The following is a 57,671-nucleotide window of genomic DNA, read 5'->3' as shown; positions in this document are numbered from 1 at the left end:
TCACACCCGGCTCGACGCCGAGCAGGGGCCGCCTTGGCACCTTGCGGTGCTTCCGTTCGCCGAAGGCGGCGCCGGCGTCAGCCTGGTGCTCTCACACTGCCTGGCCGACGGGCTGGGGCTGTGCGAAGCGCTGGCTGATGCGGCTTCGGGTCGCGACGGCGCCATGTGCTGGCCCGCCCCAGGATCCGCTCGTCGTTCGCGGGTGCTGCGCGCCGACATCCGTCAAACCGTGCGGGACAGTCGCGCCTCAGCGCGCGCCGTCGCTGCGGTGGCACGGATGGCCTGGCGGGAACGCGGTGGCGCGGCGCCGTCACCCGGACGCCTTGCGGGGCGCGACGAGCCGATCGCCATGCCGATGACGACGGTTTTCCTGGACGGCGACGAGTGGGACGCCCGCGCGCACGCGGCCGGCGGCACCAGCAACGCGCTGTTCGCCGCTGTGGCCGCCCGGCTGGGTCAGCGGGTGGGACGGATCGCCACCGATGGCTCCCTCGTGTTGGCCATGCCTGTCAACGAGCGCATTCCCGGCGACACCCGCGCCAACGCGGTGACCAATGCCGACATCACCATCCCGCGGGTACCGATTCCGACCGATCTCCGCGAGATCCGGGCGACGATCAAAGACGCGCTGATCCGCCACAACGAGGTACCCGACGAGCGGTGGGCCTTGATGCCGCTGGTGCCGTTCCTGCCCAAACGACTGGTCAAGAGGTTGGTCGGGGTCGCCGCCGGTACTCCAAGCACCGTCGTCGCATCCAACCTCGGCGCCGTCGACCCCGCTGTCACCCGCGCCGACGGCACGCCGGCCCACAACTTCGCGATGATGTCGCTGTTTCCCGGTGTGACAACCTCGATGATGCGCAGCACCGGAGGACGGTTGGCACTGGCGTCCGGGCGCGTGCACGGCCGCCTGTTCATCTCCGTGCTCGCGTATCAGCCGGACCGGTTCAACTCAAATGACGTTCTGCGGCAGGACCTTCTGGCCACGCTGGGAGAGTTCGCACTGACCGCCACCTGCGGCTGGCCACAGCCCGGGCCACGTGACGAGGCCGCCTGACATGACAGTGCTGGGCCGCTTGGTGGTGCGCGCTCCGTGGCTGGTGATCGGCGCCTGGCTGACTGCGCTCGCCGTGCTGATCGTGGCTTTCCCGCCATTGAGCCAGGTGGTGGAAAGTCGCACGGTCCAGCCACTTCCGCCGAGCGCCATGGCGGCGGCGGAACAGATGGCCAAGGCCTTCGGCGAATCCGCACAGAACACTCTGGTGGTCGTGCTCACCGACGAGCGTGGTCTGCAGCCGGCCGACGAAACTACCTACCGGAAGCTGGCCGCCACGCTGCGCGACGACACCACCGATGTCACGGCGGTACAGGACCCGTTCAGCACTCCGGCGCTGCGCCAGGTCATGGTCAGCCCGGACCACAAGGCGTTCTTCATGGCCGTGACGCTGCGCGCGCCCACCGGATCGCCGGAATCGTCGCAGGCCTACCAACGCGTTGCCCGAGTGGCCAAGCTGGCGACCGCCAACGGCCCGTTGAGGGCCGATGTCACCGGGCAGCCGGCCGTGCTGGGTGACCTGTCGATCGTCACCGAGCACGATATGCACCTGATCGAGATTGCCACCGCGTTGTTGGTGCTCACCATCCTGGCCGTGATCTACCGGCGACCCGCCACCGTGCTGCTGCCTTTGGTCACCATCGCAATATCGGTGGCCTCCGCACAGCGGGTCGTGTCCGCGCTCACCCAACTCGGCCTGGGCGTCTCGGCGCTGACGACCGTCATGATGACTGCGGTAATCGCCGGCGCGGGAACCGATTACGCGGTGTTTCTGATCAGTCGGTACCACGAGCACCTACGGTCTGGCAGGGAATCGGACGTCGCCGTGGTCGATGCGCTGCGCTCGGTCGGCAAGGTCATCGCGGCCTCGGCGGCCACCGTGGCCGTCACCTTCTTCGCCATGGTCTTCACCCGCCTACCGGCTTTCACATGCGTCGGGCCGGCGCTTGCCGTGTCGATTGTGGTGTCTTTCGGCGCCGCCGTCACGCTGCTGCCGGCCATTCTCGTGCTCGCCGGCCGGCGCGGTTGGGTGGCTCCGCGGCGGCCACTGACCGATCGACTGTGGCGACGCTCGGCCGTGCAGATCGTCAGACGCCCGAAAGTCCATCTCCTGGTTAGCCTTTCGATTCTGATCTCGTTGGCCGGCTGCGTGACGCTGCTGCACCCGACCTTCGACGATCGCTCTCAGCTGCCGGCATCGGCGGAAAGCAACCGCGGGTTCTCGGCGATGGACCGCCACTTCGGTGCGAGCACGCTACTGCCGCAATACATTTACCTGCACTCACCCCGCGACCTGCGCACTCCGCAATCGCTGGCCGACTTGGAGCAGATGGCGCAACGGGTGGCCGCATTGCCGGATGTCGCTGCGGTGCGGGGGATCACCAGACCCGCCGGTTCGCCGCTGACTGCGGCGGAGCTGAGCTTTCAGGCCGGCGAAGTCGGAGCCAAACTGCAAACCGTGTCCACTCAGATCGCCGACCGCAACGACGATCTGAATGCATTGACGAGCGGGGCTGACGAACTCGCCGGCAATCTTGCCCGGGTCCGTGATCAGGTCAGCGGCGCCGACGGGTCGATTACCGCACTCGCCACCAGTTTGAGCCTGGCCCAACAGCAGCTCGACGAAGCCGCCAGCCTGTTGAGAACACTGCGAGATCTGCTCAATGCCGGGCCCGGCGTGGCACCGCTGGCCGCAGTCATGGATGCCACAGGGCCGATGCTCAACGCCCTGAACAGCAGCGCTCAGTGCGATGCCGACGCGAGCTGCCGCAACGGACGCCAGCAGTTGCAACACCTCGTCGCGACCCACGACAGCGCAATCGCTGATCAGGCCGTTTCGGTGGTGCGGCGGTTGCAGGCAGCTCTGGATCGGCTGCGCAGCCTGCTGACGGAGGCGGGCGGTCCAGCCGGGGTTCAGCGCACCATCACCCACCTCCGTGACGGCGCCGACTCACTGGCCGGCGGCAGCCGGCGATTGGCCGAGGGTGTTCGGGCTCTCGTCGATCAGACCAGGCAGATGGGCATCGGCATGACCCAGGCCGCAGATCTGCTGCTGTCGATGAAGCGCGATGCTGCCCAGCCCTCGATGGCGGGCATGTACATCCCGCCTCAGGTGCTGGGCTCGGCGGACTTCAAGCGCGCCGCCGCGGTGTTCATCTCACCCGACGGACATTCGGTGCGCTACCTCGTCGAGTCGAAATTCGCGCCGTTCAGCGCGGCGGCGATGGATCAGGATTCCGCGATACTCAACGCCGCCCGCAGCGAGCAGCACGGTTCGACACTCGCGGATGCCTCGATATCGATGGCCGGCACCACCGCGATGTACAACACGACGCGCAGTTACTACAACGGCGACATCCGGCTGGTCGTCATCGTGACGCTGCTGGTGGTTTTCCTGATCCTGGTCACGGTATTGCGCGCGATCGTGGCGCCACTGTATCTCATTGCCTCCGTGGTCATTTCCTACCTATCGGCGGTCGGCTTGGGTGTAGCGTTCTTTCAGTTCGTGTGTCATCAGGCCATCTACTGGAACGTTTCGGCGATCGCTTTCATCATGCTGGTCGCGGTCGGCGCCGACTACAACCTGCTGCTGATCACCCGGATCAAAGAAGAAGCCAGATTCGGTGTCCGCTCGGGCATCATCCGCGCGGTCCGGTCCACCGGCGGAGTGATCACCTCGGCCGGGCTCATCTTCGCCGCTTCGATGTTCGGGCTGTTGTTCGGCAGCATCTCCATCATGGTGCAGACCGGTTTCGTCATCGGGATGGGTTTGCTGATCGACACGTTCGTGGTGCGCACGATCACCGTCCCCGCGCTGGCGGCAATGATCGGAACGGCCAATTGGTGGCCCAGGCTCGGCCGGAAAGCGGATTCAGCGTCGTGATCGCGCTGCCGGATCGCCCGTGACGAACTCCTGTTCCGGCCGGCCCGTCGTCCCGTACCGCAATCCCACGCTGACCTCGCCGGTGGTGGCCAACGACGCCAGATAGCGTTGCGCCGTTGCCCGCGAAATGCCAATGGCGCCGGCCACCTCGGCCGCCGACATCGGCACCTCTGATGCTTGCAGAGCCTCCAGCACGAGCTTTTTGGTCGGCGAGGCCACGGTGGTGGGTGACTGAGCCGGAACCACTTTGGGACGCAGCGCATCCAGCGCCGAATCCACGTCGGCGGCAGTGAGGTTCGGACCGGACAGGATCTTGCGGTAGCGCGCGTAGCCGGCCAGCCGCGCCGCCAGTTCGGTAGTGGCGAACGGTTTGACCAGGTAACTCACCGCGCCCGCTGCCATCGCGGCACGGATGGTGTCGGCTTCCGTCGCCGCCGTCAGAACCATGCTGTCGCCACGCAATTCGCGAATGAAGTCGATGCCGGAGCCGTCCGGCAGATAAACGTCGACCAGCGCCAGATCGACCGGGGCGGCCTGACGTGCGGCCACCAGCGTGTTGGCGGTCGCAGATACGGCGAAACCAGGCATCGCCTCGACGATTCCGGCGTGCATGTTGGCAACGCGGAAGTCGTCGTCGACCACCAAGACGGTCAAATCTGTTCCACCCATTGCTCCTCCTCCGTCATCACCCCCGGCAGGCGGGCGATGAACTCCGCACCCACCAACCCCTGCTGTGCGGCCGGATTGCCCGGACTCGACAACCGAAGCTCGCCGCCCAGCGAGCGGCTGATCTGGCGTGACAAGGCCAATCCGATGCCGCGCCCGCCGGGGATGCCGGAGTCCGGCTTGGTTGTGGTCCCTTCGGTGAACAACTGCGCGACGAAGTCGGGCGTGACACCGTCGCCGCTGTCGGCCACCGTGACATGCAGCGTCGAACCTTCCTGCAACAGTTCGATTTCGACCTCTTTAGCGGGATTCGAACCGGTTCGGGCGGCGTCGATCGCATTGTCGAGCAGGTTGCCCACCACGGTGGTGACATCCACCGGAAGTTCGAGCCTGCCTGATACCCAGGTGTTCTCACCGATCTTGAGTGTCACACCGGCTTCCCGGGCAGCCGCGGCCTTGGCTCCCAGGAACGCCTGCAGATGGTTGTCGCGGATGGAATCGATGCCCGGCAGGGCCGAGCCGAGCGGCCCGGATCCGAGCAACTCCTCCAAGTACTGCAACCCCTCTTCCACATGGCCGGTGTGCAGCAGCCCATTCAGCAAATGGAGCCGGTTGGCAAACTCGTGCCGCTGGGAACGCAGCGCGGTGCTCATCACCTGAACCGCATCGAGTTGCCGGGTCAGCGATTCGACGTCGGTGCGGTCGCGCACCACCAGCACGGTGCCCAGTGGCCGACCGTCCCGCTGCACTTTCCGGGCCGAGACCACCACGATGCGCTGGCCGACGGTGGCCAGTGCCGGTGCCGAGTCGGCCGCGTGGAACACATCGAGAACCCGTGGAGTCAAGCCGATTTCGTCGATGCGCCCACCCAGTTCGGTGCCGATCTCCAATAACCGGCATGCTTCGTCGTTGACGAAGGTGATGCGGCCGGTCTCGTCTGCGGCCAGCACGCCCTCACCGATGCCATGCAACACCGCCGCCTGCGTGCGGACCAGTTCGGCCATCTCCGCCGGGCGCAGGCCCAGCGTCAATCCGCGCCACCGCCGGGCCAGCGCCACCGAACCCACCACACCGATCAGCAGCGCAGCCCCGCCCAGCGGGGCCAGCACGCGCAGATTCTTCGAGAACTGTTCGTCGAACTCTTTGGTGGAGATGCCGACGCTGACCATGCCCAGCACCCGGTTGGTCCCCGGCTGCAGCACCGGCACCTTGGCGACGATCGAGCGTCCCAGCGTGCCGGACTGATGCACCACCTCTTCCTGGCCGCTCAGGGCCTTCGAGGGATCGGTGCTGACTCGCAATCCCAACTCGTCGCGATGGGGATGGGCGAGCCGGATGCCCTGCGTGTTGGTGATGACGACGAACAACACGTGGGTGCGCTGCTCCACCCTCGACGCGACGGACTGTAAGGGCCCGGTCTCCAATTCGTTGACGAGCGCGGACGGCGCGGTCACGGTTGGGTTCAAGCGGATGTCTTCGTAGCGCCCGATGTTGTTGAGCACCGTAGGGGACGAAGCCACGACACGCGCGATATCCATTGCGTGCACACCGTATTGGAGGTCGAGGCGATGGCGGTTGAACTCGGCGAACAGCCCGAACGCCACGATCAGGGTCAGCGTGACCAGGACCAGTTGCAGCAACAGCACCCGGCTGGCGAGCCGCAAGTCGATGCGACCCCTGGTGGGCATGCAGGGACACTACCACGAGCAGAATGCGCAAAACCGTCGTTCACACACCCGGCGCTGCGACACCGGCACACCGCTACCATCAGCGCATGCGTGACAAGAAGATCCTGATCACGGGGGTGACCGGACAGGTTGCCACCCCGGTTGCCGTCGCTCTGGCAGCCGACAACGAAGTCTGGGGCGCCGCCCGGTTCACCGACGCCGCGGCTCGAGCCCGCCTCGAGCAGGCGGGGGTGCGCTGCGAGACGGTCAACCTGGCCGAGGGCGATGTCACCGGCCTGCCGTCCGACTTCGACTATGTCCTCAACCTGGCCGTCGCCAAGAGCGGTAAGTGGGACAGGGATCTGGCGGCCAACGCGGACGCGGTGGGCGTGTTGATGGCGCATTGTCGTGGCGCGCAGGCATTTCTGCACTGCTCGTCCGCGGCGGTTTACGACCCGCCGAACGACGACGTGCGCACCGAGGATGCCGCGCTGGGAGACAACCACAAGCCGCTGTTCCCGACCTACTCGATCTCCAAAATCGCGGGGGAGGCCGTCGCCCGTTCGATGTCACGCGTGCTGGGAGTGCCCACCACGATCGCCCGGCTGAACGTTCCCTACGGCGACAACGGGGGATGGATGTACTACCACATGGAGATGATGCTGGCCGGTATCCCGATTCCGGTGCCGCCCGGCGGACCGGCCCGCTACAACCCGATCCACCAGGACGACATCATCGCCACCATCCCCAAATTGCTTGACGCGGCGTCGGTTCCGGCGACGACGGTCAATTGGGCCGGCGACCAGGTCGTCAGCATCCAGCAGTGGTGCGCTTACCTCGGCACACTGATCGGCCGGGAGCCGGTGTTCGACGAAAGCACCCAGGCGCTGCGCGGCAATCCCGTCGACGTGAGCCGGCTTCACGAACTCATCGGCGCCGCCAGCACGGTCGACTGGCAGGACGGCTTGCGCCGGATGGCGACCAGGTTCCATCCCGAACTGGTCAGCGCCTGATCACAGATGGCCCAGCAGGCGGTCGGCAAACATCTCGGGGTGTTCCCGGTGCATGAAGTGTCCGCCGGGTAGCTCTTCGACGGTGTACTCGTTCTCGAACATGCGCGCGGCGAACCGGTAATCCGACGGATCGACGATCGGGTCGTCCAGTCCGGCGAATACCACTGTGGGCACCGTGATCTTGGCCTTCAGGGACGCCGACGGGATGGGGGAGAGCTTCCGGTAGTAGCCGAATGCCGCGTTGAGGCTCGCCGGAACAGCGAAACTGGCACGGACGGCCGCGAACTCGCCGGGATCGGGATTCCAGGCTGGCGACCATCGCCGGTATATCGCAGGCAGCGCGGCAAAGTCGTTGCGCGCGAATCGGTTAGGCGCCCCCGGCAGCTTGTAGGCGGCAAAGTGGCGAACTCCCCAGATCTTCTTCAACGACGGCTTGACCGCCGCGGGGTGAGGGATGCCGATCACGAACAGCTTTCGCACCCGCTCGGGTGCGAGGCCCGCTGCGCCATAGGCGGCCGAGGCACCCCAGTCGTGTCCGATGAGGATCGCCTCCTGCGCGTCCAGCGCATCCATCAAACCGAGGGGATCGCGCGCCAAGGTCTCCTGATCGGCATCGTCGTCGGGAATTCCGCTGGGATGGTATCCCCGCATGAAGGGGCTGACCGCACGGTAGCCCTTGGCTGCGATCCGCGGTCGCAGGTCATCCCACGAATGCGCGGTGTCGGGGAACCCGTGCAGCATCAGCACCAGCGGCCCCGATCCTTCTTCCAGGTACGCGAAGCGCAGCCCGTTCGCGTCGACGAACTGGATGTCATCGCCCATGGCGGGGACGCTACGCGACGCACTGGGCGGTGAACAGGCCGTCGAACCGGCGCCGAGGCGGTGCGGCGTCAACCGCCTCACCGGTAGATAGACGCGACCCAGGCCCGTGAGCACAATTTCTGCTGGGCGGTCGCTGGGTCCAGCCCACCGGTGTTCCGCTGTGGTCGATGTCCCGCAACAGCGGCGCGACGCCCGATTGGCCCACCTGGTCGGCGGGTTCGCGGAACTGCTGGACGACGGTGTCGCGATCGTGCACGGCGAACGACCACGCGGCATCGCTGGACACCTCGAGCGTGAGGTTGCCCAGCGTCAGCACGCAGTCCACGTGTTGATCGGCGAGCTTCGGTTGGTAGTCGAGGTGCCACCTTTCGCAGGATATGGGTTGTGGCGCAACCGCATTGGCGCCGGAAGACGCGTTCGGCGCCGACCGTTGCGAATTCGCGCAAGCCCCACTACCGATCGTCAGTGCCGCGGCCAGGGCCGCTGCGACGATTCCCACCGGCGCGGCGCGGCGGCTCATCCCCATCCCGCGAGCCTAAACGTCTCGCCGAAACGACGAATGGTCCCGATGACTCGGGACCATTCGGATCAATCAGCTCGTCAAAGCCGTTCGGCTTCGGTGTCTTTGTGGTAGCGGGTCAGGAAGCCGACCGCCCCGATGGCGGCCGCAGCGCCGAAGGCAAGCGAGAAGACGATGTTGACGATCATCGCTCCGGCGAAGACACCGAATGCCATCGAGATGTAGAGCATCCAGAACAAGCGAAAGACGGAGCCGGCGGCTACCAGAGCCAGGCTTACTCCGATCCACAGGCTCCATTGGCGGTCAACCCGGTTGATCTGTGCCTGGATGCCGGCGGGGACGATGTTCATCTGCGGTCTTCCTTTCGTGGCGCGCCGCCTTGGTGGCGTCGTCGTTGCACGAAGTACACCGAAGCCGCTGCGCTACCGATCCCAATAACTTCAGGTGCGCTGCAATTCGATGACCGGGATCACCCGGTCGGTCTTGGACTGGTAACCGCCAAATCCCGGTGCCTGTTCGACAATCCGCGGGTATACGGCGTCGCGCTCGTCGTTCGGCAGCTCGCGGGCGCGCACGTCGTAGTCGTCGGTGCCGATTTCGATGTGCGCCACCGGGTTGGCGCGCAGGTTGTGTAACCAGGCGGGGTCGACGTCGGCGCCGGCGTAGGAGCCGACAATCAGCAGTTTGCCGTCGATGTCGAAGCACATCACCGGGTTGATGCGCTGTCGGCCCGACTTGGCACCGGTGGTGTGCAGCAACAACAGGGTGGCACCTTCGAACGGACCCCCGACCTTTCCGCCGTTCGCGCGGAACTCATCGATGATCGCGGCGTTTCCGGTGACATCGGGACGATCAGCCATGCTCGGGCACTCCTATCTGCGGGTGATTCATCTCAGCCTGGAACATCCGATATTGCTCCGCGTGGCCGGGGCGGTGTTTAACCACCAGCCAACCGGCCGCCAGCAGCACGAACCACGCCGGAAACCAAGCCAGGGCCACAGCCGTTTCCCGATCGGTCGACAGCGTCCAGACGACGAATACGAAGAAGGCCAGAATCGCCCAGCACATCACGACGCCGCCGGGCATCCGGTACCGCGAATCGGCGTGCCGCCGGGGATGCCGGCGACGGTAAACGAGGTAACTGACCACGACCATCGTCCACACAAACATGAACAGCAGCGAGGCGACCGTTGTGATGACGGTGAAGACGCCGATAACCGAGGCGCCGGCATAAAGCAGCGGCACCGAAATCAACAGCAGGGGAGCGGTCGCGAGCACAGCGGACCCCGGGACACCGGAGCGGTTGAGTCGGCGGAACAACGACGGAGCGCTGCCCTCGTCGGCCAGCCCGTAGAGCATCCGGCCGGTGGAGAAAACTCCCGAATTCGCCGACGAGGCCGCAGAGGTGATCACCACGACGTTTACCAGTGACGCGGCCGCACCGAGGCCGGCCAGCGCGAACATGGTCACGAACGGCGACTCGCCGCTGGCGAAATGTCGCCACGGCACGACGGCGAGTATCGCCAGCAGTGCGGCGATATAGAAGATCGCCACTCGCATCGGGACGGCGTTGATGGCTCGGGGCAGCGTGCGGCGCGGGTCAGCGGTCTCCGCCGCAGCGGTGCCGACCAGCTCGACACCCACGAAGGCGAAGAACGCGATCTGCATGCCACCGACCAGACCCATGAACCCGGTGGCGAAGAACCCGCCGTCATTCCACAAATTCGCCAGCGTCGCGCGGTCGCCGTGCGGCGAGACGAAACCGGTGGCCACCAGGGCGATGCCAACCACGATCAGCCCCAAAATCGCGACGATCTTGATCAAGGAGAACCAAAATTCGATCTCCCCGAAATTGCGCACGCTGAACAGGTTGAAGGCCAGCACCACAAGGACGGTCACCAACGCCGGGATCCAGTCGGGCAGGCCGGGCCACCAATACTTGGAGTAGCCGACGATCGCCACGACCTCCGCGACACCGGTGACAACCCAGGCAAACCAGTAGGACCACCCGATGAAGAAGCCGGCCACCGGGCCCAGTAGGTCGGCTGCGAGGTCGACGAACGACTTGTAGTTCAGGTTCGACAGCAGCAATTCGCCCATCGCACGCAGCACGAAGAAAACGAAGAATCCGATGACCCCGTAGACCACCACCACCGCCGGGCCCGCCTGGGTGATCGTGCGTCCCGATCCCATGAAGAGACCGGTACCGATCGCGCCACCGATCGCGATCAGCTGGATCTGACGATTGGACAGATCGCGATGCAGGTGGCGGACGGCGCCTGCGTCCTGCTCGTCAGCCGACATCGGGAGGCCCCATGGTCATGACATTAGGGGCAGCGTCCCAGCGCTGCCGGTACTTTCGCACGAAAGACGTCGACCACCGTGGGACCAGTCAACAGCCGGCAACTCAGTTGTGCGCAATACCGTTGCAGCGGTGCAGCATTCGCGCTACGCGAGATAGACGCCGCCCGAGGTGAGGACGTCGCCCGCGGCCACCTCACTCTTGTCGAGTTTGCGAAACAGGATTCCGATGTTGTCACCCGTAGCGGCCGTATCCAGCTTCTTGCGGAAAGCCTCGATCGCATCGACCCGAACCGGGGGGCCGTCGTTGATCCGCACTTGATCACCAACACTCAGCTGCCCGTACTCGACTCGGCCGGTCGCGACTGTGCCACGCCCTTTGATCGAGAACACATCCTGAACGGTCATACGAAACATGAGGGCACGGTAGTTGATCAGTCCACCAATTCGCACTACCGGCACGCCGGTGCCCGCTCGCTGACACCAAAATGCAACCGGCGCAAACCATTTCACTGTCGACGACTCGTTCTCCGACACGCTGTCGACGTCTTCGCGCCGTGACCGTACGCTGACCTGGTGGGTTGGTTCGAACGAGCAAGAAACGCCGGGGCGGGGGAGCGGGTCACGCGGGCCGACAAGCGGCAGGCCGCCGACACGCTCGCCGAGCTCACCACACTCAACGCCGAGCGGGAGCGGTTGCTGCGCGATGGGATAGCGGGCGTCGCCACGATTGTGGGCATCCGCGAGAACGTCGCGACCACCTCGCTGGGCCGTTGGCACGAACTCGAACTAGATGTTCGGCTGCCTGACAACGACCCCTACCGCGCCACCCGCCGCGTCGCCCTGGAACTCTCGACGGTTCCGCACATCACGATTGACGCACAGGTGCCGGTACGCGTCGATCCGCACGACTTCTCCAAGGTCCTCGTCGTCGCACCGCATTAGGCACCGGGGCGTACCACCAGCCGCGAAAGCAGCACGTCCGCGAGTTGCTCACCACGGTCCTCCTGCACGAAGTGTGCCGCGCCCTCGATGCGCACCTGCTCACCCGCGGTGGGAATCAGATCGCAGAACAACTGGCCCGCCTTGGGGTAGGGGAATACCGGGTCCGAGTCCGAAAAGGCAACTAGCGCAGGCTTATTCCAGTGGGCGAGTTCAGCGCCGATCGCTCTCATCCGGTCAACCCCCGGTGCGTCCTCGGTGATCGGAACAAGCAGCGGAAACTGCGCGGCACCGGCCTTCGACTCGACGGTGGGGAAGGGCGCCTCGTAAGCGGCGACGACATCATCGGACAGTGGGGTCGTGGTGGCGCTCTGTATGACGAAACCGACGGGCAGATCCGGGTTCTTCTCGGCGAAGTTGCGCCACGCCATGAAGCCCTTGGACACGTGCCCGGTGAACAATCCGGTGTTCATGATCATCAGTGCGTCGACCCGGTCGGCGTTCTCCGTGGCCCACCGCAGACCGATCGGGCCGCCCCAGTCCTGGACGACGACGGTCGCGCCGTTGAGGTCGAGGCCGTTCAGGACCGCACCGATCAATTCGCTGTGCCGATCGAAGGTGTACCACCGTCGGTCGGTCGGCTTGTCGGAGCGGCCGAAACCTACGAAATCGGGCACGATCACCCGAAGGCCGGCCGCAGCGAGTGGCGGCAGCATCTTGCGATAGAGATAGGCCCAGCTGGGTTCGCCGTGAAAACACACCACCGGGGTACCGTCGCGCGGGCCCTCGTCGAGGTAGTGCATCCGCAATCCGTCGACCTCCGAATAGTTGGGCGCGAAGCCGTATCCGGGCAGGTCGGTAAAGCGAGCATCGGGAGTGCGGAAAACCTCCGGGGTCGTCGGACTCATCGGCGCGATCTCCAATCATTCGTGGGACCGTCCCAACGTAGATTATTTTTGACCGACCAGTCAACTATCGTTTAGAATCGACCGTATGCCGCGCACCTCGGACGCTCGCGAACGCATCGTCTCGACGGCGGCCCGCCTGTTCCTCGAGCGGAGTTACCACGACGTGGGTGTCGAGGAACTGTGCGCGGTGGCCGACGTCCGCAAGGGCAGCTTCTACCACTACTTCTCATCGAAAGCCGAACTGGCGAAAGCGGTTGTCGACCTGCACCTGGCGGTATTTCAGGCGCGACTGGCCAACACCCCGGGGACTACCCCCGCCGAGCGGCTCTCGGCGATCCCGGACGCCATCGCCGCGATCCAGTCCGGGCTGCAGCGTCAGTTCGGACGCCTCGTGGGTTGCCCGTTCGGCAATCTGGCCGCCGAGCTGTCCACCACGGATGAAGCAGTTCGCAGTCACCTCGCCAGCCGGCTGGCCGCGCTGGAGAGCGAGCTCGCGGCCATCTGTCGCGACGCCGCCCAAGACGGGACGCTGCGTGCCGGCGTCGACCCGGACCGGCTGGCCCATGCCCTGTTCGCGCACTACCAGGGGCTGATCCTGCTGGCCAAGCTGCACGGCTCGACCGTCTCCGATCTGGCCCCGGCGCTGCACGATCTCATCGAGGGCTATCTGAGCCCGCCGGGCGGAGATCGCGCCTAGGTGATCTTCACCATCAACTTGCCGACGTTCTTTCCGTCAAACAGCATGTTGATGGCGGTCGGCAGCTGCTCGAAGCCCTCGACCACCGTCTCCAGCGGCTTGAGCTTGCCCTCCCCGATCAACCCGGCGATCTCGCCGATCGCCTCCGGAGCCCGACCGAAGTGGTCCAGCACGATGAACCCCTGCACCGTGGCGCGCTGGATGAGCAGGTTGCCGAACGCCCGCGGCCCAGGCGGCGGGTCGGCCTCGTTGTAGCCGGAGATCAAACCGCACAACGCAACGCGCGCGTTGATGTTCAGCCGGGCGAAGATCGCGTCCATGATCTGCCCGCCGACGTTCTCGAAGTCGACGTCGATGCCGTCGGGGGTGGCCGCGACCAGTTGGGCGTACCAGTCGTCGGCCTTGTGGTCGACGGCAACGTCGAACCCGAGTTGCTCGGTCAGCAGGGCACACTTCTCGGGGCCACCGGCGATGCCGACGACGCGCGCGCCGTCCGCCTTGGCCAGCTGACCGGCCACCGAACCGACCGCACCGGCCGCGGCCGAGACCACCACCGTCTCGCCGGGCTTCGGCTTTGCGATGTCGCGGATGCCGATCCAGGCAGTCAGCCCAGTCATGCCGAGCGCACCCATGTAGGCACTGGGCGAGACGCCCTCGGCGACCTGGACCGGCATCACCGGGTTCTGGTCGGACGCCACCACGTATTCCTGCCAGCCGAGCAGGCCCTGCACGATCTGACCCACTGGGTAATTCGGGTTCTTCGATTCGATGACCTCACCGATACCGCCTGCCCGCATCACCTCGCCGATCCCCACCGGCGGGAGGTAGGTCGGCACGTCGGTGATCCACATCCGGTTGGTCGGGTCCAGCGATATCCAGTTCACGCGCACGAGTGCTTCACCGTCACCGATCTGGGGGATCGGCTCCGCACTGAGTTCGAAGGTCGTGGGCCCGATGCGCCCGGTCGGACGTTCACGCAGGAGAAAGCGACGGTTTTGGTCAGCCATGAGCGAACCGTACCCGACCTCGAAGGGGCGCGATATGAGCGAACCGGGCCTGTCGGTACCCGGTGCTATAACGCTCGTATGGCAGGCACTGACCACGTCATCACACATGTCTCCGACACCGCACGATGGACGGCGTTGCATCGGGCGACCGAGTCCGCGCGCCCGGACGCGCTGTTCAACGACTTCCTTGCCGAGCGGCTCGCCGGCGAGCAGGGCCAGGCGATCGTCGCCCGCGTCCCACGGTCGACGCGCAACGGCTGGTGGCTGGTCGCGCGCACGAAAATCATCGACGACGCGATTCTGCAAGCGATCGCCGACGGCTGCGACCGGGTGCTGAATCTGGCAGCCGGGCTGGATACCCGCCCCTACCGCCTGCCGCTTCCGGCTGAGCTCACCTGGGTGGAGGCCGACCTTCCGGCACTGGTCGAGGAGAAGACGCAGCTGCTGGTCGGCCAGGAACCTCGCTGCCGGCTGACGCGGACCGCCGTCGACCTCGCCGACCCGACGGCGCGCGACAGATTCTTCGACGAAGCACTCGATGGTGCCACCAAAGCGCTGGTGCTCACCGAAGGACTGTTGATGTATCTCGACGAGGCTGACGTCGACGCGCTTTCCGCCGCGCTCGAAAGGCGCGAAGTTTCTTGGTGGATGCTGGATCTCGCGGGACCGGGCCTCAAGCAGATGATGAACCGGAAGATGGCCGGATTGTTGCAGAACGCTCCATTCAAGTTCGCTCCGGAGAACGGCTTGGCGCACTTCGAAAAACTTGGCTGGCGCGTGGTGCACTCCGAATCGCTGTTTTCGGCCGCGCGCCGTTTCCACCGCTTGCCGATGTTGATGCGCGCAACCGCCTGGCTACCGCAGCCCGACCCTCGCCGCCCCGGCCGCCGACCCTGGAGCGCGGTTGCGCTGCTGGCCCGGTGCGGCGGTGCGCGCGCTATGTGACGCAGGTCATCGTCAGGTTTCGAATTCACGGCAAATTCTCATCTAGGGACACGGTTAGGTCACAGCTTTGCTGGGCATCCTGAGTAACACAGCTACAAACCGCATGGTTGTGGCTTTGCGCAGTAAGTCGGAGAGGAGTTGACAATCGTGGCGAATGAATCAGAGGCAAACGTAATTTATCTCCAATCCCACCCGGTCTGGACGGCAGCGCACCGGCGGGAACGTCAGCTCCAAGAGGCAATGCGTCGGCATCCCGCATATATCGCCAGGCAGCGCGCCGCCGCAGTGGGCGGTTCGGTTTCGACAGGTCACGGCACCTTCGGGATGTACTCCACCGCTGACGCCCCCGCGTAACGTTCTCGCACGTTAGTCGCTCTATTCGGTTAGTGATCCGATCGCGAATCATCCGCACGCACCGCCATCGCGTGCGGTTGTTTTGCTGCGGATTTTTCTGAGCACCGCCCCCTTATCCTGATACAGACAATAAGGGGACCGCCATGTCACAAACACCTGCCGCGACGCGCGCCGTCTTCCCAGAAATCAGCTCACGCGCCTGGGAACATCCCGCCGACCGGACTGCCCTGTCAGCGTTGCGCCGGCTCAAGGGCTTCGACCAGATCCTGAAGTTGCTGTCCGGGATGCTGCGCGAACGCCAACATCGCCTGTTATACCTGGCCAGTGGCGCGCGGGTGGGTCCTCGCCAGTTCGCCGACCTCGATGCGCTGCTTCAGGAGTGCGCTGACGTCCTGGACGCACCAGAGAAGCCTGAACTTTTCGTGACGCAGTCACCGATCGCCAACGCTTACACGATCGGGATGGACCAGCCCTTCATCGTCATCACCTCCGGTCTGTATGACTTGATGACCCACGAGGAGATGCGCTTTGTGGTGGGGCATGAACTCGGTCACGCGCTGTCCGGGCACGCGGTCTACCGCACGATGATGATGCACCTCATGCGGTTGGCGGGGTCATTCGGATTCATGCCGATCGGCGGCTGGGCTTTGCGCGCCATTGTGGCGGCGTTGCTGGAATGGCAGCGCAAATCGGAGCTGTCCGGGGACCGCGCCGGGCTGCTGTGCTGCCAGGACCTGGACACCGCAATACGGGTGGAGATGAAGCTCGCCGGCGGGAGCCGACTGGACAAACTCGACTCGCAGGCATTCCTCGCTCAGGCGCGGGAGTACGAAAGGTCGGGGGACATGCGCGACGGTGTGCTCAAGCTGCTTAATCTTGAGCTGCAGACACACCCTTTTTCAGTCCTGCGGGCCGCCGCTTTGACCAAGTGGGTGGACACCGGCGGCTATGCCAAGGTGTTGTCCGGGGATTACCCGCGACGGACCGACGATGACGGCGCCTCGTTCGCCGATGACTTCAGCGAGGCTGCCCGGCACTACAAGGACGGTTTCGACCAGTCCGACGACCCGCTGATCAAGGGCATTCGCGACGGATTGGGCGGGATTGTCGACGGGGTCGGCCGGGCTGCAACGACTGCAGCCGATTCGCTGGGACGCAAGATCAGCGAGTGGCGGCAGAAACCCGAGTAGCGACCGGCTAGCGCGGAGGGCTGGTGTCGACGTCGGCGGGTTCTGTGACCCAGGCGGCGAACACGGGCACCCCCGCCCACGGGTCACGGCGGGCGCGACGCTGGCCGACGCTGGCAACGACGGCATACGGATGGCCGAAACGCACAATTGCGGTGCGCGACAGGCCAGTTGGCATCATTGCGCTGCGCAGCGCGACGGCGGTGACAGCGGCCGCCTCGAAACCCCACCGGTTATAGCGCGCGACGGCCGACTGGCGAGCCTGTATGTCCGGCGCTGCTGGCAATGCGTCGGCAAGCGCCCTTCCCACTGCGCCAAACCCCAGTCCGGGATCGGTCGTCAGGTCGTGATTCGACGCCGCTTTCCACGCCGGCATAACCACCCGCACCTGATCCCCACCCGGTCGGCGGTCCTCGGTGATCGTCCAGAACGGTCCGTCGCCCAACGGGAGGTCGGAGAGCTTTCGACGCCGCACCGTCGAGCCGGTGGCTTGTTGCTGCGCGAGGTCGTGGGCGGCCGCCAGAACCGCCTCCGACCCGGCATCTTCGCGGGCGATGACGGACGTCACCTGCAGAACATCGTTTCCGACGGCGGTGTGCACCGCGACCGGGCCTAGCCCGGCGGCATCGGTGACATACCCGCCGGCACCACTGAGTGCCTGGGCGACGCGCGAGCTCCAGGGCGATCTCAACTCTGCGGCGTCGGTGCTGTCGTAGGGCCGCACCCAGGCGATACGGGTGGCCAGGGCACTGGCTAGCACCGCCGTCATCTCCGAAACGTCGACCGGGAAGCGGTCGATCATGCCGTCGGTGTGATCGCGCGCCCAGGCGTCAGCCTGCTCCTGAGCGGGCACCGGTCCCGTTTGCACCGCGGCGGGCAGCTCGCCGGGCCAGGAGGGCAATCCCCACACGGCCAGAGCACTGCGGATGACGTCCGGCGGATCGCTGAGCAACTCGTCCAGTGCCCGTCGGGCACGCCTGACATCGACGCCCAGAACCTCCTCGAGGTCCTTTCGGACGGAGCCTTTGGCCAATGGGGCGGTCAGCGCCAGCAACAGCCAGGCGCCCAGCGGGGAGGACACCGAGTGCCTGTCGGCGTGCACTCGGCAGAAACGCTGGGCATAGCGCGTGATCAGCGGCCCGGGCGCGGCGTTCATGCCCGAACTGTAGTGGCTACCAGACCCGCACGTAGTCGACCAGCATCTGCGCCGGATAGTGCCCGGGCCCGGGATCACCGCCGCCGGAACCGGCCACAGCCAGATTCAGGATTGGGAAAACCTGGTAGCCGGGATTGTTGAACGGCCAGTCCGGCAGCGAGTTGGCCGCCACCGTGAAATACGGCTGCGCGCCGTCGGTGTAGTCCTGCCAGAAGCGCATTCCGGCGTCGTCCCACTGCACTCGCCAGGTGTGCCACGCGCTGTCCAGAGCGATGTTGTGGGTCTTCCACTCCGAGCCGTTGGCTTTTGCGTGGACGGTAGTCGCGGACGGCCAGCTGCCGTTGCCGTACCACTCGACGATGTCGATCTCGCCCTGCGCGTCACTGGACAACCAGAACGCGGGCCAGGCGCCCGGGGTGAGGCAATCGAACTTGATGCGAGCTTCCCAGGTGTGGCCGATGCCGCCTTGCCACGGACTGAATACCTTGCCGCCGTAGTAGGTCGGCCCGTCTTTGGCGGCGCGGATGACGAGGTTCGAGTTCCCGTCGATGAAAACGTTCTGTCGATCGTCGCGGTACTGGCCGACGTGCTCGGGAAGCTCCCAATACGTCGGGTCCTTGATCGTCTCGCGCGCTTTGGAGACCGTCCATTTCGCGGGGTCCGGGGCGGAGCCGGCCGGTCCGTCGAACTCGTCGTGGAACAGGTACGGACCGGCTGCGCCGCTGGGAGCTGCACCGGCCTTCGGAACGGGGGCCGCACCCAGTGCGGCCGCACCGGTCATCAGGCCCGTCATCAACAGCATGCGGCGACGATCAAATTCGAGCATTAGCAAGGCACCCTAGCAGCCACGACGAGGCCTTCGAAAATCCCCGAAATTCACGAGCGCCTATCCGGCCGCCGGTGGCCTGGTCATGAAGGTCAACCGATGCCCGTAGGCGGGCGTTTTGCGGCCGTTGCCGGCATTGAAAAACTGCCCGAATGGCGGGGCCACCGGAGTATTGCCGGCCGCGCCCGTTGCCGTGGTTTCCAGAGCCGCCGGAATTGCGGTGGAGTTGCTGATCGCCGTGGTACCCGGACCTGTAGCTGTCCCCACCGCGGAGGTCCAGCTGGCCGGCACCGACAGTCCGCTCAGCGGGACCGCCCTACCCAGACCAGCGGTCACGCTGCCCACCTTCGTGCCCAGGTTGGCCCCGGCCGCGCCGGCGGCTTGAGCGGCGCGGCCGGCCGCTTTGGCCGCAGGAGCCAGATTGTTCATGAAATTGGTGATAGCGATCGAGCCGCTGCTGGCCTGTCCGAACGCCTGCCCCGACTGGAATATCGCCGTGACCGCCGAGACGTAGGGCGAAAGGTACTTGCTGTAGAGCGGAACGATGTCGTCCAACGGCGTGTTCGCGATCAGCCACTGGTCGATCGCCGTGCTGTTGATCGGCGACGACAGGGTCTTGAGCACGTCGGCCACTCTGGTGTTCAGTTGACCCGCGACGTTCATGACGTTGCTGAAAACCTGGCTGTATTGACCTTTGAACGCCGCAATAGCCTGGTCAGCGAGCTGATATGGGTCGGCGACTTCGGCCGGTTCCGGCAATTCCCCGAACTGGGTGGCCGCCGCCGCGCTGCCCGCGTAGTTGTACATCGCCGCGGCGTCCTGCGCCCAGAACTCGGCGTAGAGCGCCTCGGTCGCCGCGATAGCGGGGGTGTTCTGGCCCAGGAAGTTGGTTGCGACCAGCGCCGCCAGCAGAGCACGGTTGGCGGCAATAACCGGCGGCGGGATAGAAGCGGCGAACGCGGCCTCGTAGGCGGCTGCCGCCGCAAAGGCCTGGCTTGCCGCCTGCTCGGCCTCGACCGCACTGCTGTCCAGGAACACCACGAAGGGACTCGCCGCCGCCAGCATCGACGCCGACGCCGGACCCAGCCATGGGCCGCTGGTCAGCTCGGATATCACCAACCGATGGCCGGTGGCTGCGGCTTGCAGGTCTGCCGCCAGTCCGCTCCACGCCGCCGCGGCGGCAAGCATTGGTCCCGCCCCCGGACCCGTATAGATGCGGCCCGAATTAACCTCGGGCGGCAACGCGCCGTAATCAACCATTGCTTTGTGCAGCGGCCGTTAGCCGGCGGCCGGGGGCTTGGCCATGACGGAAGGCTTGAACCCGTAGGTCGGCTGGTTGCGGCCGTACCCGCCGTTGACGAACTGCCCGAACGGCGGGGCCATCGGGAAGCTGTTGCCCTCCGCGGCGGCCGGGATCGCGCTGGCGATGCCGGGATTGGTGGTGGCGTGCCACGGCACCCAGTTCGCCGGCGCCGACAAGCCGCCGATCGGAATCGCCTTGCCCAGACCCGCTGCCACACCGCCGAGGTTGCCGGCGGCGCCCGCCGCGGCCTGCCCGGCGCTGGCCGCGGCCGCGCCCGCGGCCGATGCTGCGCCTTCGGCCGCCTTAGCCGCGGAAGCCGCCGGCTTCGCGAAGTTTGCCATGGCGGTAAGACCGTTGCTGACCTGGCCAAACGACTGCGTCGACTGGATCATCGCCGCCATCGAGTTGACATAGGGCGAGAGGTACTTGCTGTACAACGACACCACGTCGTCCAACGGCGTGTTCGCCACCAGGAACTGGTCGATCGCCGTGCCGTTAATCGGGGAGGACAACGTCTTCAACACATCGGAGACCCTGGGGTTGATCTGCGCCACCACATTCATCACGTTGGTGTAGCCGGTGTTGTACTGCGCTTTGAAGACCGCGATGGCCTGGTCGACCACGCCCATCGGATCCACCACCTCCGCCGGCGCCGGCAACTCCGACAGCTTGGTGGCCGCCGCCGCACTGCCCGCGTAGGTGTACATCGCCCCCGAATCCTGAGCCCAGAATTCGGCGTACTGGGCCTCGAGGGTCGAGATCGCCGAACTGTTCTGGCCGAGCAGGTTGGATGCGACCAATTCCTGCAGCAGGGCGCGGTTCGCGACGATCAACGGAGGCGGAACGCTAGCGGCAAATGCCGTTTCGTAGGCGTTCACCGCGGCGGTCGCCTGACTTGCTGCCTGCGCGGCCTGCAAGGCGCTGTCGTCCAGCCAGGTGAGGAACGGACTGACGCTGGAGGTCAACGATGCCGATGCCGGGCCCAGCCACGGCCCGCTGGTCAGCGCAGTGATCACCGACCGATGGCCCGACGCGACCTCCTGCAGGTCGGCGGCCAGCCCACTCCATGCCGAGGCAGCGGCCAGCAGTGAACCGGCCCCGGGACCGGCGTAAATGAGGCCGGAGTTGATCTCGGGCGGCAACAAGCCGTAGTCAACCATTGCGTTCGTTCCCCTAGTCTCTTGTGATCGCTCAGACCGAAGCCGCGTTGGCTGCTTCGGTCGCCGCGTAGGAGCCCGCACTCGTCCCGAGCGTCGCCGCCAGTGCCGCCTGAATCTGAGCGGCCCGTGCCTGCAACTCCTGAAACCGCGCGGCGTGAGTGGCGAACTGCGCCGCCGTCAGGATCGACACCTCGTCGGCCGCCGCGGGGACGACGCCGGTGGTGGGGGTTGCGGCGGCCGCATTACCCACGTTCAACGCCGCGCCGAGCGACTGCAGATTGCTGGCCGCGGCCGCCAGGTGCTCTGGATAAGTACGTACGAATGACATAGGTTCCTCCGAACAAGCTGTGGGGTCGGGTTCTCACAGGTCAATGCGTTGCCGTTATCTCGGTACGGTATTGACCGCGCCCTGGCCGGTTCAATGTGGCTAACCTCGCCGAATGGACCCTGATCTTGCTGTTTAGCCAACATTCACCTTGATTTTTAGTCACATCATCTTCATAGAATCTGCGCAGCATCTGTGCAGTAAAAGGCCACATAATCCGCCGCAGGCACGACGCAGGGGCAGGGCAGCAACACTCGGGTCGAGCAGGGACCGCGCCAGCGCAGTCCGCCGGAGACCCTGGAAGCTCAAAAAGACGATGTCAGTGAGCTTTTCGTGCGGCACGACGTTGGGGAGCAACCGTCGGGCCGATGGGACGCAGCCACCGGAACGCCTCATGTCGGTCGGCAATGCGGCGTCCGGCAATCGCGGCGCACGACGACGCCGGCCCGGGCGACGGCGACTGAGCCGATCGCCCTCACACGACCCCGAAGCGCCACTGAATAGTATTGCGCTGGCTAATCATATGAATACCGAAATTCCATCTATAAATTCAGCGTGAACATATCTCCCTGGCGTGGAATGCCGGGGTCGCAGCGTCGCCCTGTCACCTTAATTCTCAGGCTGATTCTTAACGGGACCCGGCGTCGGCCCGGGCCGGGTCCGAGGAGCGGGCCTTGGTTTATTGGCCGAGGCGTATCTTTCGTGAGACCGAACCGCGACGGCGGCAGAGCAGGCTCTTCGACATGGTGGTGCTGATTGGGCTCGCTCTGATAACGGCCCTGTGCACCGGGTATCACTTCGGGCGGCGCTCAGCCTCCCACCGGCCAACCTGGAAGAAGCGGACCTCTCGACTCGCCCTGGGCAAACTCACCGTCAGTCTTGTCGTGCTGGTAGTCGCCCGTCGGATGCAGCGGATGCTGGCGCCCCGCCATGCGTCCACCGCGATCGCAGGCCTTTGGGGACAGGTACCGATGGCGCAGGCCCGGCGGCTGCTCAGAAGCAGATAGCTACTGCAGCTTGCCCGCGACGAAGTCCGCGGCCTGGTTCGCCATGCCGGCCTGGATGTACGCGTTGGCCAGGTGCTCTGGCCAGTTCTGTTTCCAGGTATTCGGGTCGGCCGGGTTGCAGACCGGGTCGGCTCCGTGACACAGCTCGATGGTCCGGTCGTTGTAGAGCGGGCTGAAATTGGTGATCGGCCCGACCCATTGACTTCCATTGCCGAACAGGGCGACGGCGGCGATGTGTTGATCGGCACCATCGGGAAGCGGGCTGTCGAATCCGAACGCGGACATGGGCACCGCGAGCACGACGTCGGTGACCGCCGCACCGAGCGAGTAGCCGCCCAGCACCAGCCGGGTGTTGGGGCAATTGTTGACCATGTACTGGATGTGCCGACTCATGTCGTTGGCGCCGATATCAACCTCGGTGTCGGCCGGGTACTTCACGGCGTAAGTGCTCATGCTCCGACCGCCGACCTTGGAACTGAGCGAGCTGATGAACGCATTGCCGAGGGCTCCCGGGCCCGCCGATTCGAATCGGCCTCTGGCGAAGACGACTTCCACCTGCGGACAATTGGCGGCGACCGCGGAACCGGCCGCGCCGGGAGCACCGGCCGGCAACACCACACCGGCGAAAAGCAGCGCGGCAACGGTGGCGATTGCCGCTAGACAGGGTTCTACCGATTTCCGGCTGACTAGTTGGCGCACAGCACATGATCGTAGCCAGTGATGTCGCGCCCGTATGCGGCTTAACAACTTTGGTCGACCGGTTAGGGAATGTGCTGGCGTTTGGTGCCCCGGTGGCGATACTTACCTGGTGAACGACGACGGGACGGCGATCGTGGAGTTCCTTCGCGAAAACGGCCCAATCGCCATGGCACACAGAGGGTTTACGTCGTTCAAGTACCCGATGAACACGATGGCCGCTTTCCGGGAGGCGGTGCAGCTCGGATTTCGCTATATCGAGACCGACGTACGAGCCACCCGTGACGGCGTTGCGGTGGTCCTGCACGACCGGCGGCTTGACGATCGCTGTGGCGTGCGGGGAGCGGTCGACGAGTTGGATTGGCGCGAAGTGAGCACGGCAGATCTCGGCGCAGGAGAGTCGATCCCCACTCTCGAAGACTTGTTGACCACCTACCCCGATATCCGGGTCAACATCGACATCAAGGTCGGGTCGGCGGTGGAGCCGACCGTCGACGTCATCGAGCGGATGAAGGTGCACGACCGGGTATTGGTGACGTCGTTCTCCGAGCGCCGCCGCCGGCGGGCACTGCGGTTGCTGTCCAGGCGCGTCGCCAGCGCGGCCGGAACAGGGGCACTGTTAGCGGTGCTGGCGGCCAGGACACCGCGCGACCAGGGCTATGCGTGGCGGCTGATGCACGACAGCGACTGCCTGCAGCTACCGTCGCGGCTGGGGGCGGTGCCGGTCATCACGGCCGGCCTGGTGCGCACCGCCCACGAGATGGGCCGCCAGGTGCATGCCTGGACGGTCGACGACCCGGAGGAGATGGCCGCGCTTTTCGACATCGGAGTGGACGGCATCATCACCGATCGGGCCGACCTGCTGCGCCGGGTGCTGGTGTCCCGCGGCCACTGGCAGCAGGACTGACCAACATCGATCCGCCATAGCCCCCCGCTTAGCCGAAGACGTTGTGCTGGTGTCAAGTCCGGGCAGCGCGCGGCGAAAGCCGAGCGGCTGCTGCGCGAGGAGGTTGTGCGTGCGGGACGGGTCCTCGAGAACGGGTTCACGGCCTGGGAGGGCGACGGCCTGCCGGTCGACCGCGGTGCACCGCGATGGGAGCTCGAACGGCAGGTGCGACTGGTCGCGGGGTCGGTCGTGCTGTCCTCGATTCTGGGGGGAGCGTGGCCGTACCCAAGCGATGGCCACGGGCCTTGCCAAACTTCCCTATAGCCGCGGCGCCAACTCTGATGTGGGCGCCATCATCGCGGCGCTACCGCCAGGTCAACCCGAGTTCTTCAGCAGCGCCGTAGTTGTCGTCGACCAGCACCGTCGCGCGGCCGTACTTGTCGAGGATGGAAGCCGCTACCGAAGCCCGGTAGCCGCTGGCGCAGTGCACCCAGATCTCACCGTTCGGAAGTTCGTCGAGACGGCGCATCAATTCGTGGACCGGAATGTTGATGGCCTTGTGTACGTGGCCGTCCCGGAACTCCTCGTCGCGCCGCACGTCGAGCACGGCCACCTCATCACGACCCGTTTCCGCTGCCAGTTCGCCGAAATCTGAAACCGGTAGGAGCGCAGACCGAGCTCGCCGGCCAGTTTGCCGATGTCGCCGGTGGCCGCACCGCGCACGTCGTCGACCCCGATACGTACCAGTCCCCTTCGGGCAGTGGCGATCTGGTCGTCGTTCTCCTATCAAGGTCAGCGGTTCACCCCAGGCATACAGCCAGCCGAGGTAGGTGACGAACGAATCCGACAACTCGAAGCCGTAGGAGCCCCCGATATGTCCAGCCGCGAACGCGGTCCGGGAGCGTAGGTCGATCACCCATTCACCGGCCTCGATGCGGCGCCGAAGTTCGCCCGGGTCCACCGGCGCCGGTGTCGACAGGTCCACCGGAGCGGGTCCGTCGCGGTTGATCACGCCCATGTGCTCGTAGTAGGCGGGGTAGGCCGACAACGTGGCGAGCAACCCGCCGACGAACGTTTCCTCATCCAGGGTGAGGGCCGGATTAGACGCCCGCTGCTCTCCCACCGTCGACGAGTCCCGCCCCTGGCCACCGGCCGCACAGAAACTGCCGAAGCCGTGTGTGGGATAGACCTGAGTCTCGGCGGGAAGTTCGCCGGCCAGCCGGCGCACTGACCGGTACTGGTCCACGGTCAACTCGTGGGCACGGTCGACGCCGAGCAGATCGGTGCGTCCTGCGGTATCGAAAAGCATTGAACCACCGGCAAAAACGCCCAAGGAACGCCCCGAAACATCGCTGAGCGCATAGCTCACGTGCTCCAGTGTGTGCCCCGGTGTGTGGATGACCCGCAGCCGAAACCCGCCGGCGTCGATGACGTCTCCGTCGCCGACCCGGCGAGCCGGATAACCGACGTCGTCACCCCGGGGAATGACGTACTGCGCTCCCGTCGAGCGGGACAACTCCAAACCCCCCGTCACATAGTCGTTGTGCAGATGCGTTTCCAGGACATGGGTGATGCGGGCGAGGGCTCACCAAGCAGCTGCATTACCCGGTCGATGTCGCGCTGCGGATCGATGACCACCACGGCGTCCTCGTCAGCGACCACATAACTGCGATCGCCCAGGCTCGATGTCTCGACGACGTCCACACGCACACCCATGTCCACCAGGTACCCCGGGCCCGCGGCCCGGCCGTGCGCGGCAGCCGCCGGCAGCCCCAGTAGCTGGGATCGGATTGAATTCTCGACGATCGCAAAGATGCGGTTGCTACCATCGCGCCGTGCCCGAATCCGCTTCACCCAGTGGCCCTCGTTACCTGTCACGGCGCGCAGCGTTCACGTACGCCCTTGCGCCGGTGGTGCTCGGTGCGTTCGCAGCGACGGCCCAGGCGCCCAAAGCCTCAGCCGGCAACGGTCAGTTGATCGACTTCGCCTTGCAGAGAATCCCGGCGGAGGAGATCAAGGCGGCCGGCTATGAAGGCGTGGTGAATTACGTCTCCGAGTCACGGCCGGGGATGAACTTCGAAGCCAAGCCGATCACCCGCCAGTACGCCGACTCCCTGCGCGCAGCGGGTCTGCACATCGTCAGCAATTTCCAGTACGGCAAGCCGGGCGGATCCGCGCCCTCGGATTTCACCCGCGGTTACGACGGTGGGGTTGCCGATGCACAGGCGGCGCTGGCGCTGCACAACGCCGCCGGAGGAGGAGCGTCCGCGCCGATCTTCTTCAGCGTGGACGACAACATCGACCAGGGCACCTGGAACAGTCTTGCGCTGCCCTGGTTCCGGGGCATCAACTCGGTGCTCGGCGTGGGCCGCACCGGGATTTACGGGCACTCCCGCGCGTGCGGCTGGGCGATCAACGACAACGTCATCGGGCAGTCGACCACACCGGGTCACCGGTGGGCCTGGCAGACCCGGTCCTGGTCCAACGGAGAGCGAGAACCGGCAGCGGTGCTCTACCAGGGAGTGGTCAACGGGCCGTTGCTGGCCGGGACTCAGATCGACATCGACGACGTCCTCGCGGCCGACTACGGACAATGGGACCTCACCCGATAGCCACGCTGCTCGGTGTGGCCGTGGTGGCCGCATCATCGGCGTGCGGTCCGGTGACCCCGTCGACGCAGGCATCGCCTCAGTCGCAGGTGACCACCAGCACCACGTCCAGCGCTTCGGCGCGGCCGACAACGACGACCGCAGCACGGACGGGCGTCTACGGCGATCCCGCGGCAGCCGCCAAGTACTGGCAACAGCAGTCGCTCGAGGACAACTGTGGTCTGGTTTCGGTGGCGGACGTGGTGGGCCAGATCACCGGTCATGCGCCGACCGAGCAGCAGATGATCGCGTTGGCGGTGAGCACGCCGTCGGGGACCAACCCCGGTCCCATCTATGCGCCGGTGAATGACCCGAGCCACGCGAACGGCACCGGCGGCATCGAAATGGCCGACGAAGTGGTGCTACTCGAGCACTACGGCATCAAGTCGGTGATGACCGACGCCACGACGCATCCGGAACAGACCGGGCTGCCCGCGCTGCAGCGGTACCTCACCGACAGCCGCAAGATCATCGCCTGGGTCAACTCCGCGGTCATCTGGAACACCAGCGATCAGCGCACCGCGGCCGATCACTTCCTGGTGGTCACCGGAATCGACACCAACACCGAAGTCGTTCACCTCAACGACCCCGGCGCCGATCACGCCGACGAACAGGTAGCGATCGCCACCTTCACGACGGCCTGGCAGACCGGGGGCGACTCGATCGTCGTCACCGTGGCCGCCTGAGGGCCCCTGAACGACGGACGCCCCGCGAGCCTGAGCCCGCGGGGCCTCCGATGACCGAAACGGACTACTTCAGGTCGAACCGATCGTTGTTCATGACCTTGACCCAGGCCGCGACGAAGTCCTCGACGAACTTGCCGTGGTTGTCGTCCTGGGCGTACACCTCGGCCAGCGCACGCAACACCGAATTCGAGCCGAACACAAGGTCATTCGCGGTGGCGGTCCACTTAAGTTCGCCGGTTGCCCGGTCGTGACCCTCGTAGACGTTCTCGGAGTTCTCCGACGCCTTCCATTCGGTGCCCATGTCGAGCAGGTTGACGAAGAAGTCGTTCGTCAGCTTGCCGGTCTGGTTGGTGAACACACCGTGCTTGCTCCCGCCGTGGTTGGCGCCGATGGCACGCAACCCACCGATGAGCACCGTCATCTCCGGCCCGGACACACCTAGCATGTAGGCCCGGTCCAGGAGCAACTGCTCGAGCGGAGCCTTCTCGCCGGGGCGGAAGTAGTTGCGGAACCCGTCTGCCCGCGGTTCGAGCACCGCGAACGACTCCACATCGGTGTTCTCCTGGGAGGCGTCGGTTCGGCCCGGCGCAAAGTGCACCGAGATCTCATACCCCGCGTCCTTGGCCGCCTTCTCCACGGCGGCAGAACCGGCCAGCACGATCAGGTCGGCCAGCGAGACCTTCTTGCCGCCGGAAGCGGAGCCGTTGAAGTCCTGCTGGATCTGGGTGAGAACCGGCAGCACCTTGTCCAGCTCGGAGGGCTCGTTGACCTCCCAGCTCTTCTGCGGTTCCAGACGCAGCCGGGCCCCGTTGGCGCCGCCCCGCTTGTCGGTGTTGCGGTAGCTGGCTGCTGCCGACCACGCCGTCTTCACCAGTTGCTGAACCGACAGACCCGACTCGAGCACCTTGGACTTCAGCGCGGCGATGTCGCTTTCGTCGACCAGTTCGTGGTCGACCGCGGGGACCGGGTCCTGCCACAGCTGCGGCTCCGGGATCCACGGTCCGAGATAGCGGCTGACCGGTCCCATGTCGCGGTGCAACAGCTTGTACCACGCCTTGGCGAAGGCCTCGGAGAGCTCCTCGGGGTGTTCCAGCCAGCGCTGGGTGATCTGCCGGTAGATCGGGTCCTCGCGCAGCGAGACGTCGGTGACCAGCATGGTCGGGTTGCGCCCCGGGCCGCCGAACGGGTCGGGAATGGTGCCCGCACCGGCGCCGTCCTTCGCGGTGAACTGCCATGCCCCGCCGGGGCTCTTGGTCAGCTCCCACTCGAAGCCGTACAGGGTCTCCAAGAAGGTGTTGTCCCACTTGGTCGGCGTCGGCGTCCACACCACCTCCAGGCCGCTGGTGATGGCGTCCTTGCCGCTACCGGTGCCGAAGGTGCTCTTCCAGCCCAGCCCCTGCTGCTCGATGGGGGCAGCCTCGGGCTCGGGCCCGACAGGGTCGGCGCTGGCACCGTGTGTCTTGCCGAAACTGTGGCCACCCACGATGAGTGCGGCGGTCTCTTCGTCGTTCATGGCCATGCGGCCGAACGTCTCGCGGATGTCGCGCGCCGCGGCGACCGGATCCGGCTTTCCTTCGGGGCCTTCGGGATTGACGTAGATCAGTCCCATCGTCGTGGCGCCGTAGGGCTGTGCCAGGTCACGCTCGCCGGAGTAGCGCTTGTTGGTGCCCATCCATTCGTCTTCTTCGCCGAAGAGGACTTCCTCCGGCTCCCAGACGTCCTCGCGGCCGAACGCGAAGCCGAAGGTCGCAAAGCCCATGTCTTCCAGGGCCACGTTCCCGGCGAGCACCAGCAGGTCGGCCCAAGAGATCTTATTTCCGTGCTTCTTCTTGACGGGCCACAGCAACCGGCGCGCCTTGTCCAGGCTGGCGTTGTCCGGCCAGCTGTTGAGCGGCGCGAACCGCTGCAAGCCTTGTCCGGCGCCGCCGCGACCGTCATAGATGCGGTAGGTGCCGGCCGCATGCCAGCTCATGCGGATGAAGAAGCCGCCGTAGTGGCCGTAGTCGGCCGGCCACCAGTCCTGAGAAGTCGTCATCACCGAGACCAGGTCGGCCTTGAGCGCCTCGACGTCAAGCTTGGCGAACTCGGCGGCGTAGTCGAAATCGTCGCCGAGCGGGTTGGCCTGCGGCGAGTGAGGGTGCAGCTTGGACACGTCGACCTGGTTGGGCCACCAGTCCTGGTTGGTGCGCGGCGCACCTTCTTTCGGGGTGGGCGACGGGATTGCCGGGTTCTCGCTCTCGCTCGTGCTCGCCGAGTCGCTGGCGTGAGGAGGTCGGCTATCGGATGTATCGGATGACACAGCATTCCTTCCGGGTTATCTGAAACGGGCTGCGATCACGGTTGTGATCGGGAATCAGTACTCGAGCAGTCGGGGCACAGGCCCCAGTAGATGACTTCGGCCTCGTCGAGGACGAACCCATCCAACACGTTGTTGTCGTCTGAGGGGGTCAGACACGGCGTAGCACCGACGGCGCAATCCACATCGCCGATGACCCCGCAGGATCTGCACACGACGTGGTGGTGGTTGTCGCCGACCCGCGATTCATAGCGGGCGACCAGACCTGAGGGCTGAATCCGCCGCACCAGCCCCGCGGCGGTCAGCGCATTGAGCACGTCGTAGACGGCTTGCCGGGACACATCGGGCAACCCCACTCGCACGGCGGAGAAGATCGTGTCGGTGTCGGCATGAGGATGCGCATGAACCGCCTCCATCACTGCAATCCGCGGCCGCGTTACCCGTAAATCGGCCATTCGCAACTGCTCGGCGTGATCCGAGGACACATGCTCATACTCCGCACTTATCTGGAGTCAGTCAAGACTTTGCCGGAGGCCAATGCGGTACCAATGCAGGTATTTTTGAGACCGATCCGACCACCCGAAAACGCAGGAGTCCATGGCTGCCCAGCACGTTCACTGGACGCCGTCGGGCGTCCGGCTGCGTCTCCACAGGCGGTGCGAAGGCGGGGTGAACTGGCTTTTCCTACCAGGCGGTCCGGGTATCGGGTCGGAATCCCTCGAGGAACTCGTCGACGCCGTGGCGGTGTGCGGAAGCTCCTGGCTGGTCGACCTACCCGGCGACGGTTCAAACACGAACGCTCCCGGCGCCACGACGGATCCCTACCGGCTGTGGCCTCAGGTCTTGCTCGAAGCCGCACAGGCCGTCGAGCATCCGGTCTATGTCGGGCATTCCACCGGCGGCCAATATCTGCTGGCGACCCCCGCATTGGCCGCGATGCTCGAAGGCATGGTGCTGATCAGCACTGCTCCCGACGCATCGTGGATTCCGGTCTACGAAGAGATGACCGCCAACAACCCGTTGCCGGGTTTTGAAAATGCGGCGGCCCGATACGAGGCGGACCCCACCGGCGAACACCTGCGCGAGCTCGCGCTGCGATCGGCGCCGTGGAACTTCGCCGCCGACAATCTCGCCGCCGGAGCCGAACTGCTAGGGCGGATGCCATACAACGTCGACGCCGTGCGGTGGTCAGCGGAGCATTTCGACCGCGACTACCGATTGGCGTGGTGGCCCACCGCGTTGCCGACCTTGATCGTCAGCGGCTCGGCGGACCGGATCGTCACGCAGTGGTTGTGGCAGCAGGAACGATTTCACAACGACAACGTGATCTGGCGGGTCATCTCCGAGGCGGGCCACTTTCCCTGGATTGAGCAACCCACCGCGGTACGCGATGCGTTCGCCGAACTCGCGGCACGCCTGGGCATCAGTCCGTGACCGAGCGCTCCAGACTGGCCAGCGACGCACCGAGATAATCCTCCGGGAAAGGCGGCATCCCACCGATCTGGTCGCGAAACTCCTGCGACGTAGCTGTCCAGTCGTAGGTGAGTGTGACGTCGGTCTGGTCACCGTCTGCGGCCAGCTCGTACCGCCAGAACCAGCCACCTGCAGCGTGATTGCCGGCGGGGTCGAGCCGGCCCGGCATCCACGCGATGGTGCGGTCCTGGTCGAATTCCGTGACCAGGTTGTAGGTGACGTAGTCACCGCCGGCCGCCTCGAGGTACATGTTCATGGCGAAGATCTGACCGGTACCGGTGATCGGTTCGGCGTCGACCGCGTCACGGACCCAGTCGGTGGGTTCGGTGTCGCGATGGCGGGCCGGGTCGGACAGCACAGAGAAGATCGCCGTCGGCGTAGCCGAGATGGTTCTGGTCGCCACGAAGCAGTCGCTACTCATTCTTGGTCCTCTCCGTAGGCACGGGCGATGTCAGGCGAGGTCGACCACCCGGAGTAGGTGGGCCTCGACGGCCATCCGGGCGGCGAATCGAGCCACTCCTCCTGTCGACCCCAGGGCAGTATGTCGATTAGCGCAAAGGAGTGGCTGAGCTGCTCGGTGCCGCGGCCGTTAGTGTGCCAGGTGCGGTAGACGGTGTCACCGTCGCGCAGGAACACGTTGACAGCGAAGCCACCGCCGGGCGGGGCGTCCATGTCCGTGCCGAACGAGCTCTCCGACGACGAATACCACTGCATCCGGTTGCCGACCCTGCGGCGGTAAGCGAGCGCCGCGTCGATCGGTCCGTTGGTGACGATGACGAACCGCGCGTCGTAATTGCCGAGAAACTCCAGCCGGGTGAACTGCGAAGTGAAGCCGGTGCATCCACTGCACTGCCACTCCGCACCGGGCGACCACATGTGGTGATAGACGATGAGCTGCGAGCGTCCGTCGAAAACCTCAGCCAGGCGAATCGGCCCGTCGGCGCCGATCAACGTGTACTCAGGCAAGGCCACCATCGGCAACCGGCGCCGCTGGGCGGCGATGGCGTCCAATTCGCGGGTCGCGGCCTTCTCGCGGTCGCGCAGTTGGTCGAGCTGAGCACGCCAGGTCTGCTGGTCAACGATCGGCGGCATGGCCTTGTACATGGGATCCACCTTGTCTCCTGATGTGTCCGGTCGGTGGGTATGACCCGCCGCAGACGAGAAACTCATCGTCGGCGTGATGTGACCTAGCCGGTGGTTTCATCTTGGCCCGACGGGGAACTAGGTACCCGCCGGCGTCGGGCATGCCGGACTCCCACCAGGGAGCTCAGGCGCCACGAAAGGCATAACCCGCTTGTCTCAGCACTTGCAGCCGCACTTCGACGACGTGCAGGCACATTACGACTTGTCCGATGACTTCTTCCGGTTGTTTCTGGACCCCACCCAGACTTACAGCTGCGCATATTTCGAGCGCGACGACATGACGCTGGAAGAGGCCCAGCTCGCCAAGATCGATCTGTCGCTGGGCAAGCTGGGCCTGCAACCCGGCATGACGCTGCTGGACGTCGGTTGCGGATGGGGTGCCACGATGCGCCGCGCAATCGAGAAGTACGACGTGAATGTCGTAGGACTGACCCTCTCCAAGAACCAGGCCGCGCATGTGCAGAAGACGTTCGACGCAATGGATACCCCGCGCAGCCGCCGCGTGCTGCTGCAAGGCTGGGAACAATTCACCCAGCCCGTCGACCGCATTGTGTCGATCGGCGCGTTCGAACACTTCGGCCACGACCGCTACCAGGATTTCTTTTCGCTGGCCTACAAGCTCCTGCCGGCTGACGGCGTTATGCTGCTGCACACGATCACTGGATTGACCCGCGAACAACTCGCCAAGAGCGGTTTGCCTATCTCGATGAACCACATCAAGTTCGCGAAATTCATTGTCACAGAGATCTTCCCGGGCGGCCGGTTGCCGGATACCGATATTGTCGCCGACTTCTCGGAGAAGGCGGGATTCCGGCTGACCAGACGCCAATCGCTGCAGCAGCACTACGCCAAGACCCTCGATCGGTGGGCCGCGGCCCTCGAGTCGCGCCGGGACGAGGCCATCGCCATTCAGTCACAAGAGGTCTACGACCGGTATATGAAATACCTGACCGGCTGCGCCGAACATTTCCGCACCGGCTATATAGACGTCAATCAGTTCACGCTGGAAAAGTAACCGTCGCCCGTTCCGCGGTGGGGCAATTCCACCGGTGTTTGGGAATGCGCGCTGCGGTCTATAGATAGCTACGTCTCCGATTTCAGAAAGGGCTATTGATGAAACCCCTCGCACCTGCCGCGATTGTTATCGCCGCGCTGATGTTCAGCGGATGTTCGGCGTCAAAGGTCATCAACACCGGTGGCGATACCAAGTGCAAAGACTTCACCAGCCAGGACGAGAAGAAACAGAGTGAGGAGGTCAGCAAGATGCTCAAAGACAAGAGCGGCGCCGAGCCGACCTCACTGGAGATCAACGCGACCCGCCTCTCGGCCCAGACGTACTGCCAGACGTTGGGCAAGCCGGACAGCAAGATCTCCGAGGCCCCGCACGGCTGACGTATAGGCCTTCTGGACAGCCGGACGGCTGTCCAGAAGGATCCCTTCCTCATCCGCGCCAGCAAGGACGCCGACCAGGCTGCCGCCGCGCCCAGGGCGAGCGATAAGTTCGTCTGATGAGCGATGATGCCACCGGCTTTACGGCGCGCGTGCTCGCGCTCGCCGAGCAGGTACAGGGCTTCATGCCCGGCGACGAGGGGCGCGCCCTGTACGACGCCGCACTGCGTTATCTCGACGGCGGCATCGGAGTGGAGATCGGCACCTACTGCGGCAAATCCACCATGCTGCTCGGCGCGGCGGCGCAACAGCGCAACAGCGTGCTCTACACGATCGACCATCATCACGGATCGGAAGAGCATCAGGCCGGCTGGGAATTCCACGACACGTCGCTCGTCGACGAGGTGACCGGGCTTTTCGACACGTTGCCGACCTTCCGCCGGAACCTCGACGCCGCCGGCCTCGACGACCACGTGGTGGCCATTGTCGGCAAATCCCCGATCGTTGCTCAGGGATGGCGCTCGCCGCTGCGGTTCCTGTTCATCGACGGCGGTCACACCGAGGCTGCGGCTGCGCGCGACTTCGAGGGATGGGCCAAGTGGTTGGTCGCCGACGGCGGTCTCGTCATCCACGACGTGTTCCCCGACCCCAACGACGGAGGTCGCGCACCATACCAAATCTATTGTCGCGCACTGGCTTCCGGCCAGTTCCGAGAGGTTGGGGCGACCGGGTCGCTGCGGGTGCTGGAACGCACCGGCGGTCAGGCCGGCGAGCCGGTCGAGACTAGCGACTCGGGCCGGCCGTAACGCACTCGCAGTCGAAATCGGTTTGCAGGCCCACCGGTAGGGCGTGCCCACGAAAAATTCCGCTGCCTGGCGTCGTTCCCGACAGCGCGTCGGCGGCCAGGATCATCGCCGCACCCGTCCACGTGGTGCGCTCCTCCGGCCAACGCTTACCGTCGGCGAACACCAGACCGGTCCAATAGGAGCCGTCGCCTTCACGCAGATGTTGCATGGCGCCGAATTGTCGGTGTGCGGCTGACCGGTGACCGATGGCGTCCAACGCCATGACCAGTTCGCATGTCTCCGCTCCCGTGACCCAGGGCCGGTCGACCACACAGCGAATGCCGAGATCGCCCACCACGAAATCGTCCCAGCGCTGCCGGATTCGCGACGCGGCGGCCGAACCACGCAACGCGCTCCCGAGGATGGGGTAGTACCAGTCCATCGAGTAGCGGTCCTTCTCGGTGAACGCTTCGGGGTGGGCGACGATCGCATGGCCCAGTCGGCCCAGCGCGAGTTCCCATTCCGGCTGCGGTTCCCCGATCAGCGCGGCGAGCGCCAGCGCGCACCGGATGCTGTGAAATATGCTCGCGCACCCAGTCAGCAACGCTTCCTGGAGCGGACCGGCTGCGCTTCGGGCCCAACAAATTTCACCGTAACCGACTTGCAGGTCGATGACGAAGTCGATCGCCCGCTGCACCACCGGCCACATCAGAGCGGCGAATCTCTCGTCGCCGGTAACCAGCACGTGGTGCCAGACACCGGTGGCGATATAAGCGCAGAAGTTGCTGTCGCTGTTGACATCTTCGACGATGCCGGCCCGGATCTGGATCGGCCAGGAGCCGTCCGGACGCTGCATTCGACGGCACCAGTCAAATGCTGCCCGCGCGGGTTCCAGCAACCCCGCCGCGGTCAGCGCCATGGCGCTTTCCACGTGGTCCCACGGATCGGTGTGCCCCCCGGTGAACCAGGGGATCGCCCCGGACGGCTCCTGGGCGGCCGCGATGGATAGCGCAGTCTGCCGGCACTGCTCGGGGGTCACCACACCGGCGACACCCGGCGCGTTGTCATCCCGACGCAACTGAATATCCCTGCGCAGTACGGCTTTGCACCGAGTGGGGCTTGGTGAAGTACATGGCGACGCTCTTACCCATCAGTGGATTGAGCACGTTCTCGGCGACCTGGGTGATCTTCGGCCGCTGCATGAGATCCCACACCAGCAGCTTGTGGTAGGCGGTTACGGCCGGATGGTCATTCTTGGACGTTCCCACGGCGCATTTGAGCCACCAGAACGGTGAGTGCAGGGCATGGGCGTGATGGGTGTGCGTCAGATCCATTCCGCGACCGGCGATCTTGTCACGTAGCGCGCTGGCGCGGTAAATCCTGACGTGGCCGCCCTCGTTGCTGTGATACTCCTCGGACAGCAACCAGCACACTCGCTCAGGCAGCCACCGCGGCACGCTGACTGCCAGCACGCCACCGACTTTGAGGACTCGGACCAGTTCGGCGATGGCCGCGTCGTCTTCGGGTATGTGCTCCAAGATCTCCGAGGCGATCACGCAGTCGAACGTCTCGTCGGCGTAGGGCAAATTGAGCGCGTCGCCCCGAACCACCTTCGCCGAGGCCGTTTTCGGTGCCTCGCCGGTCTCGGCCATCGCGCGCAACAAGGTGTCGACCGACCGCAGTTCGGCGGCGTCCTGGTCGAAAGCGACCACATCCGCACCCCGCCGGTAGGCCTCGAAGGCGTGCCGGCCGGCCCCACAACCCACGTCGATGACCGTTGTCGCGGGACCGATCCCGAGCCGGTCGAAATCAACCGTCAGCATCGCGGCCCGCCCTCGACCGCCCGGCGTTGTATCGCCCGTTGGTAGACCTGGACTGTTTGGGCGGCCACCGCATCCCAGCTGAAGACGTTGACCGCCCGGTTACGTCCGGCCGCGCCCAGGCTGCGGCGGCGCTCCGGTGAATCCAGCAGCTTCCCGAGGGCGTGAGTCAGGGCGTCGACGTCAGCCGCTGCCACCAACTCGGCGCAAGCACCGTCGGTTCCAAGGACTTCGGGCAGCGCACCGACTCGGCTGGCGACGATGGGTGTGCCACTCGCCATCGCTTCCACCGCCGGCAGCGAAAAACCTTCGTAGAGCGAGGGAATACACGCGACCTCTGCCGATGCGAACAGCGCCGCAAGCTCGGTATCGGGTAGCCCGCTGGCGATGTGCACGATGTCGGAGATGCCCAGTTCGGCAATCAGCTTGTGGGTCGGACCGTTGGTTTCGACTTTGGCGACCAATCGCAATTCCAGGTCCCGGCTGGTGCGGAGTCGGGCGACGGCGTGCAACAGGGTGCTGACACCCTTGAGTGGCGTGTCCGCGCTGGCGATCGCCATCACCCGCCCGGGTTGCCGTGGCGCCGAACCCGGCTTGAACAGCTCGGTGTTCACCCCCAGCGGCACCACGTGCAACTGCTCCGGGGACACGCCGAAGTCCGTCACGATGTCCGACGCCGAGGACGACGAGACGGTCAGTAGGTCGGGAATCTGACGCGCCACCTGCTTCTGCATGGTGGAGAATCCATACCAGCGGTGCACCAACGGCTTTCGCCACCATCGCGCGGCGGCCAGATCAAGCAGCCGGTCACGGGTGATGGGGTGGTGCACGGTCGCCACCACAGGCATACCGGCGGCGATGGTGAGCAATCCTGTTCCCAGGCTTTGATTGTCGTGCACGACGTCGAAATCGCCTGCCCGTTCCGCCAGTAACCGCGCCACCCGCAGCGTGAAGGTTCGTGGTTCGGGAAATCCAGCGGTCCACATGGTGGCCAACTCGAGCAGGTCGATGGAGTCCCGGATCTCGCTCGGCCGGGGCACCCGGAAAGGGTCCGGCTCGCGGTACAGGTCGAGACTCGGGACCTTCGTCAGCCGAACCCGGGGATCGAGCAGTTCCGGATACGGCTGGCCGGAGAACACCTCCACCTCGTGACCGAGGTCCACCAGACCGCGGCTGAGGTGGCGCACATAGACACCCTGTCCGCCGCAGTGGTCTTTACTCCGGTAAGACAGCAGAGCGATTCGCATACTCAACCCTTCGCCGCCAGCGATCGACCAGGACAAGGGGAGAAAGGCGCCAATCTCATTGCTGTCAACGCACCCGCGAACGACCGGACAGCAAACTGGACATGTGTCCAGATTATAGTTCGGTCGGCTAATTGACGCAAACCAAACCCCCCACTGATCGCAGCGACGTGCCCACGCGGCACGCATCGCACTCGCACAGTTCCCGGCTACCGTTCTGAACCGGTCGAGCCTAAGTCAGGCTCGTCTCAAGCTAAGACAACCACAGCCATTAGCGCGAAGCCGCGCGGCCTCAACCGCGATTAAATCGCGTCAAATCGGTTTAGTCTCATCGTGATGACTCGGCAACGACTTCCCAAAGAACTTCGCCATCGCGATCCTGAGTTCATTCGCGCCGTGCTGCCCCCGCTATGGTTGGCCTCCACCGTGTGGTTTCGGGCCGAGGTGCACGGCTTCGAGAATGTGCCGGACGAACCGGTGCTGTTCGTGGGCAATCACAGCGGCGGGGGAGCGACTCCGGATACGTTCGTTTTCCTGCTGGCCTACAACACCTACTTCACCGTCGAAGGCCGTCCCCTCTACGCGCTGGCGCACGACACCGTCACGGCCGCGCCGGTCATCGGCGGGCTGACCCGCAAGCTCGGCGTGGTCCCTGCCGCCAATTCCTTCGCCGAGCGCATCTTCGACAGTGGCGGCTCGGCGCTCGTCTACCCGGGCGGGGATGTTGAGGCCCTGCGCCCCTGGCGCGACCGCAACAAAATCATCTTCTCGGGCCGCAAAGGATTCTTGCGGCTGGCCCACAAATGCAACGTGAAGATCGTGCCTGTGGTGGCGACCGGCGGCCATGACACCTTGATCGTGCTCAACGACGGCCGCCGCACCGCGCAGCTGCTGCGCTTGGACAAACTGGCACGGGTGAAAAGCATGCCGATGACGCTGAGCATTCCCTGGGGACTGTCCCCGCTCCCGCTGCCGCACTTTCCACTTCCGGCGAAGATTCGCATGCAGGTGCTCGACCCGATCGACGTGCGGGCCAGATTCGGCGACGAGCCGCATTGGGACCAGGCGCTGGCCTATGTCACCAGCATCATGCAAGTTGGCCTGTCAAAGCTGGCCAGCAAGACCATCGTCCCGATGATCCGGTGACATGACCCAGACCGTCACCGTTTCCCGTCATGTCAACTGCCCGCTCGCCACAAGCGGCCCTTTCATCACCGACCCGCACAGTCTGCTTCCCCAGGTGTCCACTTTCAGCCGCTGCCGGTTCGTCAAAGCGCGCGATGACGGCGAGCTGTGGGACGTCTATCTGGACAGTGGCACCATTCAGCTCGGTGGCCGGGTGCTGATCACACCGCCGACCGGCAGCCTGCTGAAGTGGCGAGCCGTACAGGGAACGCGGCACTCCTTCGCGGCGCTCGTCGAACCCGACGGCGACGGCAGCCGCCTGACCCTGGCCTTGACGTTTTCTACCACCGGTCTAGGTATCGCCCGGCTCAGCGAGTGGCTCGGGCGCGGTTTGGTCGCCCGGAATCTGGAGGCAGCGGCCGAGGAGATCAGGCACTTCCTCGAATTCGAGAGGTAGCCCCCCAGGCGGCCGCTGCCGGACCGGCGTTTCGGTGATGAGCTGAATATGTGCTTTATTGGTAAAGGCTGTGCAAACGGCAGGCGACGAGCTGTTGTCTGGCGTAGCGCTACGAGGTGATGTCCGCTCACAGGGCCCAGCGGGGGTTCGGGCCGAGCGTGGATTGAACGTCATGGCAAATCGGTTGCCCAGCCGACCACACCGATCGGAGGAGGCGTGATGGACTTCGCGTTGTTGCCGCCGGAGATCAACTCGGCGTTGATGTACGCCGGCCCGGGCTCCGGATCGATGCTGGCTGCCGCCGCGGCGTGGGACGAGCTCTCCGGCGAGCTCTACGCAATGGCCAGTTCCTACCAGTCGGTGGTCACGGCCCTGACCGCCGGACCATGGGTCGGCCCAGCGTCAGCGGAGATGGCCGCGGCCGCTTCCCCGTACATCGCGTGGCTCAGAGTCACCGCCCTACAGGCTGAACACACCGCTGGCCAGGCCAAAGCAGCAGCTGTCGCTTACGAGACCGCGTTCGCCGAAACGGTCCCGCCGCCGGTGGTCGCGGCAAACCGCAGCTTGCTGATGGCGCTGATAGCGACCAATCTCTTCGGCCAGAACACCCCGCTGATCGCACTGACTGAGACTCAGTACGCCGACATGTGGGCGCAGGACACGTCCGCCATGCAGGGCTATGCGGCGTCTTCGGCGGCTGCGACGACGCTGACGCCGTTCGCCGAGCCTTCGTCCAGCACCGAGTCCGGCGGCTTGCCGGCGCAAGCGGCCGCGGTCAGCCAGGCCACCGGAACTGCCGCCGGGGAGGTGCAGAACGCCGTCTCCTCGGCGGAGCAGGCGTTGGCCGCTGTGCCCACGGCGTTAGCCGGTCTGGCCACCCCCGCTCCGGCCGCGGCGATTTCGCCGTTCGACATCGTGACGCTCCTCGACTTCGGCGCGGGTCTCGTCAGCGGGTCAATAGACGGAGTTCTTGCGACGACTGCCCTGCCGTACGACGTCGCCGGCTACCACGTCGGTGTGCACACCGACGACATCATCAGCGGTTGGGCGGGAGTCGAGAGCTGGCCGGGGGCGGGCGCCGTGCCACCGACCGAATTCCCGGTGATCACCAACGTCGGCCAGCCGATGTCCGCCGGCCTGGGCGAGGCGGCATCGGTCGGCGGACTGTCGGTCCCACCCGGTTGGACCACCGCGGCCCCTGGCTTCCGGCTCGCGGCGCTGACGTCGCCCGCCACCAGTGTCGGCGCCGCCGCGGAGGCTTCCGCGGCGGAGGGCGCCGGGGCGCTGTTCGGCCAGATGGCGGTGGCCGGCATGGCCGGGCGGGCGATGGCCGGCACCGTCGGCACCAGCGGGTCGGGCGGCGCGCGCACCAAGGAGCGGCTCGGGGTGGCTAAACGCGGAACGCCGGCGGCGGACGTCGCGGAGGAGCCTGCGACGCCGGCGCCGGTGCTGCCCGGCGGCCCGATCACGAGCATCGCCGCCGAACTGCGTGAACTTGCGTCGCTACGCGACGCCGGCATCCTCACCGAAGCGGAGTTCACCGAGCAGAAGCAACGCCTGCTGCCGCACTAGGGTCCCGGGCTGCGTCTGCTCACCGTCCGGCCGCGACCGCACGGCTAGATGGCTACGCCTCACCGGGCGTTCGGATCAGCGACGCTACTTGACCCGGTTGGCCGCGAAGGTTGCGGCCTGGGTGGTCATACCGTTTTCGATGTACGAGACGTGCGCCATGATGTTGCCGCCTCCGGTGCAGATCGGGTCATCGGCTGCGCACAGGCTGATCAGTTTGCCGCTGTAGAGCGGGCTGATCGTCGGTAGCGGGCCACCGCCCCACAGCGCACTAGAGAACCCGCTGGATGGCTCGCCGAAGTAGGCCACCGCTGCGACATGGTCGGCGACCGGTGCCGGCATCTGGGTGGTGGCCAGGTCGATCACGGTGGCGCCCTGCGAGTAGCCGCCCATGACGATCTTGGAGCTGGGACAACTGGCGACCGTGTTCTGGACGTGGGCACTCGCGTCGTCGGCGCCGCTGGTCGCGCTGTTGTGGTAATCGTCGTTGGCGGGGTAGTTGACCGCGTACACCTCGACCGAACGGCCGGCCAGCTGGGAAGTCAGTGAGTCGACGAAGGCCTGGCCGACGTTGCCCAGCCCCGGCTCTTGGTGAGTGCCGCGGGCATACACAATGGAGACGTCGGCGCAGGGGTCGGCCGATGCGGTGGTCGGGCTGGCGAGGGGCACGCTCAGCAGAGCCCACGTCGTCACGACGAAGACACCGGCGATTCGTGCGAGGCTGCGTGCAGTCATGCCCCAGATCCTGGCATACCGTCGGCCACGCCCTATCCGGCGGATCGGGTAGCCGCTGGCGCGCTCGTGCGCTGCGGCTCAATCCGTCAAGCCGGTTTCCTGGTCGTGGTTGCCGAACCATTTCAAGGCCTCGAGTGCAACCGCGACGCGAACGGTGGTGCGTTCCAAGGGTCGCGGCAGTAGTCGCTGGGCGGCGTCGAGTCGGCTCAACAAGGTGTTGCGGTGGATGTAGAGCTGTTGCGCCGCGCGGGCGGCGTTGCACTGCTCGTTGATGTACGTCAGCAGGGTGTCCCGAAGCACCGACCCGGCCGAGGCGAATGCCCCGAGCGTGTGGCTGATGAAAGCCTCTGCCTGGCCTTGCTTTTGGGTGAGCAGCGCAACCATTTGGATGTCTTCGAACAGCGCCACCTGCTGGCGTGACCGCAACCGCACCATCATGTGCTGCGCGGTGAGGGCCTCCTCGTAGCTGTTCCGGAAGCCCTCGACGCCCCGCGCACTGGTTCCCACGGCGACGCGCAACGTAGGCGTGTCCTCGAGCACCCGCCGGACCTGTTCGCTGTCGATCTCGGCGATGTCTTTGAACCACACCCACCGTGTCGCTTCACTGGCGACCACGGCGAAGGGGTGTGGGCACCCGACAACTTGCCCCAGGGCGGCAACTGTCCGGTCCAGCAGACGGCTGTCGCCGTCAGCCTGGTCGCACCACAGGATCGCGGCGGCGTGAGAACCGCTGAGCGGGTAGCCCAGTCGGGCTTCAGCGCGCTTGTGGTTCATCGACTCGCCGTCGAGGATGAATTCGACGATCTTGCGCCGCTCGACGATCGCCCCCTGGGCCAGCTCGTTGTGCTCCAGCTTCATCTGCCGCGCGATAGCTGCCAGCGTCAAGTCGACGAAGTCACTTGCTGAGCGCGACACCACATTGAGCAGCTCACGGAGTTCGTGCGGATCGGACGTGAGGTCGAACACGATGTCCATCCAGCGTTGCAGGGCCACGTTCTGGCCGATGCGGTAGACGTCGAGCGCCGACGCGCCCAGGCCACGGCGCACCAGAATGCGCGCCATGCGCAGCGGCTCCGGCCCGAGGTACGCCGACACGACGCCACCGGGGTCACGCAAGTGGCTGGTGGCGAAATGCACCAGGCTCGCACGGTTGGAGGAACTGACCGCCGCGGCCAGGGTGGGATCCCCGGCGATCGCGGAGCTGCCGGCCACGGTTGCCTGGTCGAGCTGGTCCAGCCATTCGGGGGTGGGATTGAGAGCGATCCACGCTCCTTGCCGGATCAACTCGCGGATCTGCGGCGACAATTTGCTATCTACCACGGAAAACCATTCGGTCGTAGGCGCACTTTGTACTTTCATCGAGTTCTCTCGGTGAGGTGTGGTGATGGGAGTGGGGTTCGACAGCGGAATCGATGTGGGCTTGGTTACCGGGGCCCTTCCCAAAGGCTACATTAACGTATCGTATACAGTCAAGCATTGTATACTCGTGTGTATTCGTTAGAAGCTCTGCCGGCTCAATGACGCCCGAATGCGACCGGGCCGGTCTAAAGTTCCAAACGATGCGTCGCGCCTGGACCTGGACTTTCGACCTACCGCCAGATGAGCTCTGGCCGGTGCTGGCCGACACGAATCGGTTCAACGAGGCCTTGGGCCTGCCCCCGTACACGCTTGACGAGACGCCGCAGGCGAACGGAACTGTCCTGCGCCGGGGGCAGGGTAGGGCGGCGGGATTCGCGCTGGAGTGGGAGGAAAAGCCGTACGAGTGGGTCGCGGGCCGGCATTTCCGCCAGTCCCGGGTGTTCAGCAAGGGCCCCTTCCGGCGCTTCGGCCCGGTTTTCGACGTCGAGCCGGACGGCAGCGGCGGCTCGCGGGTTTCTTATGCGCTCGAATGGGAGCCGCTGAACATGGCGGGTCGCCTGTTCGGCGCTCGACTTGCGGCGCAGGCCGGTGAGAACGTCCGCCGGCGCGTCCTTGAAGCGGTCGCCTTCCTTCGGGGCGGCCGCGAATCCGACCGCCTCACACCGTTTGTGCTGCCGGAACCGATCCTGCCCCCAGGCGCCCGTGAACGAGCCACCGCGATAGCCCGCGAAATCGACCGCAGCGCTTACGGAAACGGACTCGGCGACCGCTTGGCCGACCTGGTGCTGCACGCCATGGCGGCCGATCTCAACCGGCTGCGGCCCAAGGTCCTGGCGGGCCAGCTTGGTGTGCCGCCGCGCGCAGCCGCCGAGGCCTGTTTCACCGCCGTGAAGGCCGGCCTGCTTTCCATGAAGTGGGATCTGTTGTGCCCCAACTGCCGCGGTGCGAAGGTCAGCGTCTCCTCACTTGCGGACCTACCGCACGGTGCGCACTGTTCGTCCTGCAACATCGATTACGACCGCGACTTCGAACGCAATGTCGAGCTGACTTTCACGCCGTCACCGACTGTGCGCCCGCTGCGGGAAGGCGACTTCTGCCTCTCTGGACCGATGAGTACCGAGCATGTGGTGGTGCAGGTCTTGCTGAGCCCGGGGGAGCGCCGCACCGTGCCCGTCGATCTGCCTTCCGGCTCCTATCGTGTGCGCACGCTGCATCCGGGCACCGTCGTCGACGTCGACTACGTAGCCGGCGCTTTTCCCAATCAGCGCATCACCAACTCCGGCGTGGAGTTGCTCCTTACGCCGGACCACAACGACCAGCCGGGAGCCGTCACCTTTGTCAACGACGCCGGATTCGAACTGGCAGCGTTGATCGAAGAGCGGTCGTGGACACGCCAGGCCCTGACGGCGCCGGAAGTGATCTCGTTGCAGGCCTTTCGCGACATGTTCGCCGAGGCGACCCTGCGCCCGGGCGACGATGCCGGCGTCAGCCAGGTTGCGCTGCTATTCACCGACCTGCGTGGCTCGACCGAGCTTTATGAACGGGTCGGTGATGCCACGGCCTACAACCTGGTCCGGGAGCACTTCACCTTGCTCGCCGAGGTCGTGCGCGATCATGACGGCGCCATCGTCAAGACCATCGGCGACGCGGTGATGGCGTCGTTCGACGATCCCGCCCAAGCGGTGCGCGCGGCGCTGGCGATGCAGGCCAAGATCGCCTCGTCCGCGCATGGCGCCGAGCATCTGGTGTTGAAAGTCGGCGTCCATGCCGGCCCGAGCGTGGTCGTGACGTTGAACGACCGCCTGGACTACTTCGGCTCCACGGTGAACATGGCCGCACGACTGCAAGGTCAGAGTGCCGGCGAGGACATTGTGCTGTCCGAAGCCATCGCGTCGGATCCTGCGGTAGGCGAACTGCTGGCCGGCCTACCACAGCGGCACGAGACGGTAGCGCTCAAAGGTTTCACCGAACCGGTCGGTTTCCTGCGGTTGCTGAGTTTGGAATCTCCCCGGGACGGGGAAGACGGGCACTAGATGTGCTCGCGCGATACGAGGTGTGCAATGTGGACGATCATCTGTCGGCTGATATCCGTCGCGGCCATGGTGCTGGCACCGATGGCGGTCGTAACGATCGCGACCCCCGCCGTCAGTTCGGCGCAGTGCGCCGATGGCGAATGGTGGGATCCCACCGGTAAAGTCTGCCGCCCCTTGGGCGTTGGCCCACAACCTCTCAACTGTGATGCGGGTCAGTGGTGGGATCCGACGGCCAACGTCTGCCGACCCTTGGGCGTCGGGCCGCAACCACTGGCGTGCGACAACGGTTGGTGGTGGGACCCGGCAGCCAACGTGTGCCGGCCGCCGTTGATCCCAGGGGCATAGCGCACGAGTCGACCCAGCAGCTCGGAAAAGCCCACTTCGTCCGCTGTCGCAATCTTGCAGACATGAGACCAACCTGGCCCGCTCCAGCCGACCACTACGCTGGCCCGAGTGGCCGATCCGAGTGTCAGCGAGTTGCGCAGGCGCCTCGACGGGCTGACGATCCGCGACGCCACCCGCATCCGTAGGCGCCTGCAGAATCTTCGCGGCGGCGCACACCGGGAGACGTTGCAGCAGGTCGCCGAGCAGGTCGCTGTGGCTGAATCGCTGGTGGCCGCGCGGCAGGCCGCAGTGCCGACGATCGGCTACCCCGATCTCCCCATCACCGAGCGGCGCGAGGAAATCAGCGACGCGATACTCAATCATCAGGTCGTCATCGTCGCCGGGGAAACCGGCTCCGGTAAGACGACCCAGCTACCCAAGATCTGCCTCGACCTCGGCCGCGGCGTGCACGGCACGATTGGGCACACACAGCCCCGCCGGCTGGCCGCCCGGACTGTCGCGCAACGCATCGCCGACGAACTGCACAGCCCACTCGGCGACGTCGTCGGGTACACCGTGCGGTTCACTGACCAGGTCAGCGACCGCACCCTGATCAAATTGATGACCGACGGCATCCTGCTCGCCGAAATCCAGCGTGACCGCCGTCTGCTGCGGTACGACACGCTCATTCTCGACGAGGCCCACGAGCGCAGTCTCAACATCGATTTCCTGTTGGGATATCTACGCGAGTTGCTGCCCCGCCGGCCGGAGCTGAAGGTGGTCGTCACCTCCGCCACCATCGAACCGCAGCGTTTCGCAGCGCATTTCGACGGAGCGCCCATTGTGGAGGTATCTGGACGGACCTTTCCGGTGCAGATCTTGTACCGGCCGCTGGAGGTGCCCGTTTCGGTTGGCGCGCAGGACGATCCGGACGACCCCGATCACGAGATCATCCGTACCGAGACGCGCGATGAGATCGAGGCGATCGCCGATGCTATCGACGAGCTGGAGGCGGAGCCGCCGGGCGACGTGTTGGTGTTCCTGTCCGGAGAGCGCGAAATCCGGGATACCGCAGAGGCATTGGCAGGGCTCAAACATACCGAAGTGCTTCCGCTCTACGCCCGGCTGCCCACGGCCGAGCAACACAAGGTGTTCGCGCCGCACACCGGTCGCCGGGTGGTGCTGGCGACCAACGTCGCGGAAACGTCGCTGACCGTGCCGGGAATCCGCTATGTCGTCGACCCGGGCAACGCCCGGATCTCGCGTTACAGCCGACGATTGAAGGTACAGCGACTGCCCATCGAACCGATCTCGCAGGCATCGGCCGCCCAACGCGCCGGCCGGTGCGGGCGGGTGGCGCCGGGTGTGTGCATCCGCCTGTACTCCGAAGAAGATTTCGACGCCCGCCCCCGCTACACCGAGCCGGAGATACTTCGAACCAACCTCGCCTCGGTGATCCTGCAGATGGCGGCGCTGCAACTCGGCGACATCGAGAATTTTCCCTTTCTGGATCCACCGGACCGGCGCAGTATCCGCGACGGCGTACAACTGCTGCAGGAACTCGGTGCCTTCGACCAACGGGGCATGATCACCGACCTCGGCCGTCGACTGGCGCGGCTGCCCGTCGACCCCCGGCTCGGCCGGATGATTTTGCAGGCCGACCGCGAAGGATGCGTGCGCGAAATCCTGGTGCTCGCTGCGGCGCTGACCATCCCGGACCCCCGCGAGAGGCCCGTCGACCGCGAGGAAGCGGCGCGCCAGAGCCACGCCCGGTTCGCCGACGAGCACTCTGACTTCGTTGCCTACCTCAATCTCTGGCGTTATCTGCGAGATCAGCGCAAGGAACTGTCGGGCAGCGCTTTTCGGCGGATGTGCCGCAAGGAGTTCCTGCACTATCTACGCATCCGCGAGTGGCAGGACCTGGTCGGCCAGTTGCGCAGCATCGCCCGCGATTTGGGCATCCGGGAATCCGACGAGCCGGCTGACCCAGCTCAGGTACACGCGGCGCTGCTCGCCGGGTTGCTGTCGCACGTGGGTATGCGCCGCGAAGACACCCGCGAGTATCTGGGCGCCCGCAATGCACGGTTCGTGCTGGCGCCGGGCTCGGTGCTCACCAAGCGGCCGCCGCAATGGGTCGTCGCCGCGGAATTGGTTGAAACGAGCCGACTCTACGGCCGGACCGCCGCACGCATCCAGCCAGAGATCGTCGAACGGGTCGCGGGGGAGCTGGTGCAGCGCACCTACAGCGAGCCACACTGGGACGCGCAGCGTGGTGAGGTGCTGGCCTACGAGCGGGTGACCTTGTACGGTTTGCCGCTGGTCGCGCGTCGCCGGGTCGGGTACGCCCAGGTCGAACCGGCGGTGGCGCGGGAGTTGTTCATCCGGCACGCGCTGGTGGAGGGCGACTGGCAGACTCGTCACCACTTCTTCCGCGACAATGCGCGGCTCCGCGCCGAACTCGAGGACCTCGAGGAGCGGGCGCGCCGTCGCGACCTGCTCGTCGGTGACGACGACGTTTACGCGTTGTACGACGCCCGCATTCCCGCGGATGTCGTGTCCGCGCGGCACTTCGACGCGTGGTGGAAGAAGCAGCGGCACCGCACCCCGGAGTTGCTGACATTCTCTCGCGATGACCTGTTACGCACCGACGAGGCAGCAGCGGGTGAGGATCGCCCGGACACCTGGCGGACCGGGGATGCCGCACTGCCGCTGACCTACCGGTTCGAGCCGGGGGCCAGCGACGACGGGGTGACGGTGCATGTCCCCATCGACGTGTTGGCCCGCCTCGGGGGTGACGAATTCGCCTGGCAGGTGCCGGCACTGCGCGAGGAGCTGGTCACCGCGCTCATCCGCTCGCTGCCAAAAGATCTGCGACGCAACTTCGTTCCCGCCCCCGACACCGCCCGCGCGGTGCTGGCCGGGATCGACCCGTCCGGTGAGCCGCTACTGACCGCGTTGCAGCGCGAATTGCGCAGGCGCACCGGCGTTGTGGTGCCCGTCGAGGCTTTCGACCTGGACAAGTTGCCGCCGCATCTGCGGGTGACTTTTGCCGTTGAGTCCGCGGATGGAACCGAGGTTGCGCGCGGGAAGGACCTGCGCGTGCTGCAGCAGCGCCTTGCGGCGCCGGCCCGCCAAGCCGTCGCTCATGCGGTCGCCGGGCATCTGCAGAAGATGGGATTGCGTTCCTGGCCCGAGGAAATAGCAGAACTGCCGCGTGTCGTCGAGCGCGTCGTTGACGGACGATCCGTGCGGGGCTTTCCCGCCTTCGTCGATTCGGGCGCGGCCGTGGACCTGCGTGTGTTCGCCAGTGCCCCCGAGCAGGAGAGCGCCATGGGTCCCGGGCTGCGCCGGCTCGTCCGGCTCAGTGTGCCGTCACCGGTCAAAGCTGTTGAGCGCCAACTTGACCCACGCACCCGCCTGATGCTCGGAACCAACCCGAACGGATCGTTACCCGCGCTTCTCGACGACTGCGCTGACGCGGCGGCGGATGCGCTCACGCCACAGGTGGTGTGGACACGTGATGCGTTCACCGCGCTGCGGGATCAGGTCGCCGCGAAACTGGTTGGGACGACCGTCGAGATCGTGGGCCGCACCGCAAGAGTCTTGTCAACGGCGCAAGAAGTGCGACTGCTGTTGCCCTCGAATCCGCCGGCCGCGCACCTCGAGGCGGTCACCGACGTACGCGAGCAGCTCAACCGGCTTCTGCCAGTTGGATTCGTCACGACTACCGGGGCTGCGCATCTGGGTGACCTGGCCCGCTACCTGACGGCGAGCAAGCGCCGACTGGAAAAACTGCCCCAGGCGCTTCAGGGGGATCGGGAACGGATGCGCCGAGTACACGCTGTGCAGGACGAATTCGATTACCTGGTGCAGACGTTGCCCGCTACTCGCGCGACTGCGAGCGATATCCGCGATATCGGCCGACAGATTGAGGAGCTGCGGGTAAGCCTGTGGGCTCAACAGCTCGGTACCCCGCGGCCGGTCAGCGAGCAGCGCATCTATCGGGCGATCGATGCTGCGCGCGAACGTAGTTGAGCGCGCCGCAGCGGGCGGGGCCTTAGTACTGTACTGACAGAGTGTCAATATCGACACGGTGCCGACCGAATGGGAGGCACCGGGTAATTGGGCGCTTTCCCGGTCCCATTGGCCCGCGTCCGCAACGAATTGCGGGCACCGGCACGAAACTGCGGACCAGCACGTGCAGATCGGACTGCGCGATGGAAGTATCGCGGGAGTGGCCACCAAGAAACCGCAAACAATCTCCTACCCGGCGCCCGAGGCGCGTCCGCACCGACACGACAATGCTCCGCTGGAACCCCACGTCATCGTCTTGTTCGGCGCGACAGGAGATCTGGCGAAGCGCAAGCTGATCCCCGGGCTCGCCCACCTGGACCAGTCCGAACTCGCACCCAATATCGAGATCATCGCGACCTCACTGGAGGATTTGACCGACGACGAGTTCCGGGAAATCGCGAAGAAAGCGATCGACGAGTTCGGGTCCCACAAACTCACGCCGGAACAGTGGGACGAGTTCGCGAAGATTCTCACCTATGTGCCACAAGACGCCGGTGCCGAGGCACTGGCCGATGCGGTGGCGAAAGCCGAAGAAACGCTTGGCGACACGGTGCGACGACTCCACTACTTATCAGTGCCTCCCAAAGCGGCACGCGACGTCATCGACATGCTGCGCGAAGCCGACCTCGTCGAGCGCTCACGAGTAGTGATGGAAAAGCCGTTCGGCACCGACTTCGACAGCGCCGTGGCACTGAACGACTTCGTGCACGAAACCTTCGACGAAACCCAGATTTTCCGCATCGACCATTTCTTGGGAAAGGAGGCCGCCCAAAATATCTTGGCGTTTCGCTTCGCGAACGGACTGTTCGAGCCGATCTGGAATCGCAACTTCATCGACCATATTCAGATCGACATTCCCGAGACCCTCGGCTTGGATCAGCGCGCGAACTTCTACGAGAACACCGGCGCCTACCGCGACATGGTCGTCACCCATCTGCTTCAGGTGATGGCGTTCGTCGTGATGGAACCGCCTACGGCGCTGGAACCGCGCGCAATCAGCGAAGAAAAGAACAAGGTGTTCCGGTCGATGCTGCCGATAAAGACGTCGAATGTGGTGCGCGGACAGTACAACGGGTACCGCCAAGAAGAGGGCGTCTCAAAGGATTCCGACACCGAAACATTCATCGCGCTAAAAGTCGGGGTGGACAACTGGCGCTGGGCCGGCGTACCGATCTATTTGCGCACCGGCAAGAAGATGGCTGAAGGCATCCGCATTATTTCAATTGCCTTCAAGGAGGCGCCGCGGACCATGTTTCCACCCGGGTCCGGTGTGGGAACACAGGGTCCCGATCACCTCACCTTCGATCTTGCCGACAACTCCAAGGTTTCGCTGTCGTTCTACGGAAAGCGACCGGGCCCGGGAATGAAGCTCGACAAGCTGTCGATGCAGTTTTCCACGCAGGAGATCGACAGCGCCGCGGATGTGTTGGAGGCCTACGAGCGGCTGATTCTCGACGCGATGCGGGGCGACCACACGCTGTTCACGACCGCCGAAGGCATCGAATCGCTCTGGGAGCGGTCTCAGGACCTACTCGACGATCCGCCGCCGGCCAAGCTCTACCAACCCGGCACCTGGGGCCCGAACGCCATTCACCAATTGATCGCACCGAATGCATGGCGATTGCCGTTCGAGCGGGAGTGGCGTGAAAGGCGGACCGAAACCTAGGCCCGCGCTCAGTCGGGGATGTAGTCGAACGTATCCGGATGCGCCCCGGTGCGGCCGTTCTCGCCTCGATCCAGCGCGCTGATCGATGCGACGTGCTGATCGGAGAGCGCGAAGTCGAAGAGCTCGAAGTTGGACTTCACCCGTTCGGCGGAGACAGACTTCGGAAAAACGATGTCGCCGCGTTGAATGTGCCAGCGCAACACCACCTGTGCCGGCGTCTTACCGAGGGCCTTCGCGATGCCGGTGATGACCTCGTCATCGAGCACCTTGCCCTGGGCGATCGGAGACCACGCTTCGGTGGCGATGCCGTGGGCCTTGTCGTATGCGCGAACCTCTTCGTTGGTGAAATACGGGTGCACCTCTATCTGGTTCACTGCGGGCACGGTCTGCGCGCCGTCGGCCAACCGATCCAGATGGGCTGGTTGAAAATTCGAAACACCGATGCTGCGGGCACGTCCATCGGACGCGAATTGCTCGAGCGTTTTCCAGGTGGAGATGAAGTCGCCGTCGTAGAGCATCGGCAGCGGCCAGTGGATCAGGAAGAGGTCGACATAGTCCGATCCGAGCGCCGACAGGGTCGCATCGAACGCCTTGCGCGCGTCGTCTGGCCGGTGATACCCGTTGTTGAGTTTGCTGGTGATGAACACCTCGCCGCGGTCCAGCCCAGCGTCCCGAATGCCCTGGCCAACCTCTTTCTCGTTGCCGTACATCTCGGCGGTGTCGATATGGCGATAGCCCACCTCGAGCGCGGCCTGTACAGCCGCGGCCGTCTCCGCTGGTTCGATCTGGAAGACGCCGAAGCCCAATTGCGGGATCGAGTTCCCGTCGTTGAGCTCGATTGACGGGACAGTGCTCATGCTCCAGCCTCCTGATATCTCGAATGATCGCTGGAGGGGATGCCCACTTCTGGCGAGAACCCAACACCGCCCGCAGAGATGCGGCCCGTCGGTCAGCTCAGTTCGGCGCTGACATAGCTGACGGTGTCGCGAAACTTCGCGAGAATCTCGTTGTCCGGCAGCGTAAAGCCGTACTGAGCGTAGAGCTGCTCGGTCGGGTAGCGGGTGACGGTCCAGCCGGTGGCGGTCAGGTAGTCGGCGGCTGGGTGGCGATCGCCGAGCCACACCAGTTCGGCGACGTCGACATCGAGTCCGTGTTTGCGCCAGCCGGCGCGCATGTTGCGGGCACGCTCGTCGGTGAAGACGCTCATGTCGCTGATGTTTTCCGTTGCCAGCCGGCTGCCGTGCGCACTGAGGCCGGTGACGTTGTCCAGCAGCCGGTCCTGAGCTTGTGGCGGCAGGTAGGGGAGCAGTCCTTCGGCGATCCACGCGGTCGGCTCGCTGCTGTCGAACATGTTGTCGCACAGCGCCTTAGGCCAGTCTTCGCGGAGATCGATCCCTACCGGGCGACGCTCGGCGGCAGGTTCTGCACCGATCTGGGCCAGGGTCAAACTCTTGAACGTGATGACCTCGGGCTGGTCGACCTCGAACACCACCATGCCCTCCGGCCACGGCAAGCGGTAAGCCCGCGCATCGAGTCCGGCGGCCAGAATCACGGCCTGGCGTATGCCGTCCCTGGTTGCGGCGCTGAAGAAGTCGTCGAAGAATCGGGTGCGCACCGTCATCTGCTCACGGCGCTGCTGGAAGGTCATCGGCATCTCGTCGTCTTCCAGAGGTATTTCGCCGTCCAGCATGCGGGTGAAGAAGGGATGTCCGACCGCGCGCACCAGCGGTTCAGCAAATCGATCGTCGAGCAGCGGGTCGGGTTCCCGGGAGGCCAAAGCCCGAGCGGCTGCCACCATGGTCGCGGTAGCACCCACACTGGACGCGAGGTCCCAGCTGTCCCCATCGGCGCGCGCCGAACCCAACGATGACATCTGCTGCTCCCGTCCCGGCCGGCCGTGTCGATACCCGCTCAGCGTAACCGTGGTGAGTGGACCTGGCAGTCCTGCGGTAGCCCCGGATGAAATGATGGAGGGCACCATGGCACCGACATTGCGCCCACGTCGATCCGCTCTTTACCTGCCCGGCAACAAAAGCAGGGCACTGGAAAAGGGGCGAACGCTGCCGGCGGACGTGTTGATCTTCGACCTCGAAGATGCCGTCGGGCCCGACGCCAAGGCCGAGTCGAGGACGACGGTGTGTCAGGCCGTCACGTCCGGGGACTACCGACCACGAGAAGTGGTGGTGCGCATCAACGGTTTGGACACCGATTGGCACCACGACGACCTGACCGCGGTGGCTCATTCGACCGCAGACGGGGTGCTGGTGCCGAAAGTCGAAACAAGCCAACAGGTCCGAAATCTGGCCTCCGCATTAGACGCCCTGGAAGCGCCGAAGTCGTTGCAGCTGTGGGTGATGATCGAAACGCCCCGGGCGTTTCTGCGCGTCGAGGAAATCGCTTCGGCAAGCGATCGCCTGGCGGCTTTGGTGGTCGGCACCAACGATCTGGTGAATGAGTTGCACGGCCTGCACGTAGCCGGACGCACTCCCGTGGTGTCGGCGTTGTCGCTGGCCGTACTGGGTGCACGAGCAGCCGGAAAGGCCGTCCTGGACGGGGTATTCAACGACGTCACCGACGACGACGGCTTCGCAGCGGAGGCTCGGCAGGGGCGCGAGATGGGTTTCGACGGCAAGACTTTGATCCATCCGTCACAGATTGCCCCGGCCAACGACGCGTACGGCCCGTCCGAGAAAGAGCTCACACACGCCCGCAAGGTCGTGTCGGCCTACGAGGAGGCGCGGGCCGCCGGGCGCAGCGTCATCACGGTCGACGGCCGCATGGTCGAAAATTTGCACGTGCGCGACGCCCAGCGGATCCTCGCTCTGGCAGATCTCATCTCCGAGCTGCAGGCTGCCACTAGCGGTTGACGTGCAGCGGGCCGATCCCGATCAGGTGGTCTCCAGTCAGCCCGATGCCCAGGTTGTAGTTGCCGGTGTTGAACAGGCCCTGGTTGAAGTTGCCCTCGTTACCGATGCCGAATAACTGCAACGGACCCAACGGCAGACCACTGTTGCCGATGCCCTGGTTGACCAGACCCAGGTTCAGTGAGCCGGTGTTCCAGGCCCCGACGTTCTGGGACCCGGTGTTCGACAGCCCGACATTCTCGATGCCGTCATTCGCGATCCCGAACCCCCCGAACATGCTGATCGGATCGGTCGGGGTGAAGTGCGGGCTGACATTGCCGAACCCCAAATTCAGCGTCCCGGTATTGAGCACCCCGATATTGCCCTCACCGACATTGGCGTAGCCATAGTTCGGCAACGCCGCCGCAGCCGCCGCCGGCAGTGCGCCGGCGTTGATGTGCACCGGCCCAATGCCGATCAAGTGATCCCCGGTCAGGCCAATGCCCAGGTTGTAGTTGCCGGTGTTGAACAGGCCCTGGTTGAAATTGCCGTGATTGCCCACGCCAAGAAGGCCCAACAGCGGCACCGGCAATCCACTGTTTCCGATGCCGACATTGGCGATCCCGACGTTCTGCATCCCGTTGTTTGCGATCCCGAGAGAGCCGAAAGTGCTCAACGGTTCGGTTGGGACGAAGTGCGGACTCACATTGCCAATCCCGATATTCACACTGCCGGTGTTGAACGCCCCAAGGTTGTCCAGCCCGGTGTTGCTGATGCCGATCCCGCCAAACAGAGTGATCGGGTCGGTCGGGGTGAAGTTCGGGCTCACATTGCCCCACCCGACATTCAGCGTGCCCTCATTGAAGAACCCGAAGTTGCCCTGGCCGACATTGCCGTAACCGAAGTTCGGCAACGCCGCCGCAGTTGCGGCCGGCAGCGCAGTGCTGCTGATGTGCAGCGGGCCTATGCCGATCAGGTGGTCGCCGGTCAGCCCGATACCCAGGTTGTAGTTGCCGGTGTTGAACAGGCCCTGGTTGAAGTTGCCGCTGTTGCCGATGCCCAGCAGCTGCAACGGACCCAACGGCAGACCACTGTTGCCGATCCCGGTATTGCCCAGACCCAGGTTCAAGCTGCCGTGATTCCAGACCCCGACGTTCTCCGAGCCGTAATTGCCCGCCCCGACATTGTCGGTACCGCTATTGAACAACCCGAACCCACCGAAGGTGCTGATCGGATCAGTGGGCGTGAAGTTCGGGCTTACATTGCCGATCCCCACGTTGAGCGTGCCCTGGTTGAAGAACCCGATATTGCCTTCCCCGACATTGCCGTACCCCAGGCTGGGAAACACCGCCGCCGCGGCCGCCGGCAACACGCTGTCACTGACGTGCAGAGGCCCGATACCCACCAAATGATCGCCCCTCAGCCCGATGCCCAGGTTGTAGTTGCCGGTGTTGAGCAGACCCTGGTTGAAGTTGCCCTCGTTACCGATGCCGAACAACTGCAACGGACCCAACGGCAGACCACTGTTGCCGATGCCCTGGTTGACCAGACCCAGGTTCAGTGAGCCGGTGTTCCAGGCCCCGACGTTCTGGGACCCGGTGTTCGACAGCCCGACATTCTCGATGCCGTCATTCGCGATCCCGAACCCCCCGAACATGCTGATCGGATCGGTCGGGGTGAAGTGCGGGCTGACATTGCCGAACCCCAAATTCAGCGTCCCGGTATTGAGCACCCCGATATTGCCCTCACCGACATTGGCGTAGCCATAGTTCGGCAACGCCGCCGCAGCCGCCGCCGGCAGTGCGCCGGCGTTGATGTGCAGCGGCCCAATGCCGATCAAGTGATCCCCGGTCAGGCCAATGCCCAGGTTGTAGTTGCCGGTGTTGAACAGCCCGGCGTTCCAATTGCCATGATTGCCGACACCGAACGCGCTGAGGAAGCTCAGCGGCAACCCCGAATTGTAAGTCCCCGAGTTGGCCACGCCGATGTTGAAGGTGCCCTGGTTGCCGATGCCGACGTTTTGCATGCCGCTGTTGAAGGCACCCACATTTTCGATGCCCGTATTCGCCAACCCGAACCCGCCGAAGGTGGTGATCGGGTCGGTCGGGGTGAAGTTTGGGCTCACGTTGCCGATCCCGAAGTTCAGCGTGCCCTGGTTGAAAAGACCGATATTGCCTTCCCCGACATTGCCGTAACCAAAGCTGGGGAAGACCGATGCGGCCGCCGCCGGTAGCGAGCTGCTGTTGATGTGCAGCGGCCCGATCCCGATCAGGTGATCCCCCCGCAGCCCGATCCCAGTGTTGTAGTTGCCGGTGTTGAGCAGGCCCTGATTGAAATTGCCCTCGTTGCCGATACCGAACAACTGCAACGGACCCAACGGCAGACCGGAATTACCGACGCCGATGTTGACCAGACCCAGGTTGAGCATTCCGCGGTTCCAGGCCCCGACATTCTGCGAGCCGGTGTTGCTCAACCCCACGTTCTGCAGCCCGTCATTGGCGATACCGACCCCACCGAAGAGGCTGATCGGATCCGTCGGCGTGAAGTTCGGGCTCTTGTTGCCGAAGCCGACGTTCAGCGTGCCGTCATTCAGCACTCCGATATTGCCTTGCCCGACATTGCCGTACCCGAAGTTGGGCAACGCGGCCGCGGCCGGCGACACCAGCTGCGCAACCGCTGCCGACGCCTCTGCGTGGTAACCCACCATCGCCGCGACATCTTGAGCCCACATCTCCTCATAGAGACTCTCGACGGCGGCGATCGCCGGCGCGTTCTGGCCGAACAGGTTGGACAGCACCAGATTCACCAGGCCTGAACGATTGGCGGCAACCGCGGCCGGGTGCACCGTCGCGGCCAGGGCCGCTTCGAAAGCGCTCGCCACCGCCTGCGCCTGCGCCGCGGTGCCCGAGGCCTGGGCTGCTGCGGCGCTCAACCACCCCGCGTAGGGGCTGGCGGTTGCCATCATTGCCTGAGCGGCCGGGCCCTGCCAGGCGTCGGCCGTCAGTGCCGACGTGAGCGATGAAAACGACTCGGCCGCGGAGTCGAGCTCTGCAGCAAGTGCGCTCCACGCGGCACCAGCTTCCAGCATTGGCGTGGATCCGGCGCCGGTGAACATTCGCCATGAATTGACCTCCGGGGGCAACACTGAAAAGTTCATCTACCTGTGCCTTTCTCGCCACTATCGGCCGGCCGGGGAGGCCACCTTCGCTCGTGATGCGCGAATCTATCCGATGGCTTGACGGTTTACATGCTTTTTCGTATTCGATTTACCGATACATACGATCTGCTCACGTAGCCGTAAGGTTTTTCTCAGGCGCTTTAAGGTTCCTCTCAGATACCGGCGTGGAAGACGTACCGTTACGCGGATGACCGAGTCCGTCGTCGTCAAGGTCAAGCCGGGCAGCCGCAAGGGCCCGCTTGTCGAGGTCGGCCCGGATGGGGAACTGACGATCTACGTCCGGGAGCAAGCGGTCGACGGCAAGGCCAACGACGCCGTCACGCGCGTGCTGGCCGGCTACCTTGACGTACCGAGGAGCCGAATCACATTGGTATCCGGGGCGACGTCGCGGCTGAAGCGATTTCGCGTCAGCCGGTGAATCGGTCTAGACATCCCAGGTGGGTAAGTCGTCAAGCGGCTGCGGGTGTGCGGTGTGCCCAGGCTTTGTGTTCGTCGTAG

At 65.2% G+C, this 57,671-nt stretch carries 51 protein-coding genes and 1 pseudogene (1 of these 52 running past the window's edge); 23 read left to right on the top strand and 29 right to left on the bottom strand.

From position 1 onward, the window contains the following. A protein-coding gene (locus tag AWC08_RS07055) for a WS/DGAT/MGAT family O-acyltransferase (protein WP_065133560.1) crosses the window boundary here: on the top strand, positions 1–1,057 show its 3' portion. The gene continues 338 nt to the left of window position 1, outside the view; the window shows 1,057 of its 1,395 coding nt (coding positions 339–1,395); the start codon falls outside the window, past its left edge; the stop codon is at positions 1,055–1,057. 1 nt (position 1,058) lies between these two features. Then, positions 1,059–3,938, top strand: a complete 2,880-nt coding sequence (locus AWC08_RS07050; RefSeq protein WP_069434213.1) for an MMPL/RND family transporter — start codon at positions 1,059–1,061, stop codon at positions 3,936–3,938. Here the strand turns inward: AWC08_RS07050 and AWC08_RS07045 are convergent. Both AWC08_RS07045 and AWC08_RS07040 read right to left on the bottom strand, forming a co-directional pair. Next, entirely contained in the window at positions 3,927–4,607 is a 681-nt protein-coding gene (locus AWC08_RS07045; RefSeq protein WP_069434214.1) for a response regulator, read from the bottom strand. The two genes, AWC08_RS07050 and AWC08_RS07045, sit on opposite strands and share 12 nt — an antisense overlap. After that, positions 4,589–6,292 carry a sensor histidine kinase gene (locus tag AWC08_RS07040; protein WP_174900758.1) on the bottom strand — a complete coding sequence of 568 codons (1,704 nt, stop codon included), beginning with the start codon at positions 6,290–6,292 and terminating at the stop codon, positions 4,589–4,591. Before AWC08_RS07040 ends, AWC08_RS07045 begins: the two co-directional genes overlap by 19 nt. An 86-nt stretch (positions 6,293–6,378) precedes the next feature. On the opposite strand from AWC08_RS07040, the gene AWC08_RS07035 reads away from it, so the two are divergent. Then, positions 6,379–7,284 carry an NAD-dependent epimerase/dehydratase family protein gene (locus AWC08_RS07035; RefSeq protein ID WP_069434215.1) on the top strand — a complete coding sequence of 302 codons (906 nt, stop codon included), beginning with the start codon at positions 6,379–6,381 and terminating at the stop codon, positions 7,282–7,284. On the opposite strand, the gene AWC08_RS07030 is transcribed toward AWC08_RS07035, so the two are convergent. The 6 genes from AWC08_RS07030 to AWC08_RS07010 form a co-directional block, all read right to left on the bottom strand. Continuing rightward, positions 7,285–8,106 carry an alpha/beta fold hydrolase gene (locus tag AWC08_RS07030; RefSeq protein ID WP_069434216.1) on the bottom strand — a complete coding sequence of 274 codons (822 nt, stop codon included), beginning with the start codon at positions 8,104–8,106 and terminating at the stop codon, positions 7,285–7,287. It lies immediately after the preceding gene. Positions 8,107–8,116: 10 nt separating this feature from the next. Further along, positions 8,117–8,632, bottom strand: coding sequence for a hypothetical protein (locus tag AWC08_RS36330; protein WP_159459967.1), 516 nt, complete (start codon positions 8,630–8,632; stop codon positions 8,117–8,119). 74 nt (positions 8,633–8,706) lie between these two features. Further along, positions 8,707–8,976, bottom strand: a complete 270-nt coding sequence (locus AWC08_RS07025) for a hypothetical protein (protein WP_065133565.1) — start codon at positions 8,974–8,976, stop codon at positions 8,707–8,709. A gap of 90 nt (positions 8,977–9,066) precedes the next feature. Then, a complete protein-coding gene (locus tag AWC08_RS07020) occupies positions 9,067–9,486 on the bottom strand; it encodes a nitroreductase family deazaflavin-dependent oxidoreductase (RefSeq protein WP_069434218.1) in 420 nt (139 codons plus the stop codon). Beyond that, a complete protein-coding gene (locus AWC08_RS07015; RefSeq protein ID WP_069434219.1) occupies positions 9,479–10,930 on the bottom strand; it encodes an amino acid permease in 1,452 nt (483 codons plus the stop codon). Before AWC08_RS07015 ends, AWC08_RS07020 begins: the two co-directional genes overlap by 8 nt. Before the next feature lie 144 nt (positions 10,931–11,074). Then, complete coding sequence (locus tag AWC08_RS07010; protein ID WP_069434229.1) at positions 11,075–11,344, bottom strand: EF-Tu/IF-2/RF-3 family GTPase; 270 nt, start codon at positions 11,342–11,344, stop codon at positions 11,075–11,077. Positions 11,345–11,503: 159 nt separating this feature from the next. Here AWC08_RS07010 and AWC08_RS07005 point away from each other — a divergent pair, with 159 nt between their 5' ends. Further along, the gene (locus tag AWC08_RS07005) at positions 11,504–11,872 is read left to right on the top strand and encodes a hypothetical protein (protein ID WP_069434220.1); all 369 of its coding nucleotides are present in this window, start codon (positions 11,504–11,506) and stop codon (positions 11,870–11,872) included. Here the strand turns inward: AWC08_RS07005 and AWC08_RS07000 are convergent. Then, positions 11,869–12,777, bottom strand: coding sequence for a haloalkane dehalogenase (locus AWC08_RS07000; protein ID WP_069434221.1), 909 nt, complete (start codon positions 12,775–12,777; stop codon positions 11,869–11,871). The two genes, AWC08_RS07005 and AWC08_RS07000, sit on opposite strands and share 4 nt — an antisense overlap. An 85-nt stretch (positions 12,778–12,862) precedes the next feature. Between AWC08_RS07000 and AWC08_RS06995 the strand changes: the two genes are divergently transcribed. Beyond that, on the top strand, positions 12,863–13,474 hold the full coding sequence (locus AWC08_RS06995; RefSeq protein WP_069434222.1) for a TetR/AcrR family transcriptional regulator: 612 nt from the start codon (positions 12,863–12,865) through the stop codon (positions 13,472–13,474). On the opposite strand, the gene AWC08_RS06990 is transcribed toward AWC08_RS06995, so the two are convergent. Beyond that, entirely contained in the window at positions 13,471–14,481 is a 1,011-nt protein-coding gene (locus AWC08_RS06990; protein WP_069434223.1) for an NADP-dependent oxidoreductase, read from the bottom strand. The genes AWC08_RS06995 and AWC08_RS06990 overlap by 4 nt on opposite strands. Before the next feature lie 78 nt (positions 14,482–14,559). Between AWC08_RS06990 and AWC08_RS06985 the strand changes: the two genes are divergently transcribed. After that, positions 14,560–15,426 (top strand): class I SAM-dependent methyltransferase, encoded by an 867-nt coding sequence (locus tag AWC08_RS06985; RefSeq protein ID WP_065133571.1) that lies wholly within the window; start codon positions 14,560–14,562, stop codon positions 15,424–15,426. 497 nt (positions 15,427–15,923) lie between these two features. After that, entirely contained in the window at positions 15,924–16,970 is a 1,047-nt protein-coding gene (locus AWC08_RS06975; protein ID WP_065133572.1) for a M48 family metallopeptidase, read from the top strand. A 7-nt stretch (positions 16,971–16,977) separates the two neighbouring features. Here the strand turns inward: AWC08_RS06975 and AWC08_RS06970 are convergent, their stop codons facing one another. The 6 genes from AWC08_RS06970 to AWC08_RS06940 form a co-directional block, all read right to left on the bottom strand. Next, the gene (locus AWC08_RS06970; protein ID WP_069434224.1) at positions 16,978–18,123 is read right to left on the bottom strand and encodes a serpin family protein; all 1,146 of its coding nucleotides are present in this window, start codon (positions 18,121–18,123) and stop codon (positions 16,978–16,980) included. A gap of 16 nt (positions 18,124–18,139) precedes the next feature. Beyond that, the gene (locus AWC08_RS06965; RefSeq protein ID WP_065133574.1) at positions 18,140–18,949 is read right to left on the bottom strand and encodes a glycoside hydrolase family 16 protein; all 810 of its coding nucleotides are present in this window, start codon (positions 18,947–18,949) and stop codon (positions 18,140–18,142) included. Between the two features lie 60 nt (positions 18,950–19,009). Further along, positions 19,010–20,209 carry a PPE family protein gene (locus tag AWC08_RS38970; RefSeq protein WP_069434225.1) on the bottom strand — a complete coding sequence of 400 codons (1,200 nt, stop codon included), beginning with the start codon at positions 20,207–20,209 and terminating at the stop codon, positions 19,010–19,012. An 18-nt stretch (positions 20,210–20,227) separates the two neighbouring features. Beyond that, positions 20,228–21,412: a PPE family protein gene (locus AWC08_RS06955; protein WP_085087555.1), complete on the bottom strand. Its 1,185-nt coding sequence runs from the start codon at positions 21,410–21,412 to the stop codon at positions 20,228–20,230. 31 nt (positions 21,413–21,443) lie between these two features. Continuing rightward, positions 21,444–21,740: a PE family protein gene (locus AWC08_RS06950; RefSeq protein ID WP_065133577.1), complete on the bottom strand. Its 297-nt coding sequence runs from the start codon at positions 21,738–21,740 to the stop codon at positions 21,444–21,446. Positions 21,741–22,744: 1,004 nt separating this feature from the next. Beyond that, positions 22,745–23,395, bottom strand: a complete 651-nt coding sequence (locus tag AWC08_RS06940) for a cutinase family protein (protein ID WP_232007889.1) — start codon at positions 23,393–23,395, stop codon at positions 22,745–22,747. Positions 23,396–23,576: 181 nt separating this feature from the next. Between AWC08_RS06940 and AWC08_RS06935 the strand changes: the two genes are divergently transcribed. Next, on the top strand, positions 23,577–24,347 hold the full coding sequence (locus AWC08_RS06935; RefSeq protein ID WP_197522003.1) for a glycerophosphodiester phosphodiesterase family protein: 771 nt from the start codon (positions 23,577–23,579) through the stop codon (positions 24,345–24,347). Positions 24,348–24,690: 343 nt separating this feature from the next. Here AWC08_RS06935 and AWC08_RS06930 read toward each other — a convergent pair. Next, a pseudogene (locus AWC08_RS06930) lies at positions 24,691–26,036 on the bottom strand (MBL fold metallo-hydrolase). Between the two features lie 125 nt (positions 26,037–26,161). On the opposite strand from AWC08_RS06930, the gene AWC08_RS06925 reads away from it, so the two are divergent. Both AWC08_RS06925 and AWC08_RS06920 read left to right on the top strand, forming a co-directional pair. After that, on the top strand, positions 26,162–26,938 hold the full coding sequence (locus AWC08_RS06925; RefSeq protein ID WP_065133580.1) for a DUF1906 domain-containing protein: 777 nt from the start codon (positions 26,162–26,164) through the stop codon (positions 26,936–26,938). Beyond that, entirely contained in the window at positions 26,920–27,660 is a 741-nt protein-coding gene (locus AWC08_RS06920; RefSeq protein WP_065133581.1) for a C39 family peptidase, read from the top strand. Before AWC08_RS06925 ends, AWC08_RS06920 begins: the two co-directional genes overlap by 19 nt. Before the next feature lie 64 nt (positions 27,661–27,724). On the opposite strand, the gene katG is transcribed toward AWC08_RS06920, so the two are convergent. Both katG and AWC08_RS06910 read right to left on the bottom strand, forming a co-directional pair. Beyond that, positions 27,725–29,959 carry a catalase/peroxidase HPI gene (katG, locus tag AWC08_RS06915; RefSeq protein ID WP_065133582.1) on the bottom strand — a complete coding sequence of 745 codons (2,235 nt, stop codon included), beginning with the start codon at positions 29,957–29,959 and terminating at the stop codon, positions 27,725–27,727. 35 nt (positions 29,960–29,994) lie between these two features. Beyond that, the gene (locus AWC08_RS06910) at positions 29,995–30,411 is read right to left on the bottom strand and encodes a Fur family transcriptional regulator (protein WP_065133594.1); all 417 of its coding nucleotides are present in this window, start codon (positions 30,409–30,411) and stop codon (positions 29,995–29,997) included. A 214-nt stretch (positions 30,412–30,625) separates the two neighbouring features. On the opposite strand from AWC08_RS06910, the gene AWC08_RS06905 reads away from it, so the two are divergent. Next, entirely contained in the window at positions 30,626–31,390 is a 765-nt protein-coding gene (locus AWC08_RS06905; RefSeq protein ID WP_232007885.1) for an alpha/beta fold hydrolase, read from the top strand. Here AWC08_RS06905 and AWC08_RS06900 read toward each other — a convergent pair. Beyond that, positions 31,380–31,850, bottom strand: coding sequence for an SRPBCC family protein (locus tag AWC08_RS06900; protein WP_069433856.1), 471 nt, complete (start codon positions 31,848–31,850; stop codon positions 31,380–31,382). The genes AWC08_RS06905 and AWC08_RS06900 overlap by 11 nt on opposite strands. After that, positions 31,847–32,533 (bottom strand): DUF899 domain-containing protein, encoded by a 687-nt coding sequence (locus tag AWC08_RS06895; protein WP_069433855.1) that lies wholly within the window; start codon positions 32,531–32,533, stop codon positions 31,847–31,849. The genes AWC08_RS06900 and AWC08_RS06895 overlap by 4 nt, the downstream gene beginning before the upstream one ends. A gap of 190 nt (positions 32,534–32,723) precedes the next feature. On the opposite strand from AWC08_RS06895, the gene AWC08_RS06890 reads away from it, so the two are divergent. The 3 genes from AWC08_RS06890 (at position 32,724) to AWC08_RS06880 (ending at position 34,767) form a co-directional block, all read left to right on the top strand. After that, on the top strand, positions 32,724–33,587 hold the full coding sequence (locus tag AWC08_RS06890) for a cyclopropane mycolic acid synthase family methyltransferase (RefSeq protein ID WP_065133586.1): 864 nt from the start codon (positions 32,724–32,726) through the stop codon (positions 33,585–33,587). 98 nt (positions 33,588–33,685) lie between these two features. Further along, the gene (locus AWC08_RS06885; protein ID WP_065133587.1) at positions 33,686–33,964 is read left to right on the top strand and encodes a hypothetical protein; all 279 of its coding nucleotides are present in this window, start codon (positions 33,686–33,688) and stop codon (positions 33,962–33,964) included. Between the two features lie 116 nt (positions 33,965–34,080). Beyond that, complete coding sequence (locus AWC08_RS06880) at positions 34,081–34,767, top strand: class I SAM-dependent methyltransferase (RefSeq protein WP_065133588.1); 687 nt, start codon at positions 34,081–34,083, stop codon at positions 34,765–34,767. On the opposite strand, the gene AWC08_RS06875 is transcribed toward AWC08_RS06880, so the two are convergent. From AWC08_RS06875 to AWC08_RS06865, 3 genes are read right to left on the bottom strand one after another with little or no spacing between them, the layout of a single operon-like run. Continuing rightward, a complete protein-coding gene (locus AWC08_RS06875) occupies positions 34,745–35,788 on the bottom strand; it encodes an MMP endo-(1,4)-3-O-methyl-alpha-D-mannosidase (RefSeq protein WP_232007887.1) in 1,044 nt (347 codons plus the stop codon). The genes AWC08_RS06880 and AWC08_RS06875 overlap by 23 nt on opposite strands. Positions 35,789–35,810: 22 nt before the next feature. Beyond that, positions 35,811–36,569, bottom strand: coding sequence for a class I SAM-dependent methyltransferase (locus tag AWC08_RS06870; RefSeq protein ID WP_065132288.1), 759 nt, complete (start codon positions 36,567–36,569; stop codon positions 35,811–35,813). Next, complete coding sequence (locus AWC08_RS06865; protein WP_069433853.1) at positions 36,563–37,813, bottom strand: MMP alpha-(1->4)-mannosyltransferase; 1,251 nt, start codon at positions 37,811–37,813, stop codon at positions 36,563–36,565. Before AWC08_RS06865 ends, AWC08_RS06870 begins: the two co-directional genes overlap by 7 nt. A gap of 333 nt (positions 37,814–38,146) precedes the next feature. Here AWC08_RS06865 and AWC08_RS06860 point away from each other — a divergent pair, with 333 nt between their 5' ends. The 3 genes from AWC08_RS06860 (at position 38,147) to AWC08_RS06850 (ending at position 40,964) form a co-directional block, all read left to right on the top strand. Further along, positions 38,147–38,956 (top strand): lysophospholipid acyltransferase family protein, encoded by an 810-nt coding sequence (locus tag AWC08_RS06860; RefSeq protein WP_069433852.1) that lies wholly within the window; start codon positions 38,147–38,149, stop codon positions 38,954–38,956. Between the two features lies 1 nt (position 38,957). Next, a complete protein-coding gene (locus AWC08_RS06855; RefSeq protein ID WP_069433851.1) occupies positions 38,958–39,392 on the top strand; it encodes an SRPBCC family protein in 435 nt (144 codons plus the stop codon). A gap of 219 nt (positions 39,393–39,611) precedes the next feature. Beyond that, the gene (locus AWC08_RS06850) at positions 39,612–40,964 is read left to right on the top strand and encodes a PPE family protein, SVP subgroup (RefSeq protein ID WP_069433850.1); all 1,353 of its coding nucleotides are present in this window, start codon (positions 39,612–39,614) and stop codon (positions 40,962–40,964) included. An 84-nt stretch (positions 40,965–41,048) separates the two neighbouring features. Here the strand turns inward: AWC08_RS06850 and AWC08_RS06845 are convergent, their stop codons facing one another. Together AWC08_RS06845 and AWC08_RS06840 are read right to left on the bottom strand one after the other, a co-directional pair. Then, entirely contained in the window at positions 41,049–41,696 is a 648-nt protein-coding gene (locus AWC08_RS06845; RefSeq protein ID WP_065132283.1) for a cutinase family protein, read from the bottom strand. Positions 41,697–41,774: 78 nt separating this feature from the next. Continuing rightward, positions 41,775–43,016: an Rv1453 family transcriptional regulator gene (locus AWC08_RS06840; RefSeq protein WP_232007884.1), complete on the bottom strand. Its 1,242-nt coding sequence runs from the start codon at positions 43,014–43,016 to the stop codon at positions 41,775–41,777. A gap of 239 nt (positions 43,017–43,255) precedes the next feature. Between AWC08_RS06840 and AWC08_RS06835 the strand changes: the two genes are divergently transcribed. From AWC08_RS06835 to zwf, 4 genes are all read left to right on the top strand, one after another. After that, positions 43,256–45,088 (top strand): adenylate/guanylate cyclase domain-containing protein, encoded by a 1,833-nt coding sequence (locus AWC08_RS06835; RefSeq protein ID WP_159459966.1) that lies wholly within the window; start codon positions 43,256–43,258, stop codon positions 45,086–45,088. Between the two features lie 27 nt (positions 45,089–45,115). Continuing rightward, positions 45,116–45,433 (top strand): hypothetical protein, encoded by a 318-nt coding sequence (locus tag AWC08_RS06830; RefSeq protein ID WP_082986091.1) that lies wholly within the window; start codon positions 45,116–45,118, stop codon positions 45,431–45,433. Positions 45,434–45,541: 108 nt separating this feature from the next. Beyond that, positions 45,542–49,447 (top strand): ATP-dependent RNA helicase HrpA, encoded by a 3,906-nt coding sequence (gene hrpA / locus AWC08_RS06825; protein ID WP_069433847.1) that lies wholly within the window; start codon positions 45,542–45,544, stop codon positions 49,445–49,447. Positions 49,448–49,646: 199 nt separating this feature from the next. Next, complete coding sequence (gene zwf, locus AWC08_RS06820) at positions 49,647–51,152, top strand: glucose-6-phosphate dehydrogenase (RefSeq protein WP_065132290.1); 1,506 nt, start codon at positions 49,647–49,649, stop codon at positions 51,150–51,152. Positions 51,153–51,160: 8 nt separating this feature from the next. On the opposite strand, the gene AWC08_RS06815 is transcribed toward zwf, so the two are convergent. Both AWC08_RS06815 and AWC08_RS06810 read right to left on the bottom strand, forming a co-directional pair. Beyond that, positions 51,161–52,009, bottom strand: coding sequence for an aldo/keto reductase (locus AWC08_RS06815; protein ID WP_069433846.1), 849 nt, complete (start codon positions 52,007–52,009; stop codon positions 51,161–51,163). 92 nt (positions 52,010–52,101) lie between these two features. After that, positions 52,102–53,025 (bottom strand): class I SAM-dependent methyltransferase, encoded by a 924-nt coding sequence (locus AWC08_RS06810; protein ID WP_065132278.1) that lies wholly within the window; start codon positions 53,023–53,025, stop codon positions 52,102–52,104. A 106-nt stretch (positions 53,026–53,131) separates the two neighbouring features. Between AWC08_RS06810 and AWC08_RS06805 the strand changes: the two genes are divergently transcribed. Continuing rightward, positions 53,132–54,019, top strand: coding sequence for an HpcH/HpaI aldolase/citrate lyase family protein (locus tag AWC08_RS06805; protein WP_069433859.1), 888 nt, complete (start codon positions 53,132–53,134; stop codon positions 54,017–54,019). Here the strand turns inward: AWC08_RS06805 and AWC08_RS06800 are convergent. Then, a complete protein-coding gene (locus AWC08_RS06800) occupies positions 54,009–57,152 on the bottom strand; it encodes a PPE family protein (RefSeq protein ID WP_085087552.1) in 3,144 nt (1,047 codons plus the stop codon). The genes AWC08_RS06805 and AWC08_RS06800 overlap by 11 nt on opposite strands. 208 nt (positions 57,153–57,360) lie before the next feature. On the opposite strand from AWC08_RS06800, the gene AWC08_RS06795 reads away from it, so the two are divergent. Beyond that, positions 57,361–57,591 (top strand): DUF167 domain-containing protein, encoded by a 231-nt coding sequence (locus tag AWC08_RS06795; protein ID WP_065132276.1) that lies wholly within the window; start codon positions 57,361–57,363, stop codon positions 57,589–57,591. The last annotated feature ends 80 nt before the right edge of the window (positions 57,592–57,671 follow it).

This window comes from Mycobacterium gordonae, assembly GCF_002101675.1.
Lineage (GTDB): Bacteria > Actinomycetota > Actinomycetes > Mycobacteriales > Mycobacteriaceae > Mycobacterium > Mycobacterium gordonae.
Note: the sequence above shows the minus strand (reverse complement) of the source record. Positions and strands in the feature narration are given on the sequence as shown.

Coding starts and splice junctions, on each gene's coding strand:
- AWC08_RS06855 (WP_069433851.1), top strand. CDS start 38,958: ATGACCCAGACCGTCACCGTTTCCCGTCATGTCAACTGCCCGCTCGCC.
- AWC08_RS07035 (WP_069434215.1), top strand. CDS start 6,379: ATGCGTGACAAGAAGATCCTGATCACGGGGGTGACCGGACAGGTTGCC.
- AWC08_RS06805 (WP_069433859.1), top strand. CDS start 53,132: ATGGCACCGACATTGCGCCCACGTCGATCCGCTCTTTACCTGCCCGGC.
- AWC08_RS06850 (WP_069433850.1), top strand. CDS start 39,612: ATGGACTTCGCGTTGTTGCCGCCGGAGATCAACTCGGCGTTGATGTAC.
- AWC08_RS06955 (WP_085087555.1), bottom strand. CDS start 21,412: ATGGTTGACTACGGCTTGTTGCCGCCCGAGATCAACTCCGGCCTCATT.
- AWC08_RS38970 (WP_069434225.1), bottom strand. CDS start 20,209: ATGGTTGATTACGGCGCGTTGCCGCCCGAGGTTAATTCGGGCCGCATC.
- AWC08_RS07015 (WP_069434219.1), bottom strand. CDS start 10,930: ATGTCGGCTGACGAGCAGGACGCAGGCGCCGTCCGCCACCTGCATCGC.
- AWC08_RS06870 (WP_065132288.1), bottom strand. CDS start 36,569: ATGCTGACGGTTGATTTCGACCGGCTCGGGATCGGTCCCGCGACAACG.
- AWC08_RS06895 (WP_069433855.1), bottom strand. CDS start 32,533: ATGTACAAGGCCATGCCGCCGATCGTTGACCAGCAGACCTGGCGTGCT.
- AWC08_RS06860 (WP_069433852.1), top strand. CDS start 38,147: ATGACTCGGCAACGACTTCCCAAAGAACTTCGCCATCGCGATCCTGAG.
- AWC08_RS06810 (WP_065132278.1), bottom strand. CDS start 53,025: ATGTCATCGTTGGGTTCGGCGCGCGCCGATGGGGACAGCTGGGACCTC.
- AWC08_RS06975 (WP_065133572.1), top strand. CDS start 15,924: ATGTCACAAACACCTGCCGCGACGCGCGCCGTCTTCCCAGAAATCAGC.
- AWC08_RS06970 (WP_069434224.1), bottom strand. CDS start 18,123: ATGAACGCCGCGCCCGGGCCGCTGATCACGCGCTATGCCCAGCGTTTC.
- AWC08_RS06885 (WP_065133587.1), top strand. CDS start 33,686: ATGAAACCCCTCGCACCTGCCGCGATTGTTATCGCCGCGCTGATGTTC.
- AWC08_RS06795 (WP_065132276.1), top strand. CDS start 57,361: ATGACCGAGTCCGTCGTCGTCAAGGTCAAGCCGGGCAGCCGCAAGGGC.
- AWC08_RS06865 (WP_069433853.1), bottom strand. CDS start 37,813: ATGCGAATCGCTCTGCTGTCTTACCGGAGTAAAGACCACTGCGGCGGA.
- AWC08_RS36330 (WP_159459967.1), bottom strand. CDS start 8,632: ATGGGGATGAGCCGCCGCGCCGCGCCGGTGGGAATCGTCGCAGCGGCC.
- AWC08_RS06995 (WP_069434222.1), top strand. CDS start 12,863: ATGCCGCGCACCTCGGACGCTCGCGAACGCATCGTCTCGACGGCGGCC.
- AWC08_RS06815 (WP_069433846.1), bottom strand. CDS start 52,009: ATGAGCACTGTCCCGTCAATCGAGCTCAACGACGGGAACTCGATCCCG.
- AWC08_RS06910 (WP_065133594.1), bottom strand. CDS start 30,411: ATGGCCGATTTACGGGTAACGCGGCCGCGGATTGCAGTGATGGAGGCG.
- AWC08_RS06835 (WP_159459966.1), top strand. CDS start 43,256: ATGCGTCGCGCCTGGACCTGGACTTTCGACCTACCGCCAGATGAGCTC.
- AWC08_RS06985 (WP_065133571.1), top strand. CDS start 14,560: ATGGCAGGCACTGACCACGTCATCACACATGTCTCCGACACCGCACGA.
- AWC08_RS06830 (WP_082986091.1), top strand. CDS start 45,116: ATGTGGACGATCATCTGTCGGCTGATATCCGTCGCGGCCATGGTGCTG.
- AWC08_RS07050 (WP_069434213.1), top strand. CDS start 1,059: ATGACAGTGCTGGGCCGCTTGGTGGTGCGCGCTCCGTGGCTGGTGATC.
- AWC08_RS06990 (WP_069434223.1), bottom strand. CDS start 14,481: ATGGCTGACCAAAACCGTCGCTTTCTCCTGCGTGAACGTCCGACCGGG.
- AWC08_RS07010 (WP_069434229.1), bottom strand. CDS start 11,344: ATGTTTCGTATGACCGTTCAGGATGTGTTCTCGATCAAAGGGCGTGGC.
- AWC08_RS06845 (WP_065132283.1), bottom strand. CDS start 41,696: ATGACTGCACGCAGCCTCGCACGAATCGCCGGTGTCTTCGTCGTGACG.
- AWC08_RS07030 (WP_069434216.1), bottom strand. CDS start 8,106: ATGGGCGATGACATCCAGTTCGTCGACGCGAACGGGCTGCGCTTCGCG.
- AWC08_RS07000 (WP_069434221.1), bottom strand. CDS start 12,777: ATGAGTCCGACGACCCCGGAGGTTTTCCGCACTCCCGATGCTCGCTTT.
- AWC08_RS06880 (WP_065133588.1), top strand. CDS start 34,081: ATGAGCGATGATGCCACCGGCTTTACGGCGCGCGTGCTCGCGCTCGCC.
- AWC08_RS07040 (WP_174900758.1), bottom strand. CDS start 6,292: ATGCCCACCAGGGGTCGCATCGACTTGCGGCTCGCCAGCCGGGTGCTG.
- AWC08_RS07020 (WP_069434218.1), bottom strand. CDS start 9,486: ATGGCTGATCGTCCCGATGTCACCGGAAACGCCGCGATCATCGATGAG.
- AWC08_RS06900 (WP_069433856.1), bottom strand. CDS start 31,850: ATGAGTAGCGACTGCTTCGTGGCGACCAGAACCATCTCGGCTACGCCG.
- AWC08_RS06800 (WP_085087552.1), bottom strand. CDS start 57,152: ATGAACTTTTCAGTGTTGCCCCCGGAGGTCAATTCATGGCGAATGTTC.
- AWC08_RS06920 (WP_065133581.1), top strand. CDS start 26,920: ATGGGACCTCACCCGATAGCCACGCTGCTCGGTGTGGCCGTGGTGGCC.
- AWC08_RS06950 (WP_065133577.1), bottom strand. CDS start 21,740: ATGTCATTCGTACGTACTTATCCAGAGCACCTGGCGGCCGCGGCCAGC.
- AWC08_RS07025 (WP_065133565.1), bottom strand. CDS start 8,976: ATGAACATCGTCCCCGCCGGCATCCAGGCACAGATCAACCGGGTTGAC.
- AWC08_RS06965 (WP_065133574.1), bottom strand. CDS start 18,949: ATGCTCGAATTTGATCGTCGCCGCATGCTGTTGATGACGGGCCTGATG.
- AWC08_RS07045 (WP_069434214.1), bottom strand. CDS start 4,607: ATGGGTGGAACAGATTTGACCGTCTTGGTGGTCGACGACGACTTCCGC.